Origin of the sequence: Planktothrix rubescens CCAP 1459/22, assembly GCA_904830895.1 — a bacterium.
Classification (GTDB): Bacteria; Cyanobacteriota; Cyanobacteriia; order Cyanobacteriales; family Microcoleaceae; genus Planktothrix; species Planktothrix agardhii.
Window position 1 is genome coordinate 2,991,172 of the sequence record LR882958.1, and the last position, 57,671, is coordinate 3,048,842.

The 57,671-nt window shown below is 41.9% G+C and carries 48 protein-coding genes and 1 pseudogene (2 of these 49 only partly in view); 30 read left to right on the forward strand and 19 right to left on the reverse strand.

Annotated features, from left to right (window positions below; genetic code table 11):
* A protein-coding gene (locus NMG86_RS14050; protein ID WP_026797903.1) for a S9 family peptidase crosses the window boundary here: on the reverse strand, positions 1–1,858 show its 5' portion. 23 nt of this gene lie to the left of the window's left edge; only the first 1,858 of its 1,881 coding nucleotides appear in the window; the start codon lies at positions 1,856–1,858; its stop codon lies beyond the left edge, outside the window.
* A 323-nt stretch (positions 1,859–2,181) separates the two neighbouring features.
* On the opposite strand from NMG86_RS14050, the gene NMG86_RS14055 reads away from it, so the two are divergent.
* On the forward strand, positions 2,182–2,682 hold the full coding sequence (locus NMG86_RS14055; RefSeq protein ID WP_026786443.1) for a CGLD27 family protein: 501 nt from the start codon (positions 2,182–2,184) through the stop codon (positions 2,680–2,682).
* A gap of 40 nt (positions 2,683–2,722) precedes the next feature.
* Complete coding sequence (locus tag NMG86_RS14060; RefSeq protein ID WP_026786442.1) at positions 2,723–3,676, forward strand: asparaginase; 954 nt, start codon at positions 2,723–2,725, stop codon at positions 3,674–3,676.
* 275 nt (positions 3,677–3,951) lie between these two features.
* Here NMG86_RS14060 and crtH read toward each other — a convergent pair whose 3' ends face one another.
* A complete protein-coding gene (gene crtH / locus NMG86_RS14065) occupies positions 3,952–5,496 on the reverse strand; it encodes a carotenoid isomerase (RefSeq protein ID WP_026786441.1) in 1,545 nt (514 codons plus the stop codon).
* A 239-nt stretch (positions 5,497–5,735) separates the two neighbouring features.
* Here crtH and ilvN point away from each other — a divergent pair, with 239 nt between their 5' ends.
* The 6 genes from ilvN (at position 5,736) to pirA (ending at position 9,836) form a co-directional block, all read left to right on the forward strand.
* Entirely contained in the window at positions 5,736–6,266 is a 531-nt protein-coding gene (ilvN, locus tag NMG86_RS14070) for an acetolactate synthase small subunit (RefSeq protein WP_026786440.1), read from the forward strand.
* 284 nt (positions 6,267–6,550) lie between these two features.
* Complete coding sequence (locus NMG86_RS14075; protein WP_237745624.1) at positions 6,551–6,991, forward strand: hypothetical protein; 441 nt, start codon at positions 6,551–6,553, stop codon at positions 6,989–6,991.
* Entirely contained in the window at positions 6,981–7,652 is a 672-nt protein-coding gene (locus NMG86_RS14080) for a hypothetical protein (RefSeq protein ID WP_233422967.1), read from the forward strand. Before NMG86_RS14075 ends, NMG86_RS14080 begins: the two co-directional genes overlap by 11 nt.
* Before the next feature lie 93 nt (positions 7,653–7,745).
* On the forward strand, positions 7,746–8,192 hold the full coding sequence (psbQ, locus tag NMG86_RS14085) for a photosystem II protein PsbQ (protein ID WP_026786439.1): 447 nt from the start codon (positions 7,746–7,748) through the stop codon (positions 8,190–8,192).
* Positions 8,193–8,350: 158 nt separating this feature from the next.
* The gene (locus tag NMG86_RS14090) at positions 8,351–9,484 is read left to right on the forward strand and encodes an NAD(P)/FAD-dependent oxidoreductase (protein WP_026797904.1); all 1,134 of its coding nucleotides are present in this window, start codon (positions 8,351–8,353) and stop codon (positions 9,482–9,484) included.
* Positions 9,485–9,680: 196 nt separating this feature from the next.
* Positions 9,681–9,836, forward strand: coding sequence for an arginine synthesis PII-interacting regulator PirA (gene pirA, locus NMG86_RS14095; protein ID WP_162832329.1), 156 nt, complete (start codon positions 9,681–9,683; stop codon positions 9,834–9,836).
* 146 nt (positions 9,837–9,982) lie between these two features.
* Here the strand turns inward: pirA and NMG86_RS14100 are convergent, their stop codons facing one another.
* Entirely contained in the window at positions 9,983–11,233 is a 1,251-nt protein-coding gene (locus tag NMG86_RS14100; RefSeq protein WP_026797905.1) for an RNA-guided endonuclease InsQ/TnpB family protein, read from the reverse strand.
* A 371-nt stretch (positions 11,234–11,604) separates the two neighbouring features.
* A complete protein-coding gene (locus tag NMG86_RS14105; RefSeq protein ID WP_026786436.1) occupies positions 11,605–12,246 on the reverse strand; it encodes an LON peptidase substrate-binding domain-containing protein in 642 nt (213 codons plus the stop codon).
* 101 nt (positions 12,247–12,347) lie between these two features.
* Here NMG86_RS14105 and NMG86_RS14110 point away from each other — a divergent pair, with 101 nt between their 5' ends.
* The gene (locus NMG86_RS14110; RefSeq protein ID WP_026796362.1) at positions 12,348–13,613 is read left to right on the forward strand and encodes an IS701 family transposase; all 1,266 of its coding nucleotides are present in this window, start codon (positions 12,348–12,350) and stop codon (positions 13,611–13,613) included.
* A gap of 124 nt (positions 13,614–13,737) precedes the next feature.
* Here NMG86_RS14110 and rpsJ read toward each other — a convergent pair whose 3' ends face one another.
* From rpsJ to NMG86_RS14155, 9 genes are all read right to left on the reverse strand, one after another.
* Positions 13,738–14,055: a 30S ribosomal protein S10 gene (gene rpsJ / locus NMG86_RS14115; protein WP_026786435.1), complete on the reverse strand. Its 318-nt coding sequence runs from the start codon at positions 14,053–14,055 to the stop codon at positions 13,738–13,740.
* A 144-nt stretch (positions 14,056–14,199) separates the two neighbouring features.
* Positions 14,200–15,429: an elongation factor Tu gene (tuf, locus tag NMG86_RS14120; RefSeq protein ID WP_026797906.1), complete on the reverse strand. Its 1,230-nt coding sequence runs from the start codon at positions 15,427–15,429 to the stop codon at positions 14,200–14,202.
* Between the two features lie 108 nt (positions 15,430–15,537).
* Positions 15,538–17,619, reverse strand: a complete 2,082-nt coding sequence (fusA, locus tag NMG86_RS14125; RefSeq protein ID WP_026797907.1) for an elongation factor G — start codon at positions 17,617–17,619, stop codon at positions 15,538–15,540.
* Positions 17,620–17,687: 68 nt separating this feature from the next.
* Positions 17,688–18,158: a 30S ribosomal protein S7 gene (rpsG, locus tag NMG86_RS14130; RefSeq protein ID WP_026786432.1), complete on the reverse strand. Its 471-nt coding sequence runs from the start codon at positions 18,156–18,158 to the stop codon at positions 17,688–17,690.
* A gap of 132 nt (positions 18,159–18,290) precedes the next feature.
* Complete coding sequence (gene rpsL / locus NMG86_RS14135; protein ID WP_227351462.1) at positions 18,291–18,641, reverse strand: 30S ribosomal protein S12; 351 nt, start codon at positions 18,639–18,641, stop codon at positions 18,291–18,293.
* Positions 18,526–18,792 carry a hypothetical protein gene (locus NMG86_RS14140; RefSeq protein WP_233423040.1) on the reverse strand — a complete coding sequence of 89 codons (267 nt, stop codon included), beginning with the start codon at positions 18,790–18,792 and terminating at the stop codon, positions 18,526–18,528. The genes rpsL and NMG86_RS14140 overlap by 116 nt, the downstream gene beginning before the upstream one ends.
* A gap of 65 nt (positions 18,793–18,857) precedes the next feature.
* Positions 18,858–19,190, reverse strand: a complete 333-nt coding sequence (locus NMG86_RS14145) for a HesB/IscA family protein (protein ID WP_026786430.1) — start codon at positions 19,188–19,190, stop codon at positions 18,858–18,860.
* A 67-nt stretch (positions 19,191–19,257) separates the two neighbouring features.
* A complete protein-coding gene (locus tag NMG86_RS14150) occupies positions 19,258–19,674 on the reverse strand; it encodes a cupin domain-containing protein (protein WP_026786429.1) in 417 nt (138 codons plus the stop codon).
* Between the two features lie 167 nt (positions 19,675–19,841).
* Entirely contained in the window at positions 19,842–21,857 is a 2,016-nt protein-coding gene (locus NMG86_RS14155) for a phosphodiester glycosidase family protein (protein WP_052338732.1), read from the reverse strand.
* A 208-nt stretch (positions 21,858–22,065) separates the two neighbouring features.
* Here NMG86_RS14155 and NMG86_RS14160 point away from each other — a divergent pair, with 208 nt between their 5' ends.
* The 15 genes and pseudogenes from NMG86_RS14160 to NMG86_RS14230 all read left to right on the forward strand — a co-directional run bounded on the left by NMG86_RS14160 (position 22,066) and on the right by NMG86_RS14230 (position 43,782).
* Complete coding sequence (locus NMG86_RS14160) at positions 22,066–26,847, forward strand: glutamate synthase-related protein (protein ID WP_043938601.1); 4,782 nt, start codon at positions 22,066–22,068, stop codon at positions 26,845–26,847.
* Positions 26,848–26,993: 146 nt separating this feature from the next.
* Positions 26,994–30,509, forward strand: a complete 3,516-nt coding sequence (locus NMG86_RS14165) for an N-6 DNA methylase (protein ID WP_026797909.1) — start codon at positions 26,994–26,996, stop codon at positions 30,507–30,509.
* Between the two features lie 196 nt (positions 30,510–30,705).
* The gene (glcD, locus tag NMG86_RS14170) at positions 30,706–32,181 is read left to right on the forward strand and encodes a glycolate oxidase subunit GlcD (RefSeq protein ID WP_026797910.1); all 1,476 of its coding nucleotides are present in this window, start codon (positions 30,706–30,708) and stop codon (positions 32,179–32,181) included.
* A gap of 154 nt (positions 32,182–32,335) precedes the next feature.
* Entirely contained in the window at positions 32,336–32,992 is a 657-nt protein-coding gene (locus NMG86_RS14175; protein ID WP_026786425.1) for a methyltransferase family protein, read from the forward strand.
* Between the two features lie 89 nt (positions 32,993–33,081).
* Positions 33,082–33,666 (forward strand): Uma2 family endonuclease, encoded by a 585-nt coding sequence (locus NMG86_RS14180; RefSeq protein WP_026786424.1) that lies wholly within the window; start codon positions 33,082–33,084, stop codon positions 33,664–33,666.
* Between the two features lie 201 nt (positions 33,667–33,867).
* Entirely contained in the window at positions 33,868–35,841 is a 1,974-nt protein-coding gene (proS, locus tag NMG86_RS14185; RefSeq protein ID WP_026797911.1) for a proline--tRNA ligase, read from the forward strand.
* Positions 35,842–36,038: 197 nt separating this feature from the next.
* A complete protein-coding gene (locus tag NMG86_RS14190; RefSeq protein WP_227350224.1) occupies positions 36,039–36,494 on the forward strand; it encodes an ATP synthase subunit I in 456 nt (151 codons plus the stop codon).
* A 48-nt stretch (positions 36,495–36,542) separates the two neighbouring features.
* Positions 36,543–37,301 (forward strand): F0F1 ATP synthase subunit A, encoded by a 759-nt coding sequence (atpB, locus tag NMG86_RS14195; protein ID WP_026786421.1) that lies wholly within the window; start codon positions 36,543–36,545, stop codon positions 37,299–37,301.
* 266 nt (positions 37,302–37,567) lie between these two features.
* Positions 37,568–37,813, forward strand: coding sequence for an ATP synthase F0 subunit C (gene atpE / locus NMG86_RS14200; RefSeq protein ID WP_026786419.1), 246 nt, complete (start codon positions 37,568–37,570; stop codon positions 37,811–37,813).
* A gap of 93 nt (positions 37,814–37,906) precedes the next feature.
* Entirely contained in the window at positions 37,907–38,392 is a 486-nt protein-coding gene (locus NMG86_RS14205; RefSeq protein ID WP_026797912.1) for a F0F1 ATP synthase subunit B', read from the forward strand.
* Positions 38,393–38,537: 145 nt separating this feature from the next.
* The gene (locus NMG86_RS14210; RefSeq protein WP_026786417.1) at positions 38,538–39,062 is read left to right on the forward strand and encodes a F0F1 ATP synthase subunit B; all 525 of its coding nucleotides are present in this window, start codon (positions 38,538–38,540) and stop codon (positions 39,060–39,062) included.
* Between the two features lie 2 nt (positions 39,063–39,064).
* Positions 39,065–39,610, forward strand: coding sequence for an ATP synthase F1 subunit delta (atpH, locus tag NMG86_RS14215; RefSeq protein ID WP_026786416.1), 546 nt, complete (start codon positions 39,065–39,067; stop codon positions 39,608–39,610).
* A 71-nt stretch (positions 39,611–39,681) separates the two neighbouring features.
* Positions 39,682–41,199: a F0F1 ATP synthase subunit alpha gene (gene atpA / locus NMG86_RS14220; protein ID WP_026786415.1), complete on the forward strand. Its 1,518-nt coding sequence runs from the start codon at positions 39,682–39,684 to the stop codon at positions 41,197–41,199.
* Positions 41,200–41,394: 195 nt separating this feature from the next.
* Complete coding sequence (locus tag NMG86_RS14225; protein ID WP_026786414.1) at positions 41,395–42,342, forward strand: F0F1 ATP synthase subunit gamma; 948 nt, start codon at positions 41,395–41,397, stop codon at positions 42,340–42,342.
* Between the two features lie 206 nt (positions 42,343–42,548).
* Positions 42,549–43,782: pseudogene (locus NMG86_RS14230) on the forward strand (RNA-guided endonuclease InsQ/TnpB family protein).
* A 4-nt stretch (positions 43,783–43,786) separates the two neighbouring features.
* Here the strand turns inward: NMG86_RS14230 and NMG86_RS14235 are convergent.
* From NMG86_RS14235 to msrP, 3 genes are all read right to left on the reverse strand, one after another.
* A complete protein-coding gene (locus NMG86_RS14235; RefSeq protein WP_193372474.1) occupies positions 43,787–45,721 on the reverse strand; it encodes an N-acetylmuramoyl-L-alanine amidase in 1,935 nt (644 codons plus the stop codon).
* 19 nt (positions 45,722–45,740) lie between these two features.
* Entirely contained in the window at positions 45,741–45,866 is a 126-nt protein-coding gene (locus NMG86_RS14240) for a hypothetical protein (protein WP_264477970.1), read from the reverse strand.
* 830 nt (positions 45,867–46,696) lie between these two features.
* Positions 46,697–47,668, reverse strand: coding sequence for a protein-methionine-sulfoxide reductase catalytic subunit MsrP (msrP, locus tag NMG86_RS14245; RefSeq protein WP_026797914.1), 972 nt, complete (start codon positions 47,666–47,668; stop codon positions 46,697–46,699).
* A 173-nt stretch (positions 47,669–47,841) separates the two neighbouring features.
* On the opposite strand from msrP, the gene NMG86_RS14250 reads away from it, so the two are divergent.
* Entirely contained in the window at positions 47,842–49,812 is a 1,971-nt protein-coding gene (locus tag NMG86_RS14250; protein WP_026797915.1) for a serine/threonine-protein kinase, read from the forward strand.
* Between the two features lie 86 nt (positions 49,813–49,898).
* Here the strand turns inward: NMG86_RS14250 and NMG86_RS14255 are convergent, their stop codons facing one another.
* The 3 genes from NMG86_RS14255 to NMG86_RS14265 form a co-directional block, all read right to left on the reverse strand.
* Positions 49,899–50,171, reverse strand: a complete 273-nt coding sequence (locus tag NMG86_RS14255) for a hypothetical protein (RefSeq protein ID WP_026794200.1) — start codon at positions 50,169–50,171, stop codon at positions 49,899–49,901.
* A 276-nt stretch (positions 50,172–50,447) separates the two neighbouring features.
* A complete protein-coding gene (locus tag NMG86_RS14260) occupies positions 50,448–53,081 on the reverse strand; it encodes a cation-translocating P-type ATPase (RefSeq protein WP_026797916.1) in 2,634 nt (877 codons plus the stop codon).
* 338 nt (positions 53,082–53,419) lie between these two features.
* On the reverse strand, positions 53,420–53,656 hold the full coding sequence (locus tag NMG86_RS14265; protein WP_026786407.1) for a hypothetical protein: 237 nt from the start codon (positions 53,654–53,656) through the stop codon (positions 53,420–53,422).
* A gap of 139 nt (positions 53,657–53,795) precedes the next feature.
* On the opposite strand from NMG86_RS14265, the gene NMG86_RS14270 reads away from it, so the two are divergent.
* The 5 genes from NMG86_RS14270 to crtB all read left to right on the forward strand — a co-directional run.
* Positions 53,796–54,779, forward strand: a complete 984-nt coding sequence (locus NMG86_RS14270; protein WP_499076156.1) for an NACHT domain-containing protein — start codon at positions 53,796–53,798, stop codon at positions 54,777–54,779.
* Positions 54,780–54,868: 89 nt separating this feature from the next.
* Positions 54,869–55,132 (forward strand): FitA-like ribbon-helix-helix domain-containing protein, encoded by a 264-nt coding sequence (locus NMG86_RS14275; protein ID WP_026786406.1) that lies wholly within the window; start codon positions 54,869–54,871, stop codon positions 55,130–55,132.
* Positions 55,119–55,541, forward strand: a complete 423-nt coding sequence (locus tag NMG86_RS14280) for a type II toxin-antitoxin system VapC family toxin (protein WP_026786405.1) — start codon at positions 55,119–55,121, stop codon at positions 55,539–55,541. The genes NMG86_RS14275 and NMG86_RS14280 overlap by 14 nt, the downstream gene beginning before the upstream one ends.
* A gap of 191 nt (positions 55,542–55,732) precedes the next feature.
* Entirely contained in the window at positions 55,733–57,169 is a 1,437-nt protein-coding gene (gene pds, locus NMG86_RS14285) for a 15-cis-phytoene desaturase (RefSeq protein WP_043936972.1), read from the forward strand.
* 30 nt (positions 57,170–57,199) lie between these two features.
* Positions 57,200–57,671, forward strand: partial view of a 15-cis-phytoene synthase CrtB gene (gene crtB / locus NMG86_RS14290; RefSeq protein WP_026797917.1) — the 5' portion only. 455 nt of this gene lie beyond the right edge of the window; the window shows 472 of its 927 coding nt (coding positions 1–472); the start codon lies at positions 57,200–57,202; the stop codon falls past the right edge of the window.

The window sequence follows — 57,671 nt, forward strand, 5'->3', positions numbered from 1 at the left end:
GTCCAGTCATTTCTCCCACAGGTTCAAAGCGTCCGCCTAAATATTTAGCCAGAAATTCTTCAGCCACTGCATAGAAATGTAAGCGGTTTTCGGGACGGGCAAAACCATGTCCTTCATCGGTATATAACACATATTCTACAGGTTTATCAGCTTGTTTCATCGCCTCAAAGATCTGTTCACTTTCCGGTTGTTTAACCCTGGGATCATTGGCTCCTTGACCAATTAATAAAGGTTTTTCAATCCGGTCAACAAAAAATAAAGGCGATCGCTGTTTTAAAAATTCCGGTTCCGTGTCTAAATTCCCGACCCGATGATAGAAATTCTTGCGAATGGGTTCCCAATAGGGCGGAATACTTTGCATCAAAGTAATAATATTACTCGGCCCGACAATATCCACGCCACAGGCAAAAACTTCGGGAGTAAATGTTAAGCCAACTAAGGTCGCATAACCTCCATAAGACCCGCCCATAATCGCGATTTTATCCGGTTGGGAAATGCCATTTTCAACTAACCAATTCACACCATCAATTAAGTCCTGGTGCATTTTTCCCGCCCATTCTCGGTTGGCGGCATTTAGAAAGGCTTTGCCATAGCCCGTTGATCCCCGGAAATTCACCTGTAAGACCGCGTAACCCCTGTTAGCTAACCATTGGGCTTGGGAGTTATAACCCCAGGTATCCCGCGCCCAGGGGCCACCGTGAACCAATAGCACCGTCGGGGCGGGAAGCTCAACCCCAACGGGTTTTGTTAAATAACCATGAATGGTTAACCCATCAATTGCGGTGTAAGCAATGGGTTCCATGGAGGCTAAAGATAAGCCTTCTAATTTGGGTTTATTACTGAATAAAAAGCTATGGGTTTTGGTGGGGCGATCGTAAACGTAAAAATACACCGGGCCGTCATCGGTGACAAAACTAATTAACCATTTTTCATCGGATAATGTTCGACTAATCCCAAATTCCCCCGGACGAATTTGTTTAATTGCCTCGATATCTTCGGCAATAATCGGGTCAATAATTTGCCATTCTTCCTTATCTTTATAAAAAGAAACCGCCTCAATATTTCGGGTGGTAGGATGGGCTAATAATCCGCCAATATCATATTCAGGATCTTCAGCAATTACTGTTTCTTGACGAGTCGATAAATCCAAAGCAATTAATCTTTCGGCATTGGCATCATGGTTACCCACCATATATAAAATTTTGCCATCATTGGAAAAGAAAGCCGCCCCGCCTTCTTCATCGGGGCCCCAATGACGGAGGGTTTCCCAAGCATGATCGGGAGTTTCTCGATATAATAAATCAAACCCACCATCATCGGTGCTAGAACTTGCCGCCCGGATATTAAACTCAGCATCGGCCGTCCAACTAACAATATTACCCGGATTTTCCGTATGGAAATCAACGGCTCCGTTTTTTAAATTCACCTGATAAACGTCAAAAACCTGCGGATCTCTCAGGTTCATTCCGACTAAAATTTGATCAGGGAATTTGTGGTCTAAATTAACGACGTTGGAGTTAACTCCTTGAAACGGAGTTAAGTCTCGAACAACCTGGGTTTGGACATTTACTAAATATAAATGCCAGTTTTCATCGCCATCGGAGTCTTGAACATAAATCAGTTGATCGGGGTCATAAGTCCAGAAAAATAATCGAATACCTCGTTTTGGATCACGGGTTAAAGCTCGGGTTTCCTCCTGTCCAACGGTTTTTAACCAAACCTGTAAAATATTCTTTTCATCGGGGGCAATATAGGCCAGGTATTTACCATCGGGGGAAAGACGGGGGCTAGTGCGTTCGGGGTTGCCAAATAGCAGGTCACGAGGAATTAAAGGTGGAAGTTCGGTTGCTGTGGTCATACTTTATGTATTCAAAACTTGACTTTCTCTATTGTGGCATTTTCCCTTGATTTTATTGAGAACAGGTTGACCGGGACTTGCAAGAATTAAAGGACTTACGCACGGATAACGTAATTGTGTGATTGCGAAGGTCGTGAAGCAATTTCAAAGCCTTGTCACACCGTTATATGCGTAAGTCCTGTACCAAATGAATGGGAGTGAACTACCCTGTTCTATCGAAGCCCATCTTTAATATTGTCTAAATATTTGCCATCGGGGGAATGTCAAGTCCTAACTGCCATAAAATTAAAAGCAATATCTTAAAAAATCCCAGATTTCTTAATATGAGAGATGTTTCGGTATCCATCTGTCCGGTTCCTCCGGAACAACGTCCTGTTAATGAATATCAAGAACTCAAAGAATCTTGGTTTTTTAGTTGGGTCACACTCAACTGGCCCCAATATTTGAGAAAGTTGCTCTGGGTGTGGTTGATTAGCTGGATTATTTTTTGTCCCGTCGCCGCGGCTAGTTTTACACCGAGCAAATATCCGGGGCAGTTGATTCTTGGTGCTGCTTCTGGAGCAACTTTTATTTTAACCTTAGTCGTGATTCGGTTATCTTTAGGCTGGTACTATATTAGATCCCGCCTGCTCAATCCTAGGATTTTCTACGAAGAATCAGGATGGTATGATGGCCAGACTTGGCTGAAAACCCCGGAATTTTTAGTCCAAGATCGGTTAATTCTCTCCCATCAAGTGCAACCGATTCTAACTCGATTACGACAAACCTATTATGGAATAGCCGGATTGTTGCTTGGAGGAGGATTAATCTGGGTCTTGTTGTAAATATTCACCGATTCTCTTGATAAACTCTAAACTTTAAAATATGACACGGGGAAAACGAACACAAGCTAAAGAACTGGAAGTTAGACTCCTGCGGGAAGGACTGGTTGAGTCTACCCATCGGGTGCAAGCGACGGTCTGTGATCACCGAGGACGGGTGTTATCCGTTGCCGGAAACTCCGACACCGCCACCTTTATCCGTTCAGCCTTAAAACCCTTTCAAGCCTTAGCCGTGACCACTACAGGCACAATGGAACGATATGATTTAACCGATATTGATTTAGCGATTATTTGTAGTTCCCATCAAGGAACCGTCGAACAGGCTCGACAGGCTTTTAATATTCTCTGGCGGGCCGATGTTGAACCCGTCCAACTCCAGTGTCCGATTCCAGCCGGGAAAAATAGCCCCCTGCAACATGGCTGTTCGGGAAAACACGCCGGGATGTTAGCGGTTTGTCAACAATGTCATTGGCCATTAGAAAGCTATTTACAACGGAAACATCCTCTACAACAATTGATTATTGGTAAAGTCGGAGAATTATTAGGACTACCTCCCGATGAGTTTCTCAGCGCCAGGGATGACTGCGGAGCGCCGACCTATTATTTGGAATTGGGTCAAATGGGGATACTCTATGCTCAATTGGCTTCTGGAGATAACCTAGACCGGGAACGGATTGTCCGGGCCATGACCCATCATCCCGAAATGGTAGCCGGAGAGGGACATTTTGATACGGAATTAATGCGTTTAACCGAAGGAGAACTGGTCAGCAAGTCCGGGGCGGAAGGAGTGCAATGTGTGGGACGCATTGGGGAAGGTTTGGGATTAGCAATTAAAGTCATGGATGGGTCAACCCGGGCTAAATATGCCACGGCGATTCATCTATTGAAACAAATGGGTTGGATTACACCGACCATTGCGGAAACCCTCTCGGAAAAATTCCTAGCCCTGAGTGATTTTAAGCGTTTGGATGTGATCGGCGAATTATCGTTTTTGTGAGTGATCAACGCCTAAAGGTATCAACGGCAAAATTAGTTTAAAAAGAGGGGAGAAAATTTCTTCTTCCCTCCATGATCAACGCCTAAGAGCATTAAAGGTAAAATCACGGCGGGGGCTGATTTAAAGAAAAAACAGAATCCCGAAAAAACAGAAAAAGTAATTGAACAGAAAAATACAACCCGATAAAATACTGCAATTAACAGCTTAATTATCAGAGACGCACCAATAGCCTTCGGCATGGCTGCGCCCGGTCACGTCTCTACACTGATGACTGATTAAAGTCCCAAATCAACGGCTACCCGATGGGCGCAGGCGAAGCCGGAGAAGGCAACAGCATTTAATCCTTGGCCGGGGAAAGTGCTATCACCGACACAATATAACCCTCGGATAGATGTGCGGTTAAAGGGCATTCCCAGAAGTCCTTTTAATTTATAGGCGGGAATGGGGCCGTAGGTTCCATCCTGTCGGTTTAAAAAGCGACGATGCGATCGCGCCGTTCCCACTTCCATATAATCTAACCCGGCATCTAACCCGGGGAAAAGTATTTCTAAACGGTCAATAATTCTGCCCGCAGCTTGTTCTTTTTTGGCTTCATATTCAAACTCGGGTAATTTTTGCCAATCATCGATCCAACTAGGGGTAAAAGCATGAACAATATGATAGCCTTCCGGGGCTAAACTTGGATCTAATAAAGTCGGAATGGACACAAAAATTGTGCCTTCGGGTTCCTCCATTTTATCCCAATTTTCGACAATAATATGGTGACAATCGGTTTCTGGAGGTAAGACTGAGGCTTCTACTCCTAAATGTAGACTCAAGAAACTAGGGGATTTTTGATAGCGTTCTCGCCATTTTTTTTCAGCCTTTGGAATAGAGTCGGAGGGAATTAATTTGCCAAAGGTATCCCAACGGGTGGCATTAGAAACTATTCTTTTGCCTCGATAAACTTTACCATCAATTAGTTCTACTCCAACGGCTATTCCGTTTTCCAATATAATTTGTTTGACTCTAGCTTTATATTGAATTTGTCCACCAAATTTTTCTAATCCTTCGACTAATTTGATCGCAATTTGACCGACGCCTCCTTTGGGATAATTAATTCCTCCATAATGGCGATCGGAAAATACCATTCCAGCATTAATCATCGGGGTTAAATCAGCCGGAACCACTGACCAGCAGTAACATTCAATATCAATAAACTTTAAAAGTTCAGGATCATTAATATAACGTTTGGCAATATCTCCGACATTTTGGGGTAAATACTGAACTAATCCTAAACAGGAACCGGGTTCTTGAAAAAATACCCGCATTAAATAACGAGGTTCTTCCAAAGATAGCAACTCCATGGAGTTCAGACAGTTAAAGACCTTCCAGCATTGATCATAAAATTTACGAATTCCTTTTTCTTCCTGGGGGAAGCGAGTAATTAGTTCTTGCAAAAACTTCTCATAATCTCGATGTACCCGTAATTTGAGATCATTGGGTAGGTGATAATGAATTTGAACCGGATCGGGAATGGTTTCTAGGGTGACGTCCACAGCTTCCAGGGCGCGGGTTAGGAGGTTGGTGGTTCCTTTGTCCCCAAATCCAAAAATCATGGATGCACCGACATCAAATCTGTATCCGTCCCGTTCAAAATATCCAGAACTGCCGCCCGGGATAATATAGCTTTCTAGGACAAGAACTTTTGCACCCTTGGCCGCCAATTGGGTCGCCGTCACCAGTCCCCCAATACCAGAACCAATGACAATCACATCAAATTCCTGATCGGAGTCAGAACTAGATCGAGCAAAAGACTGGGATAGGTTAGAAACAGGCATGACTGTCAATTCTCTTAAGCATTTCCTGACTGTACAGTGTAGCGTCTTACGCCCAAATCAGAGAGTTTAATCTTGAAATGGATCACGGATTTAAGAGGATTTCACGGATTTCACGGATTTTAATCTGTGTTAATCTGCGTAATCCTATTAAATCCGTGATCTGGATTCGGTGTACAATTGATGATTAATATAGTTAATTTTAAGTCGGGAGCGTAGTCCCAGATTAATTTGTAGCCAGCATGAAACACACCCTATCTGTTTTAGTTCAAGATGAAGCCGGAGTCCTGACGCGCATTGCGGGTTTATTTGCCCGTCGAGGTTTCAATATTGAGAGTTTAGCCGTTGGCCCGGCGGAACAATCGGGGATTTCTCGAATTACAATGGTGGTTCCTGGGGATGACCATATTATTGAACAGTTGACCAAACAACTCTACAAACTGATCAATGTTCTGAAAGTGCAGGATATTACCGGAGTTCCCTGTGTGGAAAGGGAATTGATGCTATTAAAGGTTAATTATAATAGCAGTGCGACTCGTTCTGAGATTATTGAGTTAGCGCAAATTTTTCGGGCGCGGGTTGTGGATATTGGGGATGACGCCCTAACTATTGAAGTGGTTGGCGACCCCGGAAAAATGGTGGCTATTGTCCAGGTTTTAAGTCGGTTTGGGATTCGGGAAATTGCTCGGACGGGCAAAATTGTCTTGGTGCGGGAGTCGGGAGTCAATACGGAATTCCTCAAAACTCAAGCCCCGGTGGAAGCTCGATTTTAGCAGAGGGGGGAACAGGTGACAGAGGGAAAAGGTTTCAACGTAAGCGGTTAGCTGGATTAGTCTTTGTCCTAATCAGTCTGAGAATTGCGATAATCAATCCCTTGTTGTGCCAGTATCCCCGATGGCAATATGCAGCTTAACAGTTTAAACCGCTACACCTTCCTATAATTAAGGGTTTTTGGTTTTTCACAAAAAAAGTTGATTTTTAAGTCATTTTTACAAAAAATTGTTAGAATAGAAGCAGGTGAGCGATCGCACAGTGTCGAAACTCATTAGAAACCATTATGACTCAAGAAGATTGTTTAGCCATTTATCAGGCACTTGTAGAGATGCTAAACTCTATAAAATTGGGGTGGGTAACGGAACAAGTTGCCGACGTTATTAGTGCGGGAAAAACCACCGAAGAACTGGTATCAGGACGGAAATCTCCCAATTTAAAGTTAAATTATTATAGCCCCCAAGAACAACTTTTACTTTTAATTAATGCCATTGAGAAATCGGTAATTAATACCGGAGAAATCGAAACAGAAATTCTGGATATTTTCCGCCATGAAACCCAGAATAGTGATTTAAAACCGGAATTGAGATTTACCTCCTCCGTGGATAGAAAAGGTACAATGTTTAAATATAGTATTGAATCTGTTAATAGCCGCCAACAACACCGCCAAGAATTAAAAAAATTGCTAGAACAATTACGTCAGGAGATCGGAACCAATGTCGATTAATACCGCTTTATTAGATAATATCAATCAACAGTTAAAACAGAGTTTAAATCCCGATCTAGAAACCGCCAGAGATATTGAGGATTGGTTTAAATTCTACATTTTTAATATTATTATCAAAGCCGCTCGTAATGAAGGAGCCTTCGTTTATTATAAAGATGTTTTGAAACGAAATCCAGAAACCTTAGTGTTTCGTAGACGGGCAGGACAAATTTATGATCTGACCCAACCCTATACCCATGCTGTGATTGAATTTGAACAAAAACCCCCTTTAGAAATTCATTTGGGAGTTAAAATTCATGGTCGTTTAAGAGTATTATATGATTGTGATGTTTGTGTTCTGTATAAAATGGAAGCCGATAGTTGTCGGACGAATAAAAGAGAACCTCGGGCATCTCGAATTTTTATCGCCATAGACTGTCACCATTACGCCTCGGAATTGCCCTTAGAATTAGCTCAGGCTTTTATTGCCTTTTCTTCGGAATTAAGAGTATCTGGAGATTGTTATTTTGTCTCTAATAGTTCTTCTAATTCAGTAGCAAAACTCCTGGCGAGTCGCAAACGAAAATGGGAATATGATATTGTTCCTAATGAAACCAATAATGTCAATCGGTTAATGTATGAATTTCAGACAAAATTTAAGGACTTCAAAGCCAGAAGTTAGCCAAATGTCCCCAAATCTGCAACAATATTAGAATCCCTGATCGGAGTAGATTGGGGAATGTGGTTTTTTTAGTAAAATTCAAACAGTTAGGATATGAAAGTTTATCGTTCAATTTTGGCCTGTGTCTTAGCCCTGGTGACAACTTTTGTGGTCGGTTGCAGTTCTCCAAAAGCGGCAATTCCCACCACCTACACGGAAATTCAAATTCAACAGATCCAAAAACATAACACTGATATTGTGGCTCTGCGCGATCGCTTTACCACCGAACTTCCTCGGTATATTAGTGCTCGGAATTGGGTACAAGTGGATGCCTTTGTGCATGGGCCATTGGGATCATTGTTGCAAGAAATGAATTATATTACTAAAAATTTGTTGCCCGATGTTCAACCGAAAGCGACTAAATTGTCGAGAGAAGTGTTTGAACATTTAGTTACGGTTTCCAAAGCCGCAGAAGCTCGTGATCCAATTCAAGCGGCGTCAGGATATCAAGAAGCGCTGAAAGATTTAGATTCATTCTTGAGTTTAGTTCCTAACGCTTAATTAAACTCAATATTTTGTGGTGGCGTTGTTGCGCCGTTGTTGCGCTTTAGCGCGCTCTTTTATTTCTCAGGGCTAAAGCCCAACAACGGGTAAGAGGGGCTTTAGCCCAACAACGGGTAAGAGGGGCTTTAGCCCAACAACGTTTTTTAAGATTTTTTATGAATTCTATTGTTATTATTGGTTGTGGTGTGGTCGGGGCAACCATTGCCTATGAACTCTCCCAAAATCCTGATTTAAAAATTACTGTTATTGATCAAAATCCTCCGGCTCAAGGCTCAACTGGTTCAGCATTGGGGGTTTTGATGGGAATTATTAGTCAGAAAACCAAGGGACGGGCGTGGCGACTGCGAGAGTTTAGTATGCAGCGTTATGAAAGTTTAATTCCCGAATTAGAAGCAATTACGGGTAAGATTATTCCTTTTAATCGGCAAGGTATTGTATTATTATCTTATGGGGAAGATGAATTGGAAAAATGGAAAAATTTAATTAATTTACGCCAAAGTCAAGGGTTAGAATTGCAATGGTTAGATCAAGATCAAGTTAAGGTTAAATATCCTCAGATTGATCATGGAAAAGTTTTGGGTGCGGTCTATTCTCCCCAGGATCGACAAGTTGATCCAACGGCCTTAACTTTAGCCTTAGTCGAGGCTGCTAAAAGTCGGGGTGTAACTTTTCAATTCGGTGTTAAAGTAGAATCTTTGGAAATAGTAAAAACGGCAAATAATCAGCAGATTTGTCAATTTTTGAAAACCAGTGCAGGAGAGTTAAATAGTGATTGGGTTGTGGTATCTGCGGGTTTAGGGACAACGCCGTTAATTTCTGATATTGCTAAAGAAAATAATCGGGAAAAATTGATTCATATTCGTCCAGTTTTAGGACAGGCGTTGCAAGTTCGTTGTCTGGAAACCTTGGGGAATTTGGGATTTGAACCTGTAATTACGGGTAATGATATTCATATTGTACCGTTAGGAAATGCAGAATATTGGATTGGGGCAACGGTGGAATTTCCTGAACACGGGGATGAAATTTTAGCTAATTCTGAACTATTGAATTTAGTGTTAAAAGGTGCGATCGCTATTTGTCCGGCTTTGGAAAATGCAACTATTATTAAGCAATGGTCGGGGTTACGTCCCCGTCCTGACGGGATTCCAGCCCCGGTGATTGGCAATTTACCAGGGTTTAAGAATATTCTATTGGCTACTGGACATTATCGCAATGGTGTGTTATTAGCACCAGCAACGGCTAATGAAATCCAAGGAATATTGAGGATTGAGGGTGCGATCTTAAAATAAATCAACCCGCAGGAGGGTGACATCATTCCCATAAACCGCTCAAATCTCCATAAGTATAAATACTCGATACAGGTTTTTTAAATAAAGCTGTAGCTTACGTTACAAAATTTTAAGATTTTTCACCTATGTCATGCAATTTTAACAAAAGGGGCTATATAATAGAGGAGTAAGCACAAAAGATTATCTAAAAAAGTCCATGTTAAACACAAATCTACGCAGAAACTCCATTAAACTCTCTGACGTCCATCGGGCTAATATCCAAAAAAGATTGGAACATCGCTTAGAAGTTGCTAGAGCTAATGGAGATGAGAATTTGATTCAGGTTCTGGAAGCTGAAATGCGCCGGGTCTAAATTATTCCTTGATCACATACTGATATTCAGCTAGGCGACGGTGGAACCCATTTGGGTTAACCTTAGCCCTAGAAGAATTTATGATTAAAAATTTCTAAAGCCTGGTTGTTTGACACTCCCCACGCATAAATGCGGGGGATTCTTGACTAAGCCCACAAAGGGACTCTCAAAGGGGCTGTCAATTCCCCTCTACTGACTCCACTAAGATCAAGTCCTAGTATTGTCGCTACTTTTCGCCCAATATTGGCCGCACCATTGCAATCTGCGTTGATCAACCAATTATCAGCAGTTCGATATAAACCTCTCTTGACTCGTTTTCCACTTGGTTGCCACCCTTCAGGTTTTTCGCCGAATTTAGGTAGTAGATCCAAGTCTAAAAAACTTGCCTTGGAGGTATAAGATTCTTCGGTTTCGACGAATCTAATTCCATGCTGTTCACACAGTTGAGCAATTCTATCCTTTAACCTTGAGGTTGGGATTTGAACAAACTTTTGATTGGTTTTAGCTCCCATATTTGCGCAATCCTTCATGCCCTTGTTCCACCCAAATACGATAGTCCCAATTTGGTTGTCAAGGCAATGATTGATTACTTTTCTGGCGGCTTTATTTATAGCGTCTCGCATTGTGCGATTACGATTCTCTGTTAGAGACTGAAGCCTTTTAGTCCAATAACCGTTGGGCGTATCCTTTGTCAATAATGCAACTTGCTTGTTATACCATTGATTAATAGATTTTAAGTGTCTTCCATCAACGATAAAGCTTGTCCTCACATTAGAAACGCAGGTTAACCAATTATCCATGCCATGATCTATCATCAAAGCATTTAATGGATTGACATTAGATTGGATATTTTGAGACTTATAGACAAGCTCTAAATAAAAGCATCCGTTTCTAGGCAAGATTCGATATTCTCGAATGTCCTTAAAATCTAAATTCGAGGGCATTGGCAAGTAAAAAGAATCTATCCCAAACCATGCTTTTACCTTGCCACCCAAAGGGAATCTTAGTTGATTGTCTTTAAGTTTGACAGAGCGACCCGTAAAAGTCACCAAAGATAGTCCTCCTTTTCTGTAGCCAGGTAGTCTAGGTTTTTGGGTTACAGTACCCTTTGCGACTCCTTTTAGTAAACCGATATAGGATTTAAAGGATTCGGACACGCTAGTTAGAATTTGTTGTGCGGTATCTGAATAGAAAGCTTGGTAGTGTAGGTTCTGATTTTCTGTCCCTAACACTTTATGCAATTCTGCCCTATTGGGTATTCTCCCCTCTTTGAAATATATTTGACGAGAATAATAGATCCCACAATTAGTTAATTTTGAAGACTCTGCGCACAAAAACTCTAGGATTGCCTTGAGTTTTGTGTCGGGACTAATGAGATTTTGCTGACATCCAAACATTTTGTTACCTCCTGACACTAAAATAACATAGTATTAATACTTTGTGCATAATGTCATGGCAACAAAAAAACATCCTGTCCCCGCGTACCTAGATGAGCTAGAGTCTGAAAAGTTAACCAAGATTGCTAGTTTGTGGGGGTGCAGTATGTCTGCTGCACTCAAAAGACTTATTAGAGAATTTAATCTTGACGGTGGCTAAAGCCACCACCGCTTACCTCCCCATAGCTAAAGCTAGGGGCTTCCGCTCGTTTTTTGGTGAAATTACCAGGCTTTTTGGTGGGTATTGAGTAGTAATCAACTCCATATCAAAGGGTTCTTGATCAAGAAGTTAGGGGTTTTAGACCCAATTTTTCGATGTCAGTGTGGGTAGTTCACTCTAAAGCATCTTTTAAAGCTGTACGGGCAGCTAAATGGCTGCGGGTTGAAGTTAAAATCTCCACTTCCCGTTCTAAACGAGCGACGGTACTTTGCATTTCTAACAGCGTTTGTTGTTCGGTTGCGACTCCATAGAGATTACTAGCCACCCAGTAGGAAAGTTCCGTTGGTAAACTGGGAATATCATCAGGAAGTTCAATATTTTGTTCCATCAACTTTCCTGATAGACGAACTACATCGCGCAACAAACCTTCTACTTCAGTTGCTAGGGGTCTTAAATCCTGTTGGGGGGGTTTGTCTTCGATCCATTCCACTAAACCCACCAAATACGGCTTTTCTCGAACCGCTTCTAATACCCGAAATCGTTGCTGTCCCAAAGTCAGCATTTTGATCCGATCATCCGGTAAACGTTGATGTTGGACAATTTCCGCACAGCAACCCACGGCAGCAACTTGACCTTGATTCGGATCAAACATTAATACCCCAAACCGGCGATCCGCATTTAGGATGGTATTGATCATAATCCGATAACGAAATTCAAAAATATGCAGGGGTAGGGGTCTACCCGGAAATAAAACCACTTCCGGTAGCGGAAACAGAGGAAGTTCTCGAACAGCAGTTGAGGAAAATGACGCCATTGTCCGTTAAGTAAGAGCTATTAATGGGACTTAAACAAAAATAAGGGAAGAAATAGATGATAATGATTATGTAGCAAGCACATAACATTCAAGAATAACGAATGAAAGAGACAACCCCGGCAGCGATGCCCCCCTGCTTTGACCGATGGTGTCAAAGATTTGACGATATATTTGGTCATCTTGCCCAAAAACGGGAATTTAGGAACTATTTAGGGGGATTATTGGGAGAAAGTGAGCGAAAAAACCTGTCGCAAATGGCGAATAACTCCGTAGGAGTAGCTTACCACCGATTACACCACTTTTTAACCGAAGCTCCCTGGTTAGCAATGAAACTGAATCAGCGTCGCCTGGAGGTGATGAATCAGTGTAAGCAAACCCAGATTAGTCGGGGATTTGCCCTAATTATTGATGATTCAGGACATCGAAAAAGCGGGAACTTTACTGATGGAGTGGGACGACAATACATCGGAGAAATCGGAAAAACCGACAATGGAATCGTAGCAGTAACGAGCCATCTATACGATGGCAAAAAAAGCCTACCATTAGATATAGAATTATATCAAAAAGCCGAGTCATTACCGTCAGGAAAAGCTGACCCGGAATTTAAAAAGAAACCGGAAATAGCATTAGAATTAATAGAAAGGAGCTTAGAGAGAGGATATCAACCGGGAATTGTGCTAACAGATGCCGGGTATGGAAATAACACAAATTTTTTACAAGAGTTAGAGAAAAAAAGATTAAAATATATAGGGGGAGTCGCCAAGAATCGAAAGGTAATCCTCAAAAAGGGGGAAGATAAAACAGAGGAAACTCGATTAGATAATTTAGCCAAATCGTTGCCCCAAGGAGCTTTTAGTGAAATTCAACTCCAACTAGAAAAACCCAGAACTGTGTGGGTAGCAACAAAAGAAATTGAATTATCAAAGTATGCAGGGAAGAAAGTAATAGCCATCGTCATGAATGCTGCCACTTTCGACCAAGCCAGTGATATTGATTATTTAATGACTAATGTTGAGGCATCAAAAGCCACAGGAGAATGGATAGTAACGACCTATTCACAAAGAAATTGGATAGAAGTTTTTTACAGGGAAGCTAAGGGTTGGTTGGGGCTGAAAGAATATCAAGTCCGAGATAAAAGAAGTCTAATCAGACATTGGATTTTGGTATTTTGTGCCTATACTTTTATTCTCTGGCATAGTTTAACTGGAGGGTTAAGACGTCGATGGGCTAACAAACCTTTAAACACATTTGCTGATGCCCTTGAAGCCTTCCGCACAGCGATTTCCTTTCGATTTGTGGAGTGGCTCCAGAATAATAGGGATGTATTTGCAGCCTACAAAGCAAGTTTAGGCTTGATTTGGGCTTGATTTTTGTTTAAGTCCCATTAACAACGTAGCAGATATTGGGTCAATTTCTGAATATCAAAAAACCTACTCAGAACCCATATTAAAAGGTCAGGTTGAGTAGGTTGGGAATAGTCGAAGCAAAAAATTAAAGTTTCACTTCAATATCTACCCCGGCGGGTAAATCCAATTTCATCAAAGCATCAATGGTTTTAGAAGAAGGCTGATAAATATCAATAATGCGACGATGGGTACGAGTCTCGAAGTGTTCCCGGGAATCTTTATCAACGTGGGGGGAACGCAATAAGCAGTAAATCCGGCGTTTTGTGGGTAAAGGAATCGGCCCAACCGCAGTGGCGCTAGTCCGATTCGCCGTATCTACAATCTTCTCGCAAGAGGTATCGAGTAAACGACGATCAAAGGCTTTGAGACGAATCCGAATTTTTTGTTGTTGAATAGTTGCCATGGGGTGTTCAGTTTTCTAGGTTCAGGATTATCGGCTTGATCAGTCACTTAATATTGACAGGTATAAGGTGCAGAAACCGGATCAAACCCTTCCTATTTTCTGCAACCTTATCCTTAACTTTGCAGTTTTAATTCACAAAGCAGCTTACTTCAGAATTTTGGAGACAACACCAGCACCAACGGTACGGCCACCTTCACGGATAGCAAAGCGCATCCCTTGTTCAATAGCGATAGCGTTAATCAGTTCCACCGTCATTTTAATCCGGTCACCAGGCATGACCATTTCAACTGCGTCACCTTCATCGGAGGTAAAGGCTTTAATGGTTCCGGTAACATCCGTTGTCCGCACATAGAACTGAGGACGATAACCCTCGAAGAAAGGAGTTTTACGTCCACCTTCTGTGTCTTTTAAAATATAGACCTCAGATTCAAACTGAGTATGGGGGGTAATCGAACCGGGTTTGGCAATCACCATACCCCGTTCAATATCAGCTTTCTGGATACCGCGTAACAGCAGACCAGCGTTGTCCCCGGCCATCCCTTCTTCCAGACTCTTTTTAAACATTTCTATACCCGTGACGGTGGTAGCACGAGTCGCTCTAATTCCCACCAGTTCAACGTTATCGCCAACTTTGACTTTACCCCGTTCAATCCGACCCGTTGCCACCGTACCCCTTCCAGTAATGGAGAAGACATCTTCAACAGCCATCAAGAAAGGCTTATCAATATCACGCTCAGGAGTGGGGATATAGGCATCCACTTCTTCCATCAGCTTGTAAATTTTATCTACCCATTTATTGTCGCCTACGACGGCTTTGGGGTTAGCCACCATGAAATCTAAAGCTTCTTTAGCCGAGCCAGCAACAATGGGGATATCATCACCGGCGAAACCGTAGGAGGTTAACAGTTCACGGATTTCCAGTTCCACCAATTCCAACAGTTCAGCATCATCCACCATGTCTTCTTTATTCATGAAGACAACGATATTGGGAACCCCGACCTGTTTGGCTAACAGGATATGTTCACGGGTTTGGGGCATGGGGCCATCAGCCGCCGATACCACTAAAATCGCACCGTCCATCTGGGCAGCGCCGGTGATCATGTTTTTCACATAGTCAGCGTGACCAGGACAGTCAACGTGAGCATAGTGACGGGTTTTGGTTTCGTATTCAACGTGGGCTGTATTGATCGTAATCCCCCGGGCTTTTTCTTCGGGTGCGGCATCAATTTGATCATATTTTTTAGCTGTGGCTTGACCCAGAGCAGCTAAAGTCATGGTAATTGCAGCCGTTAAAGTGGTTTTACCGTGGTCAACGTGACCGATGGTACCGATATTAACGTGGGGTTTGTTCCGTTCAAATTTTGCGCGTGCCATTTTCAGTTAAGAATTGAAAGTTTTCAAGAAAAATAATGGTCAGCACCGGGTTAGGTATTGGTTATGGGCGATTAACCCGTAACTGTCAACCCCAACCCGACTGCCAATTTAGTTGCCTTTATTTTTGGCAACAATGACTTCAGCCACGCTACGAGGAACTTCCTCATAATGGCTAAACTCCATGGTGAAAATCCCCCGACCTTGGGTTTTGGAACGGATATCCGTGGCATAACCAAACATCTGAGCTAAGGGAACCTTAGCGGTCACTTTGGCAATACCCTGTTCTGTTCCTTGACCCTCGATTTGGCCCCGGCGAGAGTTCAAATCCCCAATGACGTTACCAATAAAGTCTTCTGGGACTTCTACCTCAACTTTCATCATCGGCTCTAACAGCACGGGTGAGGCTTTACTCACCGCTTCTTTGAGTGCCATGGAGCCAGCGATCTTGAATGCCATTTCTGAGGAGTCTACATCGTGGTAAGAACCATCCACCAGAGTCGCTTTCACATCAATCAGAGGATAACCTGCCACCACACCTGTTTCGCAGGCTTCCTTCATCCCTTGTTCCGCCGGGTTGATGTACTCTTTAGGTACAGTTCCACCAACGATTTTGGAAACAAATTCAAACCCGCTACCGGGTTCACCGGGTTCGAGATTAATCACAACGTGACCGTATTGACCTTTACCACCACTTTGGCGGATGAATTTGCCTTCGACTCGATTCACAGGTTTACGGATGGTTTCCCGATAAGCAACCTGGGGCGCACCCACATTCGCTTCCACTTTGAACTCGCGTAACATCCGGTCAACCAGAATTTCTAAGTGCAGTTCGCCCATCCCCGCAATTACGGTTTGGTTGGTCTCGGAATCCACAGAAACCCGGAAGGTGGGATCTTCCTCTGACAAAGATTGGAGAGCTTTGGAGAGTTTTTCCATATCCTGTTTGGTTTTTGGTTCCACCGCCACGGAAATCACAGGTTCGGGGATGAACAGAGATTCCAAAATAATCGGTTTCGTGTCATCACAGAGGGTATCACCGGTGAGGGTATCTTTCAAACCCAAGGCTGCCCCTAAGTCTCCAGCCCGCAGTTCATCGACTTCGATCCGATCATCAGCTTTGAGAACAATCAAGCGAGAAATTCGTTCTTTTTTATCCTTGCTGGAGTTCAGGACATAACTGCCCTTTTGTAAAACACCGGAATAGACTCGAACGAAGGTCAAGCGTCCGTAAGGATCGGCCATGATCTTGAACGCTAAGGCCGATAAAGGTGCTTCGTCATTGGCATAACGGACGTCAACGTCACCATTTGATAAAGTGCCTTGGATCGGAGGAACTTCCGATGGAGCCGGGAGATAGTCAACCACTGCATCTAACAGTTGTTGTACCCCTTTATTTTTGAAAGCAGAACCACACAGCAGAGGAACAATCTTCCCGGCAATTGTCCCTTTGCGTAACTGAGTCCGAATTTCTTCATTCGTCGGTTCTTCACCTTCTAGGTACTTCTCCATCAGGTGATCATCGGTTTCAGAAACCGACTCCACCAATTTCACCCGATATTCCTCGGCTATCTTTTTCACCGCTTCGGGAATTTGATCAGTGACCTCAAAATCCGTTCCTTTATCGTCGTCGTTGTAGAGATAAGCTTTCATCTCTACCAAATCCACTAATCCCTGGAAGTCGTTTTCACTACCAATCGGGATCTGGATCGGAACGGCATTCGCCCTTAAGCGATCGCGGATTTGCTCATAAACTTTGAAAAAGTTCGCACCCGTGCGATCCATCTTGTTCACAAAGACAATCCGAGGAACTTTATAACGTTCTGCTTGTCTCCAAACAGTTTCAGACTGGGGTTGTACACCACCGACTGAACAAAAAACAGCAATTACACCATCTAACACCCGCATCGAACGTTCGACTTCAATGGTGAAGTCAACGTGACCCGGAGTATCAATGATATTGATCTTATGATCTTTCCAACTGGTGGTAATAGCGGCAGCCGTGATGGTAATTCCACGCTCCCGCTCTTGAGCCATCCAGTCGGTTACTGCTGTTCCTTCATGGACTTCGCCCATTTTATGAACCATGCCGGAGTAGAATAGAATCCGCTCCGTTGTGGTTGTTTTGCCCGCGTCAATATGGGCTGCAATACCAATGTTCCTTACTCTCTCAAGCGGGACGGTACGTGCCACAGCTACCTCCTTTTTTAAACCTTTATTAAGATTTTATACGTTTACGGATATCACTGCTATCCATTTTTTTAGTACCGATAATGGGCAAAGGCTTTATTTGCTTCTGCCATCCGGTGAGTTTCTTCCCGTTTACGAACTGCACTTCCAGTTTCGTTAGCGGCATCCATCAGTTCATTTGCCAACCGCACGGACATAGAACGTCCGGTTCTGGCTCTAGCATATTGAATTAACCAACGGAGGGCTAAAGCTGTTCCTCTTTCTGAGCGAACTTCCATGGGAACCTGATAGGTTGCACCACCCACCCGCCGGGCTTTGACTTCCACCAGGGGAGTCGCATTCCGAATGGCTTTTTCAAATACCTCAAGAGGCTCTGAACCCGTTCTTTCTTCGATGGTTTTGAGCGCCTGATAAATGATCCGGTAGGCGATAGATTTCTTTCCATGTTTCATGATGCGACGTACCATCATGCTAATTAAGCGACTGTTATAGACCGGATCAACTGGGATCGGACGCTTCTGAACAACTCTGCGACGAGACATATTGTATCTTCCTTAACACAATAGATAATTTAAGATTTTCAGCGATGGGGACAAGTCACCAAAGGCTTAATGTTGTTAGTCTTGCTCCAACAACACCGCCACAACTTTTAACTTAGCCCTGACTCAAAGCTCCTACTTAGGACGCTTGGCGCCATACTTCGAGCGTCCTTGACGACGATCTTTGACTCCCGCCGTATCTAATGTTCCGCGAATAATGTGATATCGAACTCCAGGCAAATCTTTCACCCGACCGCCTCGAATCATTACTACGGAGTGTTCTTGCAAGTTGTGACCAATACCCGGAATATATGCTGTCACTTCATAGCCAGAGGTTAGCCGCACCCTTGCCACCTTACGCAGCGCGGAATTAGGTTTTTTGGGGGTGGTTGTATAAACCCTTGTGCAGACTCCCCGCCGTTGAGGGCAACTCTTTAGGGCGGGCGATTTTGTTTTCTTCTGAGTCTGTTCCCGTGCAGAACGAATTAGTTGCTGGATAGTGGGCATGAGTTACGACATACTGAAATAATTCGGCAATTTGAAGTTTTGAGGTATCTCCACTGAAATATCCCTCCCCTACCTGGGGACGGGACTTTCTTTCAAAAGTATGGTCAGATGTTGACACCCAAAAGATCATAATAACCTAGATCAACACTTTTTGCAAATAGGTAATGGGTAATGGGTTTTGGGTAATTGAATATGTTATTGAGATTTTGCGACAAAGGAATGACCGCAGCTACAGCTTTGGGTGGTGTTGGGGTTTTGGAAGCGAAACCCACCTCCCATTAAGTCTTCAGAATAGTCAATCGTTAAGTTTTCTAGGTACTTTAAATTTTCCGGCTCAACTACAATTTTAATCTGATCAGACTGATAAACTATATCGCTCAACTGCTGGTTTTCATCAAATCCCATTGTATAAGACCAGTCGCAACAGCCGCCCTTTTGTACCCCAAGACGAAAGGATAGATGAGGATTATTTTGCTTGGACTGGAGGCGGAGCACCTCACGGGTAGCTGCTGGACTCAGAGAAATCATGAAACACCTACTCACAGAAACGTTAATCTATTTTTAGATTACCGGAAATATGAGTTTTTGGTGCGCTTTATGCCGGGGTACGAGCATAGTCATCTTGGAATCGGATAATATCATCCTCTCCCAAATATTCCCCGTTCTGGACTTCAATTAAAATCAGAGGAATCACACCGGGATTTTCCAAACGGTGGGAAGTACATTGAGGAACATAGGTGGACTGGTTAGAGAATAAAACTTCTTCACTGTCTCCACAAACTACTTTAGCGGTTCCGGCTACCACAATCCAGTGTTCACTCCGATGGTGGTGCATCTGTAAACTCAACCGATGACCGGGTTTGACTTCAATCCGTTTAATTTTATATCCTGGCCCTTCTTCCAAGGTTGTAAATGAACCCCAAGGTCTCAATTCCGTGGGAGTATTACCGATACTGGGGATATTCTCGGTGGAAGCTTTAGAATTTGCCACACTTTCCTTGACTGCTACCATAATCCTATTTCCTTATCAAAGATTTTACCTAAGTTCAATTGATATTAAAACCTGGGGTGGTATTCAAAAGCCCTTGGATGGCTCTTGTGCGTTCTCCAGAATACTCCCCACAACTACCTGAGTAAATACACCTGGCTTGCTATGATCTATCATAATCTGCTTTAACCCTAATGATCTGTGATCGCAATTCCTAGACCGTTATGAACAGGTGCTGCGGTGGATAAAGGACGGTCTAAATAATATCCTCCGAGATAGAGACTGGTGGAACTTCCTCCGTCTAAATTCAGGGCGGTTACGGCTCCTAATTTTTGCAATATTTGGGCGAGTTCTGCTAGACTGGGCCCGGAACCATTGGGGCGGTTATGAACGGCGACCAACATTAAGGTATTATTATTAGTAATAGCGATCGCACTCCGAATGGCTTTTTGTTGTTGAAAGGCGGGATTAAATCGTTCTTTGGCGGCATCTAAAACAATTTGACGATTTTGAATTAATAACGGCCCAGCCCCTAAAATATTAGGATAATTTTGATATTCATTGGGTTCGGTTTGGCTGTTTAATTGTAAACGAGTTCCGACGGGTAATAAGTTTAATAATTCAGGACGACCTCGAATAACTAATAAATAACCCTGCGTCGGAATATTAATAACAGATGATTCTGGTTTATTCGGTTTAATATAACGGATAATTTGGTTATTTTCAACTACAATAATATGTTCTTGCTGGTTAATCGGGCTATAGGATTTTCCCCAATCGGAATTATAACGAGAAATTCCGGCTTCAACATAAGCACTATTAAGATATTGTAGAGGGAAAGTTTGACCCGACGCTGTAGTTAAGGTTTCTTTTAAGATTAAACGATTCATTATAATAGGTTTACCCTTTTCCCAAGCAATGACTCCTCGATTTAAAATTGGACTGGATAACCAATTATTATTTAAGCGAATTGCTCCTAATGGTAGCTGATTATTGCGATTAAAAAAACCGCCATTAATGGCTATGGGAACTTGTGCTTGTTTTGCTATATCTAATAAGGTTGAAGTGCCCTGACGAGCATGAGGATTACTTAAAATTGGAGTTAGGTTAATTTCGGGTTGATTGATATTAATTTCTAACCAATACACGGGAAATTGATCAACTGAGGGTTGAGATGGTTTTAAAATTTGATTGAGTAAAGATCCTAAAGATACTTCAGTTTTAGGAATTTCAATATAGTCCTGTCTCCATCTAATTCCGGGTTTCCATAAAATATTTTTTGGGGTGAGAAAATCTGGTTTAATCTCAATTATTAAACGATAGGGAGAGTTTAAGCTAGTAACCACCGGACGCCAACCGGGAGGAAGACTAAATTTAACCTGAGTTTGATTATTTTGAGATTGTAATTGTAGATTAGTATAATTAGGATTTGGCGGACTAAAATTTGGGCTTTTAGCCAGAATATTAGGCTTAAAAAATTCTGGACTATCGGATAAAAGTTTAGGGGTAATACTAGCTTCTAAAATTAAATTCCAATCTTGTAAAATCGGAGTAACAGGTTGAGGGGAATTTGTCTGATTTCGGGTAGTTGGATCATCCGTTAGGGGGGGAGAAGGTTGGGAGGGAGTAGAAGGCGATCGCTTTTTTATTTCTGGGTTGGGTTGTTGCCAAATAGTTGGTTTATCGAGTTCAATAATAATTTTTTGAGGTGAAAAGGTAGAATTACTTTGAGGTAAATTACTGGCTACAGATAAAGGTTCAATCCGCAAAGATTGAATAGCAGAAGGAGGAATAGTAATTTTTAGGTTGCTTCCCTCCGGTTTAATTTGCCATTGGGAGGATTCGGCAAAATTCGATAAATCCAAATAGCGATAGGGATTAATATATTCCGCCGATAAATTAGATTCAGAAGAAAACCATTGAATCGGCTGTTGGGAACTATTATTGGTATCAAGGAGATTAATACCCAGATTCTGCATTAATCCGATATCACTAATTTTAACAGCAATTTTTGAGTTACGATTAGATTGATCAATTTGCCAAGGAAGATTAATTAAATTACCATTAATTTCAATTTGGCTTCCTTGTTTTTTGCTTGGATTTGTTTGAGATTCGGCGAGGGTAGAAATGGGCAAAACAATTAACCCCAAAATACTTAACAATAAAATAATCTTTTTCGGTTGGTGAATTAAATTAAAATTTGGCATATTACCATCCTAATAATTAGTCCATATTGATGACGGTTACTAACCAACCATCTATCCTAAACAATCTGATATGTCAACAGATCTTGAATTTTCACCCCTACCCTGACCCAATTAGGTGTATGCTAGTCAGACTAGGGTTTTTGAACCCGATGTCAATTTTGGTTAAAATTCAATCGCTTCAAGCATCCTCACTCAATATAATCAAGATATGGATAACACTAGAGTTAATCACAACCCAGAACAAAACCATCAACAAGATTGCATAGTAGGAAATATGGGCTACCCCTATTCCGGTCAACCTTGGTTAGTGGAAGAAAGAGACGCCTGCGGGGTGGGATTTATCGCTAACCCGTCCGGGGGTGCTAATCATTCTATTATTCAAAAAGCCTTACCTGCTTTAACCTGTTTAGAACATCGGGGCGGCTGTAGCGCCGACCAGGACTCCGGGGATGGGGCGGGGATCATGACCGCAATTCCTTGGGAATTATTAGCCCCTTGGTTTGCTGAACGAAATATTGATATTCTCCAAGAGCCAGAGTTTAAATTTGGGGTGGGGATGGTATTTTTACCCCAAGATGCTGATTTAGCGATTAAAGCCCGCGAAATTATTGAAACTGACCTCAAACAAGAAGAATTAGTTATTATCGGTTGGCGAGAAGTCCCGGTTAAACCGGAAGTCCTGGGAGTACAGGCGCGGGAAAATCAACCCCGCATCGAACAAGTTATGGTTTATTCGGCTAAGGGAAATACCGGGGATGATCTTGACCGACAACTGTTTTTAGCCCGTCGATCTTCCGGGGTAGCCTTGAAACAGGATGGGTTAGTCTGGGGTGAGGATATTTATATTTGTTCTTTTTCCTGCCGTACTATTGTCTATAAAGGCATGGTGCGATCAGCGATCCTGGGAGAATTTTATTTAGATTTAGTTAACCCCGACTATAAGAGCAATTTCGCAGTTTACCATCGACGCTTCAGTACCAATACCATGCCGCGCTGGCCCTTGGCTCAACCGATGCGACTATTGGGACATAATGGGGAAATTAATACGCTGTTGGGGAATATTAACTGGATGCGGGCGCGGGAAAATGTGTTAGCCCATCCGGTTTGGGGCGATCGCTTAAAAACCCTAATTCCCTTTGTGGATGCGACCAATAGCGACTCGGCTAATTTAGATAATTGTCTGGAGTTGCTAGTGAGAACCGGGCGCTGTCCCTTAGAAGCGCTGATGATTATGGTTCCCGAAGCCTATCAAAACCAGCCTAACCTGAAAGATTTACCCGAAATTACGGATTTTTACGAATATTATAGCGGTATCCAAGAACCTTGGGACGGCCCAGCTTTATTGGTCTTCAGTGATGGTAAACAAATTGGGGCCTGTTTGGATCGTAATGGCCTGCGTCCCGCCCGCTATTGTATCACCAAAGATGGCGTGATCATGGTTTCCTCCGAAGCCGGGGTGGTGGATATTCCCGAAGACCAAATTCAGGAAAAAGGCCGTTTAGGGCCAGGACAAATGATTGCGGTGGATTTGAGTACCCATGAAGTTCTGAAAAATTGGCAGATCAAACAACGGGTCGCCCATGAACACCCCTATCGCTCCTGGTTAGAACAATATCGCCAGGAGGCGGAACCCCAGGCTTTTATTGGTGAAAAACAATTAGCACCGGATACCCTCCTCCAACAGCAAACCGCCTTTGGCTATGGGGCGGAGGATGTGGATATCCAAATTTCCGATATGGCGAGTACGGCCAAGGAAGCGACGTTTTGTATGGGGGATGATACGCCCCTAGCGGTGCTTTCGGATAAACCTCAGTTGTTGTATAACTACTTTAAACAACGATTTGCTCAGGTTACAAACCCACCGATTGATCCGTTGCGAGAACGGATTGTCATGTCCCTCTCCATGCAGTTAGGGAAACGGGGGAATTTGTTAGACCTGAAACCCGAAGACGCCCGACTGTATAAAATTAACTCCCCCCTGCTGAATGAGGCGGAGTTAGAAGCCTTACGTCAGTCGGATTTTCCGGGGATCACCCTTTCTACCCTCTATGGTTTGGAAGGAGGGCCGAATGGTGCGACGATCGCCCTGACCCGGCTCTGTGAAAAAGCCGCCGAAGCGGTGGATCAGGGCAAAGAAATTATTATTCTGTCCGATCGCGGATTAACGGCCGAACAGACCTATATTCCGCCCTTGTTAGCTGTGGGAGCAGTTCACCATTATTTAATTAAAATCGGCAAACGGTTACAAGCCTCCCTGGTGGTGGAAACGGCCCAATCTTGGAGTACCCATCATTTTGCCTGTTTAGTCGGTTACGGGGCTTCGGCAATTTGTCCCTATATGGCCTTAGAAACCGTGCGTCATTGGTGGTCTAGTCCCCTAATTCAGAACAATCTGTCGAAGGGCAAAATTCTCCCGATGACCATGGAAGATGCCCAGAAAAACTATCGCCAAGCCGTGGAAGATGGGTTACTCAAGATTTTATCGAAGATGGGAATTTCTCTGTTATCTTCCTATCGTGGGGCGCAAATCTTTGAAGCTATTGGGATTGGGGAAGATTTACTGGAAATGGGTTTCCGGGGTACGGTGTCTCGCGTTGGGGGTTTAAGCATTTCTGAGTTAAGCCAGGAGGTTTATCAATTCCATGCTAAGGCGTTTCCCCTAGAGGCGAAAAAGTTAGAAAACTTCGGGTTTGTCAATGCCATGAAGCGGGGAGAATATCACTTAAATAACCCCGAAATGACAAAATTGCTACATCAGGCCGTTCGTTCTGGCCCAGTAGAGACGAGCCACGGCGCGTCTCCAGATGGTGCTGAAGCACAACAACGGGTAGATGGTGCTAAAGCACAACAACAAGCACAACAACGGGTAGATGGTGCTAAAGCACAACAACAAGCACAACAACAGGCAGAACAACGGTTTGATTTGTACGAACTGTATCGTCAATTTGTGGAAAACCGCCCAGCCACGGCTTTGCGGGATTTGTTGGACTTTAATAGCGATCGCAATTCTATCGCATTAGAAGAAGTTGAGTCCGTCGAAGAAATTGTTAAACGCTTCTGTACAGGGGGGATGTCCCTGGGGGCCCTATCTCCCGAAGCCCATGAAGTATTGGCGATCGCCATGAACCGTTTGGGCGGAAAATCCAACTCCGGGGAAGGTGGGGAAGATCCCGCCCGCTACAAGATTTTTAACGATGTCGATGAAAATGGGATTTCGGCCGGACGTCCCCATTTAAAAGGACTCCAAAACGGAGATAGCGCCAGTTCAGCAATTAAACAGGTGGCGTCGGGACGGTTTGGCGTCACGCCCGAATACCTGATGAATGCTCAGTCTATCGAGATCAAAGTGGCTCAAGGGGCTAAACCAGGGGAAGGGGGACAACTTCCTGGGAAGAAAGTTAGCGAATATATTGCTATGTTGCGACGGTCGAAACCCGGCGTCACCTTAATTTCCCCTCCTCCCCACCATGATATTTATTCCATTGAGGACTTAGCCCAATTAATCTTTGACCTGCACCAAATTAACCCGAAAGCGACGGTTTCGGTCAAATTAGTCGCAGAAGTGGGAATTGGAACCATTGCCGCCGGGGTTGCTAAGGCTAACGCCGACTATATCCAAATTTCTGGTCATGACGGTGGGACGGGAGCCTCTCCCCTAACTTCAATTAAACACGCCGGAAGTCCTTGGGAATTGGGGTTAACGGAAGTCCATCGGGTATTGATGGGGAATAAACTCCGTGACCGGGTGCGGTTACGGGTAGATGGTGGTTTCAAAAGTGGCTGGGATGTGGTGATGGGAGCCTTAATGGGGGCCGAGGAATTCGGCTTTGGAACTATTGCTATGATTGCAGAAGGCTGTATTATGGCCCGAATTTGCCACACCAATAACTGTCCCGTGGGGGTGACGTCTCAACAAGAACGCCTGCGAGAGCGTTTCCCTGGAACTCCGGGTCATGTGGTGAACTTCTTCTATTTTGTAGCTGAAGAAGTTCGCCATATTTTAGCCCGGTTGGGATATCGGAAATTAGTCGATTTAGTTGGACGGTCTGACCTGCTAAAACGTCGGGATGGGGTGAATGTTGCTAAGACCCAACATATAAATTTAGATGTATTTACCCAAGCGCCTGTAACTAGCGATCGCAGTTGGTTAAACCATGAACCCATCCATAGTAACGGCCCGGTGTTGGATGATGTGTTATTAGAAGATGCAGAAATTGCCACCGCTATTCAAAACCAGGGGACGGTAACGAAAACCCTGCGGATCGTTAATACTGACCGGACGGTGGGGACACGCATTGCTGGGAAAATCGCCTCTATCTATGGAAATAATGGCTTTGCTGGCCAAATTAACCTGAATTTTACCGGGGCGGCGGGTCAGAGTTTTGGCGCATTCAACCTCCCCGGAATTAAGTTAACTCTGACGGGGGAAGCTAATGATTATGTCGGGAAGGGGATGCACGGGGGAGAGATTATTATTAAACCCCCGGCGGCTGTGACTTACGACCCCTCGGAGAATGTGATTATCGGGAATACCTGTTTATATGGGGCGACCGGAGGAACGTTATACGCCTACGGAAAAGCCGGAGAACGTTTCGCGGTAAGAAATTCCTTGGGTAAAGCCGTTATTGAGGGCGCTGGCGACCACTGTTGTGAATATATGACCGGGGGTGTGGTTGTAGTTCTCGGTAAGGTGGGGCGAAATGTTGGCGCCGGACAGACCGGAGGTTTAGGTTATTTCCTCGATGAAGATGGGGAGTTTCCTGAAATGATTAACCCGGAAATTGTCAAAATTCAACGGGTATCTACACCTGCTGGGGAACAACAGTTACGCGAGTTAATTCAACAACACGCTGAACACACCGGGAGCGAGAAGGCTAAAACCATTCTGGCGAAATGGTCGGAGTATTTACCCAAGTTTTGGCAAGTTGTTCCTCCTTCTGAGAAGGATAGTCCTGAAGCGTCGAATACCGTCGTGGCGGTTGCTATTTAGAGTGGTCAATTCTAAGAGTTAACCCCTCAGCCTCTTTCCCAAATTGGGGAAGGGGCTGATTTAATATTTTTTACATCTAATGGTAGACTAATCAATATGAACTAATTTTGTATTAAACCAGATAACCATTAGATTGTCGTAAGCCAATGAATTTGATTAAAAAGGGAATCATAGAAGGTTTAATTAAGTTTGATGATGAGCAAAAATTTATTACTTATATTCATCAAAATAAGAAAAGAAATTATACTAATCCAGAGGAACAAGTACAAGCAGAAACTTACTTAAAATTAGTTTTAATTTATGGTTATGATCCTCACAAAATTTTGCAATTTGTTTCCGTAACAATGGGATCAACCACTAAAGAAGCGGATATTATTGTTTATAATGATGATCAATGTCAAGCTCCTTATATTGTTGTTGAATGTAAAAAACAAGAAGTTTCGGAGTTAGAATTTAAACAAGCTATTGACCAAGGTTTTAGTTATGCTGTAGCGGAAGGTGCTAAATATGTTTGGGTGACATCTGGGATGAAAGATGAATATTTTGAAGTCCCAACCGAAAGACCAAAGGCGCGTATTTCTATCCCTGATATTCCTCAATTTGGTGTTACTAAATTAGCTAAATTTAAGTATGCAAAAGATGGCGGAGAAGTCAATGGTCAAAAATTATTTGAGTTAGAAATTGTTACAGAAGATGATTTAACCAGACGTTTTAAACAGGCTCATGATGCTCTTTGGGGAGGTGGTGAATTAAATCCTTCAATGGCTTTTGATGAGTTAGATAAATTAATTTTTTGTAAGATTTGGGATGAGAAAAAACCTCGTAAAAAAGGTGAAGCTTATGATTTTCAAATTTTCAAAGAAACTGAAGAAGAAAAAACCAATCAAGAGTTAATGAAGCGAGTTAATTCCCTTTATCATGAAGGGCGAAAAAAAGACCCTGAAGTATTTAAAGATGATATTCGTTTAAGTCCTGAGAAGTTGCGGACTGTGGTAGGTTATTTAGAAAAAATTAATTTAGGTGCGACGGATTTAGATAGTAAAGGACGTGCTTTTGAGACGTTTATGGGTTCGTTTTTTCGGGGTGAGTTTGGGCAATTTTTCACTCCTAGAAATATTGTTAAATTTATTATTGATGTCTTACCGATAACTAATAATTCTTTGGTATTAGATACTTCTTGCGGTAGTGGTGGCTTTTTGCTTCATGTATTAGATAAAATTAGACGACAAGCTGATGATTTTTATGATAATGATCCTGTTAAACATTACAGATATTGGCATGATTTCGCTGAAAAAAATCTGTTTGGTATCGAAATTAATGAGCAGATTGCGCGGACTGCAAAAATGAATATGATTATTCATGATGATGGTCATACTAATGTTATTGCTGCGGATGGTTTATTGCCCAGTAATGAGATAATTAAAAAGACAAATAATCAAGGTTTTGCTAATAATCGTTTTGATTTTATCACAACTAATCCTCCCTTTGGCTCAACTGTTAAACAAGCTGAACAAGCCTACCTGAAAAATTACGATTTGGCTATGAAGGAGGTTGATTGGTTAAATAGTAAGAGTAAATCTACTGAAAGAGAAAATCAAAATACTGAAGTTTTATTTGTTGAAAAATGTTATGAATATTTGCGAGAAGGAGGTTATTTAGCGATTGTAATTCCCGATGGAATTTTAACTAATTCTAGTCTGCAATATGTCAGGGATTGGATTGAGGAAAAATTTCGGATTGTAGCGGTAGTTTCTTTACCTCAAACTGCTTTTCAATCTACAGGTGCGGGGGTTAAAAGTTCGGTTTTATTCTTAAAAAAATATGATTTAGCAACAACTGAAAACATCCAAGCCAGAAAATTAGGTTTACAGGATGAGATTAAAATTAAACATAATTATGAGGATTTATTAACTGAGTTGGATAAAGAGAAAAAAGAACAAATTAAAAAGTTAAGTGGTTTTGATAAGGGGTCAAATTTAGAAGGGAAAACTTTACAAGATTCTGAAGATTTTAAGGAATGGAAAAAGGAGGTTAATAATGAATATCGGGAGCGAATAGATGAGATTAAGGAAAATTTAGTAGAGGAATATATAACCGAAAAACAAAGGTTATTTAATGATTATGAGATTTTTATGGCTATAGCTGAAGATATTGGTTATGATGCTACAGGAAAAGCCACAAATAATAATGAGTTAGATTTGATTGGGGAAGAATTAACCCGTTTTATTGATAGTATTGAAAGCGGAGAGGATAGTTTTTTTTTAAGTGATAATGTGGATAAAAATAAGATATTTTTGGTAAATAAAAATAATTTATATGTTAGATTTGATTCTAAATATTATGCTTTAATAAACGAAAATATCCTAGCAAATAAAACAAAATTTATTGTTAAAAAATTAGGAGATATTACTCATCTTAGTAGAGGTAGATTTTCACATCGTCCAAGAAATGATCCAAAATTTTATCATGGTCAATATCCTTTTATTCAAACAGGAGACATAGTAAATGCTAGTGAAAGTTACGGTGATATAAAATATACTCAAACTCTCAACGAGAAAGGAATTCAAGTAAGTAAATTATTTGAACCTGAAATTATATTAATTACTATTGCTGCAAATATAGGTGATACTTCTATTTTGACTTATCCTGCTTGTTTTCCAGATAGTATTGTAGCAATTAAACTAAAAACAGATGAAATTGATATAAAATATCTTAATTATTATTTTAAATATGTTAAAAATTATTTATTTTCTTTAGCTCCACAATCCGCACAAAAAAATATTAATTTACAACAATTATCTCCTACACCGATTGTTATTCCTCCCCCAGAAATCCAAAATAAAATAGTAGCGATAATGGATAATGCTTATAATACTAAAAAACAAAAAGAAGCAGAAGCACAAAGATTACTGGATAGTATTGATGATTATTTATTAGGAGAATTAGGAATTGAATTACCTCAACCTGAAGAAAATACTGTTAATAATCGCATTTTTTACCGCAAGTTAAGCGATATTTCAGGAGGTAGGTTTGATGCTTTTTATTGTCAAAATTATTTTTATAAAAATAGAATATGTATTGAAAAAGCTCAATATCAAATAAAATTCTTAAAAGAAATAATTGACACTAAATTAATTAAAGGTAGATTGCCTAAAGATATAGAAAAAGATGGGAATTGTCAAGTTATACAAATTAATAGTATTAATTCAGATGGTTATATTGATTTAGATGATCTATTAACGTCAAAAAACATTTTTAATGACAATCAAAAATTAAAGAAACAAGATATTATAATTGTTGTTACAGGGGCTACTATTGGAAAAATAGCAATTTTTGAAAATAATGGACTTTTTTATCTAGGAGGAGATTTAGTAAAATTTCAAGTTGATAAAAATATTAATCCTTTTTATGTTTACAATTTTTTAAGATGTCAAAATTCACAAATAGAAATAAGAAAAAATATTACAGGAGCAACTAATGGACATTTAGCACCTAAAGATATTGAAAATATGATTATTCCTATTCCTCCCCTAGAAAAACAAAACGAAATAGCTGAACATATCACAAAAATTAGAGAGAAAGCCAAACAATTACAAGAGGAAGCTAAAAAAGAATTAGAGAAGGCAAAAATTGAAGTAGAAAAGATGATATTAGGGGATTAAAATGTTTTATGACTCCCTGTGCTTTTGCAGCTTCAAAGATTTCAGAATCTTCAGCTTTTTTATTCTGGAGTTAAATTATTAATAATTTGAGCAAGAGAATCCTTATTATTGATCTACCAATTAAAATGAATGATAAAAATATTCCTGAAAAACGATATAATATAAACCATCCCTAATCCTCCTGATGGTTATTCCTATGCTGGCTGAACAATCAAAAGTAATCCGAAATTGGCAACTGCTGATTCCAAAATTTGAGGCTATTGTTGGGAAAAAAGGCGTGATTCAACGTCGAGAAGAATTACTGGTTTATGAATGTGATGGACTAACTAGCTATCGCCAACGTCCCGCATTAGTAGTGCTTCCCAAAACCACCGAAGAAGTTGCAGAAGTTGTTAAAATTTGCGATCGCAATTTGATTCCTTGGGTCGCTAGAGGGGCGGGAACTGGACTTTCTGGCGGTGCTTTACCCGTAGAAGATTGTGTTTTAATTGTCACCGCATTAATGCGAAAAATCCTAAATATTGACTTAGAAAATCAGCGTGTTGTTGTTCAACCAGGAGTGATTAATAATTGGGTAACACAAGCAGTTAGTGGCGCAGGATTTTATTATGCTCCTGACCCTTCTAGTCAAATTATTTGTTCTATTGGGGGCAATGTTGCCGAAAATTCTGGCGGTGTTCATTGTTTAAAATATGGGGTGACAACTAACCATATTCTAGGGCTAAAAATCGTCACTCCCGATGGTGATATTGTCGATATTGGTGGCGATATTCCCGAAATGCCTGGATATGATTTAACCGGATTATTTGTTGGTTCAGAAGGGACGTTAGGCATTGCTACTGAAATCACATTAAGAATTTTAAAAACACCCGAATCAATTTGTGTGTTATTAGCAGATTTTACTAATTTAGAATCGGCTGGATCGGCGGTTTCTGATATTATTAGTTCGGGGATTATTCCTGGGGGCATGGAAATTATGGATAATCTCAGTATTAATGCCGTTGAAGATGTGGTGAAAATTGGTTTATATCCACGGGATGCGGGGGCAATTCTATTAGTTGAATTAGATGGTTTACAGGTGGAAGTCGATACTAATAAACAACGAGTTAGTGAAATTTGTAGAAACAATGGGGCGAGAAATATTACCACCGCTAGTAATGCAGAAGATCGGTTAAAAATTTGGAAAGGACGGAAAGCAGCTTTCGCCGCCGCAGGTCATGTCAGTCCTGATTATTATGTTCAAGATGGCGTAATTCCCCGGACAAAAATGGCTTATGTTCTCAAAGAAATTGAAGCCCTGGGAGAAAAATATGGATATCGTATTGCTAATGTCTTTCATGCCGGGGATGGCAATTTACATCCTTTAATTTTATATGATAATTCCGTTCCAGGTGCGTTAGAAACCGTCGAAGAAATTGGTGGAGAAATTCTTAAAATATGTGTTGAAGTTGGCGGTAGTTTGTCCGGTGAACATGGTATTGGTGCGGATAAAAAATGTTATATGCCCCAAATGTTCAACGAAGTTGATTTAGAAACCATGGAATGGGTGAGAACAGTTTTTAACCCCAAAGGTTTAGCCAACCCTGGTAAAATGTTACCGACTCCTCGCACCTGTGGAGAGTCCGCCAAACTGCAAAATATTAAACAGTTTGAAGGGACAGAAGTATTTTAATTTATCCTTAGATCTACTAAGTAGTTGCACAAAATAAATTACCTAGTTGAGAGAGGGAACAGCCCCCCCAAACCCCCGTGCACGGGGGGCTAGGGGGGGAGGGAACAGGGTAGAGGATGTGTAATTAATTTTGTTCAGGTACTTATCAAAAAATATGGAAAATACAACCAATTCTCCGTTTAAAATGACTCAATTAACCGCCATTAATGTTGCTAAAGCAACAACAATTATTCTACTAATTGGTTTTGCTTTAGTCTTAGGAATTCAGGACTGGCGACAGGTGATTTATCTCTGTTTTCACATTAGTTATTGTTTGTGGTGGTTAATTGAACAATGGTTTTATCCTCAACGATCAAAAGCAATTTTTACTGAATCTACAGGAGTAGTAGGATTGATATTAGCTGTAATTATTGTTGGATGTTTATACACTTTACCCGGATATTTAGCTTTTATCAATCCCATTCCCATTTCTTTTATTACCGTTGCTATTGCAATTCCTCTATTTTATTTTGGCAGTTTAATTAATGCGGCGGCGGATGTGCAGAAATTAACAGCAAAACAATATGGTGAGGGGTTAGTTAAAGATAATATTTGGCGATTTTCTCGAAATATCAACTATTTTGGGGATTTACTACGCTATCTAAGTTTTGCAATTGTAGCAGGTTCTCCTTGGGCATATATTGTTCCTGGGTTTATTCTGATTCTTTATTTACAGCGAATTTTTGCTAAAGAAAAAACCATGTCAGAAAAATATCCCAATTATCAAGAATATCAGAATAACTCAACTCGCTTAATTCCCTTTATTTGGTAAACTTTGGGTGGGCATAGCCCACTCAACAAACAATTGCATAAATTTTTAACTTGAATTATAATTAATCATCCTGATTAATATTTAAAATTATGGTGATCGCAACCGTTAAAAAATTTACCATCGAAGACTATCACCGCCTAACTGAATTAGGCTTTTTCCAAGAAGATGATAGAGTTGAACTCATTCGCGGAGAAATGATTGAAATGGCAGCAAAAGGAATGCTTCACGCAACTGTCAACAGACGGTTAGCTAGAGAATTAGCTAACATAATTGGTCATGGTGCAACTTTACAGGGTCAAGATCCGATTATTTTATCTAACTATAGTGAACCTGAACCAGATGTTGTGATTCTTAAAAATAAAGAAGATGATTATTTGAGCAGTCATCCCCATACAGAAGATATTGTACTCTTGATTGAAATTTCTGATTCATCTTTAGACTATGATCAGACTACAAAATTATCGGTTTATGCCGAGAATAATATTACCGATTATTGGATATTTAATTTAGTTGATTTTTGTTTAGAATGTTATAGCGAACCCTATCAAAAATCACAAGGCGAGTTTGGTTATCTTCGTAAACTGATTTATTTACCTAATCAGTCTGTAAACTTACCTTATTTTCCTGATTTAACCTTAGATTTATCTAAAGTATTTCCACCTAAAATTAATTAGGAGGAATTAAAGAATAATAAAATCCATAAGGTATAGAAAACAAAGATGGATTAATTAGTTTTCTAGGTTTTTAAGCACAGCAATGATCATTCTAATTTCTTAGTGTCTTAGTGCCTTTGTGGTTCCTTAAATTAGATTATACTAATTTAACCCTATTCTGCGATAATAATAAATTAGTCTTTAATTTTAGGAAACATAACAATGCGACTCTCTAAAATGCTATTTGTCACCCTACGCGAAGATCCCAAAGAAGCGGAAATTCCCAGTCATAAACTATTAGTCCGGGCGGGATATATTCGCCGTATTGGAAGTGGAATTTACGCCTATCTTCCCCTGATGTGGCGAGTTTTGCAAAAAGTATCTCAAATTGTCCGAGAAGAAATGAACGCCACCGGAGCCCAAGAATGTCTACTTCCCCAAGTCCAACCCGCCGAACTTTGGCGCGAGTCGGGACGCTGGGATACCTATACCAAAGCGGAGGGAATTATGTTTTCCCTAACTGACCGTCGGAAGCGGGAATTAGCATTAGGGCCAACCCATGAGGAGGTAATTACAACTATTGCTAAAGATATGATCCGTTCCCATCAACAATTACCGATTCATTTATATCAAATTCAAACTAAATTTAGAGATGAAATTCGGCCTCGGTTTGGGTTAATGCGGGGTCGGGAATTTATTATGAAAGATGGTTATTCTTTCCATAGCGATGAAGAAAGTTTGAAGAAAACCTATCGAGATATGGATCAAGCCTATCGGAATATGTTAACCCGTTGTGGGTTACAATATCGAGCGGTAGAAGCTGATTCTGGAGCTATTGGGGGCAGTGGTTCGCAAGAGTTTATGGTATTAGCAGAAGCGGGAGAAGATGAAGTTCTCTATACTGAAGATGGCAAATATGCAGCTAATACAGAAAAAGCCGTATCCCTTCCCGTTGATGCTGAATCTTCTGCTTTTTCAGAATATAAAAAGTTAGAAACTCCTAATACTACTACCATTGAAACCTTAGCAAATTTGCTGAACTGTTCTCCGACACAAATTGTTAAAAATGTTCTGTATCAAGTAGTTTATGATAATGGAACAACGGTTTTAGTGTTAATTAGTATTCGGGGAGATCAGGAAGTTAATGAAGTTAAATTACAAAATGAATTAACAAAATTAGCCCCTGAATTTAGCGCAAAAACGATATTATCTTTAATTGTTCCTGATCAAGAAGCTCAAGAAAAATGGGCAACAAAACCTTTACCTTTAGGCTATATTTCTCCTAATTTAGAAGATGGTTATATTACCCCCCCTACGCCCTGCCTTGGTAAGGGGGGGAATGGAGAAACAACACCCCCCGCTACTAATACGGGGAATGAAAGCACAACACCCCCCGCTACTAATACGGGGAATGAAAGCACAACACCCCCCCTTGGTAAGGGGGGGGCGGGGGGGGTCTATCTTGCTAATACCCCGACGGGGGGGGTCTATCCCAAATTTGTAAGAATAGTAGATCAAACAGCATCGGAATTAAAGAATTTTGTCACCGGGGCGGATGAATCAGGATATCACGTTGTAGGAGCAAATTGGGGCAAAAAATTTACTTTACCTACAAGTATTGTAGATATTAGAAAAGCCCAAAAAGGCGATCGCGCTATTCATGATCCCAACCAAATTTTACACAGTGCGAGAGGTATTGAAGTCGGTCATATTTTCCAACTAGGGATTAAATATTCTCAGGCGATGGGAGCAACTTTTACCAATGAAGACGGGGAAGAATTACCCTTAGTCATGGGATGTTATGGGGTGGGAGTATCTCGGTTAGCGCAATCGGCCGTCGAACAATCCTATGATAAAGATGGGATAATTTGGCCAATGGCGATCGCACCCTATCAAGTGATTATTGCCATTCCTAATATTACCGACGCTCAACAGGTGGAAATTGCCGAAAAACTCTATACGGAATTAAACCAAGCCGGAATTGAAACCCTCCTTGATGATCGGAATGAACGAGCCGGGGTAAAATTCAAAGACGCCGATCTAATTGGGATTCCCTATCGGATTGTAACTGGACGTTCGATTAAATCGGGTAAAGTGGAACTGGTAGAACGGGCTACCCACAATGCCCAGGAAATTGCCATTGAGGATGTCATTACCACACTTAAACAGAATATTCAAGCTGCATTGGAAAATTAGGCGAGTTGTTGGTTGATGGTTAAGAAAGCCCTGAAGGGCTTACTACAATTTAGTCAACAGCGATCATTAATTTTGTTTTAAGTTCTGGGAACAGAACATGATATGATTCATTTTGGCTTGCAGAGCGTGTTATACGCTGTGTGCGTGAACTTAGAGAAAGTTATAACTGTTGCTTTCGGATTTCCGATCAATGAGTTGTGGCTGAACTAAAAATTGGTGAACCTGTCCAAGTAGCTATGACAAACGCAGAGGAAACACTAGAATCAGGGTCTAAACTTGCTGTAGAACCCGACACTTCTATGCTGGAGTATGATCAATTGCAACGCCAGTTGTTATTGATGACGATCACAGCTACGGGGGTAATTTTTGTTGCAGTTTGCTGTTTCTATCCTCTGGATGTCGCCCTAAACTATTTAGTTGGGGCGGCTGTCGGCATAATCTACTTGCGAATGCTCGGCAAAGATGTAGAAAAACTAGGTAGGGGCAAGAAAAAACTAAGCCAAAATCGGATCTTGATCCTCGCGGGTGTAATCATTGTAGCCACTCAATTACATCAGCTAAAGATTCTACCGATTTTTTTAGGATTTCTTACCTACAAAGTAGCTCTCATGTTGTATGTGCTAATCACAGTGTTCACCCCCAAGCCTAAATAAGTAACGCGGAATCCTCCAGTCCTCAATCTGTAGAGGAAGCCTACGGACATGGAAATGCTGACTGTCTTAAACACCTTCAATCCTCTCCCTCTCGCTAGTTTAGAAGTTGGCCAGCACCTTTATTGGGAAGTCGGCGGTGTAAAACTGCATGGTCAGATTTTTCTGACTTCGTGGTTTGTAATCGGTTTGCTGATTACCGTCTCAGTGTTGGCCAGCAGTAACGTGCAGCGAATTCCCAGTGGGATGCAGAATTTTATGGAGTACGTCCTAGAATTCATTCGCAACCTAGCTAAAGATCAAATCGGGGAAAAAGAATATCGTTCTTGGGTTCCCTTCATTGGAACACTGTTCTTATTCATCTTTGCCTCTAACTGGTCAGGTGCTTTAATTCCTTGGAAGGTGATCGAACTGCCTTCAGGTGAATTAGCAGCCCCCACCAGCGATATCAATACTACAGTGGCATTAGCACTGTTAACTTCTTTAGCGTATTTCTACGCCGGAATCAGAAAAAAAGGCCTAGTGGGTTATTTTGCTGATTACGCCCAACCGATGGCGTTTCTCGCTATATTTCGGGTGATTGAAGATTTTACCAAACCCCTCTCCCTGAGTTTCCGTTTGTTTGGTAACATTTTGGCGGATGAACTGGTGGTCGCCGTGTTGGTATTCCTGGTACCCCTGTTTATTCCTCTGCCTCTAATGGTTTTGGGTTTATTCCTAAGTGCCATTCAAGCCCTAATTTTTGCGACACTGGCGGCGAACTATATTGGTGAAGCCCTAGAAGGACATGGCGGAGAACATCACGACTAGGAAAAGAAACAAAGACTTTAAAATTTCTTTTTTTAGGGATTGATTTTTCTAAAATGTGTTGTTGGGTTAAACTTAATCCCCTTTATTGGTAAAATAAAGTTTTGGGAACCCCAATCCATCTAACGAATTTGGCATTTGTAACGGGACAAAGAAGAAAAATATTTTCTTCAAACCTCCTAATTTTATCAATGCTGATCGGGATTGATTTCACTTTGTCTAACTGATTGTTTGTTAACTCTTTTGTATTTAGAAGGAAGAAAATTATCATGAATCCACTAATTGCTGCTGCTTCCGTTGTTGCTGCTGCTTTAGCTATTGGTTTAGGCGCGATTGGCCCTGGAATTGGTCAAGGTATTGCTGCTGGTCAAGCAGTGGAAGGGATTGCTCGTCAACCCGAAGCAGAAGGTAAAATTCGTGGGACTTTACTGTTAAGTTTAGCCTTCATGGAAGCACTGACCATTTATGGTTTAGTCGTTTCTCTGGTATTACTGTTTGCCAACCCCTTCGCCTAAACAGTAATCCAAAACATGGATTTTAGGTTTTAGGTTTCAGATCATCTGAAATCTAAGTCTAAAATCCATCTTGATGAAACTATTCAAGGGACAATAATGCACGGGACAATTCTATTTGCGGTTGAAGAAGCTGCCAAAGAAGGAGGACTTTTTGATCTGGATGCAACCCTGCCTTTAATGGCGGTACAGTTCTTAGTTCTGGCAGTGATTTTGAACCAGGTTTTTTATAAACCATTAGGAAAGGCGATTGATGAACGGGCGGATTATATCCGCGAGAACGAAGTCAACGCCAAAGAACGTCTGGCTAAAGCTGAAAAATTAGCCCGGCAGTATGAATTAGAGTTAGCAGAAACTCGTAAAAAAGCTCAAGCGATCATTGTAAAAGCTCAAGCAGAAGCTCAGAAAATTGCCTCTGGAAAAGTTGGTGAAGCCTTACAAGAAGCGCAAAAATTGAGAGAAATAGCGGCTCAAGAAATTGAGCAGGAAAAACAACAAGCCCTGCAAGCTTTAGAACAACAAGTTGAACCTCTCAGTCGCCAAATTTTAGAAAAATTATTAGGGGCTGAGTTAGTTAGATAATCTTGGCTGCGCTAAAGCTGAAAACAAACTTGTGATCAGCTTGTTAAATTACGAGAAAATTCCCATTTGAAGACAGCCCAGGCTAGATTCTAACACCCGACATCGGAGGTTAAAACTTAAGCCTTGCATTTATGAGAAGAACATCATGGAGACTGTTTTATTACTAGCCACAGAAGCTGGCTCCCGTGGGATTGGTATTAATACCAATATTCTTGAGACCAACCTAATTAACCTAGGCATTCTGATTGTTGTGCTGGTTTACTTTGGGCGCGGCTTTTTAGGAAAAATCCTAAATGAAAGACGCTCTACCATTGAAGAAGCCATTAAAGAAGCTGAACAGCGTCAACAACAAGCGCAAGCGTCTCTAGCAGAACAACAACAGAAATTAACCGTAGCCCAAACCGACGCCCAACGGATTTTAGCCGAAGCCGAAGAACGGGCAAAAACGGTTAGAGATTCAATTCTAGCTAAAGCCACCGAAGATGTGGAACGCATGAAAGCAACTGCCAGCGCTGAGTTAGATTCAGATCGGGAACGGGTGATCTCTCAACTGCGTTCTCAGATAGCTACTCAAGCCATTGAACTGGCAGAATCTCAACTCAAACAGCATCTGAATGACAATGTTCAGGAACGCTTAATTGATCAGAGTCTAGCTCTGCTCGGAGGTTGAATATGAGTGCGATCGCCGGACAAATTATTGAGCCTTACGCCTCGGCGTTAATGTCCGTGGCTCAATCAAGAAATTTAACCGAGGAATTCGGTAATGAGATTCGCTCATTACTAGAATTACTAGACAATTCCGCAGAATTAAAAACCTTTTTAGGAAGTCCTGTGGTGAAACCCCAGGATAAAAAAGCCATTCTGCAAAGGATCACGGCTGATGAAGTTAATCCCGCATTGCGGAATTTCTTGATGCTGTTAGTGGATCGAGGACGGATTTTATTCCTAGAGGAAATTGCTAAACAGTATTTAGTGTTACTGCGGAAACTGAATCAAACGGTTTTGGCAGAAATCACTTCCGTTTATCCGTTAACAGAGGCACAATTGACTACTCTTTCAGAGAAAGTCAAGGCTATGACCAATGCTCGACAAGTGGAAATTGCCACCACAGTCGATCCGGATCTGTTGGGCGGTGTGATTATTAAAGTTGGATCTCGCGTAGTAGATGCCAGTTTGCGCGGACAACTACGCCGTATTGGGATGAAATTATCCCAATAATTGTTGTGACCCGTCATGATCATGTCGGGAATCTTTTTTTAACTTATAACCTTTAACTACTGACAAGAAAAATGGTAGCGATCAGACCTGACGAAATTAGTAGCATTATTCAGCAGCAAATTGAACAGTACGACCAAGACGTTAAAGAAACCAACGTCGGGACTGTTCTGCAAGTCGGTGACGGTATCGCCCGGATTTATGGCTTAGATAAAGCCATGTCTGGGGAACTGTTAGAATTTGCCGACGGTACTATTGGTATTGCTCTCAACCTAGAAGAAGATAACGTCGGTGCAGTATTAATGGGTGAAGGTCGGGAGATCCAAGAGGGTTCCGCCGTCACCGCCACCGGAAGAATTGCCCAAATCCCCGTTGGGGACGCCATGTTAGGCCGAGTTGTTGATGCCTTAGCCCGTCCAATTGATGGTAAAGGCGATCCCAAAACCACTGAAACTCGCTTATTAGAATCCCCAGCCCCTGGGATTATCGAGCGTCGTTCCGTGTGCGAACCCATGCAAACCGGGATCACCGCCATTGACTCCATGATCCCCATCGGTCGGGGTCAACGGGAATTAATTATTGGTGACCGTCAAACCGGAAAAACCTCCATCGCCATTGACACCATCATTAACCAACAGGGCGAAGACGTGATCTGCGTCTATGTTGCTATTGGTCAGAAAGCCTCTACGGTGTCTCAGGTGGTGGCAACCCTAGAAGAAAAAGGCGCGATGGCCTATACCGTCGTTGTGGCTGCTAGTGCTAGTGAATCCGCTACCCTGCAATACCTGGCTCCCTATACTGGGGCAACCATCGCCGAGTATTTCATGTACAAGGGCAAACACACCCTGGTCATCTATGATGACTTATCTAAACAGGCCCAAGCCTACCGTCAAATGTCCCTGTTACTCCGTCGTCCTCCCGGACGGGAAGCCTATCCTGGGGATGTGTTCTATCTCCATTCTCGTTTATTAGAGCGGGCTGCGAAACTGAACGACGAACTCGGCAGTGGCAGTATGACGGCATTACCGATCATCGAAACCCAAGCGGGTGACGTTTCGGCTTACATTCCGACTAACGTGATTTCGATTACCGACGGTCAGATATTCCTCTCCTCCGACTTATTTAACTCCGGTTTACGTCCGGCGGTGAACGCCGGGATTTCCGTATCCCGGGTGGGTTCGGCGGCTCAAACCAAAGCCATGAAGAAAGTGGCCGGGAAAGTGAAGTTGGAGTTAGCTCAATATGCTGAGTTAGCAGCCTTCTCCCAGTTTGCCTCCGATTTAGACCAAGCCACCCGTAACCAATTGGAACGGGGCAAACGTCTACAAGAATTGTTAAAACAGTCCCAAAATTCTCCCCTGCAATTATTTGAACAGGTGGCGGTAATTTATGCTGGAATTAACGGTTATCTCGATGAAGTTCCCGTTGAAAAAATCGTTGCCTTTGCCATTGGACTGCGGGAATATCTGAAAAATAGCAAACCCAAATATGTCGAAATCGTTCAAGGCAAAAAAGTCCTTGATGACGAAGCTGAAGGTCTGCTGAAAGAAGGAATTAATGAGTTCAAACAAACCTTTTTAGTCTCTGCTTAATCAGCTAGTAGATATCATTTATCAGTGAAAGAGTTAAGGGTGATCAGTGAAAAGTTAAAATACTGTTCACTGTTGACTCTTTAACTGTTGGGTGATAGAGCAGTCGCCAGAAAAGTGTTTGACAAAGACTGATGCAGCCAACCTTGACTGGTGAAACCTGTTCCCCGTTCCCTGTCCCCTGCTATAGACAAAACTATGTCAAATTTAAAAGCGATCCGCGATCGCATTGATTCGGTTAAAAATACCAAAAAAATCACAGAAGCGATGCGTCTAGTTGCTTCAGCCAAAGTGCGTCGTGCCCAGGAACAAGTCTTGGCATCCCGCCCCTTTGCTGATCGATTAGCCGGAATTCTTTATGGTTTACAATCCCGTTTAAAATTTGAAGAAGCAGATTTACCTCTGCTCAAACAACGGGAAGTTAAAAAGGTAGGATTACTGGTAATTGCTGGTAATCGTGGCCTGTGCGGTACTTATAATAGCAGTGTGATTAAAAGGGCTGAAACTCGCGCTAAAGAGTTAGAAGCCGAAGGTATTGAATGCACCTATTTATTAGTAGGACGCAAAGCAATTCAATATTTCCAAAGACGGGATACTCCTATTCGCGCTACGGTAGAAAATCCCGAAAAAAATCCAGCCTTAGATAAAGTACGGGATTCTGCGGACAATCTTCTGGATTTATTTTTATCAGGTGAATTGGATCGGATTGAGTTAATTTATACGAAATTTGTTTCGTTAATTGCTTCTCGTCCGGTAATTCAAACCCTGTTACCCCTTGATACTCAAGGGTTGGAACCTCAAGATGATGAGATTTTCCGTTTAACGACTAAAAATGGTCAATTTGAGGTCACACGGGAGAAAGTCAAAAACACTCTCACGGATTTACCAAGAGATATGATTTTTGAACAAGATCCCGCCCAAATTTTGGATGCGTTATTGCCTTTATTTTTAACCAACCAATTGTTACGCGCTTGGCAAGAATCCATCGCCAGTGAGTTAGCCGCCCGGATGACTGCGATGAGTAATGCGAGTGAAAATGCTGGAGATTTAATTAAATCTTTGACCTTATCCTACAACAAAGCTCGTCAGGCTTCCATTACCCAAGAACTTTTGGAAGTAGTGGGTGGTGCAGAAGCATTGAAATGAGAAGTTAATCTTTGAAAAGTTGAAGGTTCACTATTAACAGTCAACCTTCAACCTTTTAATTTAACTTACACCGCCGGGAAGTCCCCCGCTCTACCCATACCCAGGTGAGCGGTGGTATGAAAGGCGGGTCAACGTAGGTACGGAGTTGACCCCATCTTTTTTCAGTATTATGTAGTAAGATATTCAGACCAGGAGGTGCAAATCGAGTGCTGCACAAAGCTGTACAAGTCCGTCTGTATCCAACTGCATTGCAAGAAGCACATCTCGCCCAAACATTTGGATGTTCGCGCTGGTGGTGGAATTATGCTTTAAATAAATCGATTCAGGTTTATCAAGATACGGGAAAAGGAATGGGACAGGTAGCACTCAACGCCCTACTACCTAAGCTCAAAAAAGCCGAAGATACTATTTGGTTAGCTAATTGTTACAGTCAGGTTTTACAAGCTACAACACTTAATTTAACCACTGCTTATAAAAACTTTTTTGAGCAACGTGCAGGCTTCCCTAAGTTTAAGTCTAAACATGGCAAACAGTCAATTCAATACCCTCAAAATGTCAAAATTGTTGATGGTAATGTCAAACTTCCTGGCAATATTGGGATAGTCAAAGCCAAAATACATAGACCAATTGAGGGGAAAATCAAGACTGTAACTGTTAGTAAAACTCCTTCTGGGAAATATTTGGCATCTATATTGACCGAAATTGAAGGAGAAAATCAAACTATTTCAGAAGGTAAGATTTATGGTATTGATTTAGGAATCAAACACTTTGCTGTTGTTACTGATGGTGAAAAGGTTTCTAAATACGATAATCCTAAACATCTTGCTAAACATGAGAAAAATCTCAAACGCAAACAGAAGAAATTAGCGCGTAAACAAAAGGGGAGTAAATCCAGAAATAAATATCGTCAAGTTGTTGCCGCATTGTACGAACGAGTTAGTAATTCCCGGCAAGATTTTCTACATAAACTTAGTCATAAGTTGGTCAGCGATAGCCAAGCTGTCATAGTAGAAAATCTTCATGTCAAAGGCATGGTTCGTAATCACAATTTGGCAAAAGCAATATCTGATGCAGGATGGGGAACTTTCACTAATTTCTTAGCTTACAAAGTAGAACGAAAAGGTGCTAAGTTAGTGGAGATTGATAGATGGTTTCCCAGTTCCAAACTCTGTTCTAATTGTTTCTATCAAGTAAATGAGATGCCATTAGATGTTCGTGAATGGACTTGTCCTAATTGTGGTACTGATCATGATAGGGATGGAAACGCAGCTATGAATATTAGAGCAGAAGGCATCAGAATGCTAAAGACGGATGGTGCAGCCGTTTGGCGCTGTAGGATGGGAGGTAAGACCCCATCTTGGGCGAAAGTCTAAGATGGGGCATTCGCCTGTGAGTACAGAAGCCGACACTGTACTTGGTACTCCAAGTCAGTGTGGGTAGTTCACTATCGGTTATCCCTTAAATATTGAAGAATCCCTTGGGCGATCGCTTGAGCCATGCGACTGCGTTGGGCCGGATCACCCAACATATAGGAATCATAATTATTAGTCACAAATCCCGTTTCCACTAATATCGAAGGCATTGAGCTATTTCGCAGCACATAAAAACGAGCGGTCTTAATACCCCGATTCGGCAGTTGTGAAAAACTTGCCATTATACTGTTTTGAACATATTGAGCCAGACGGGCACCACTGCTGTAGTAATAGGTTTCAATCCCACTAGCCGCCGCATTCGTAGCTGCATTGGCGTGAATACTGACAAATAAGGTCGCATTTATGCGATTAGCCATATCCACCCGGGGTTCTAACTCAACGGTGCGATCATCCAAACGAGTCATCACCGCCTGTACTCCATTTTGCTGCAAAATCTGCGCCACCTGTTGAGAAATTGAGAATACCACATCTTTTTCTCGCAGTCCTCCCACACCCACAGCCCCGGGATCACTGCCCCCATGTCCAGGATCAATAATGACCACCGCCCGACCATTTGGAATCGGATTATTAGAGGGGGGGTTAACCTGAGTAGGGGGAAAAGGAAAGGGATTTCTATTGGTTTGAGGAGGATTAGAACGAGGCGGAAAGGGTGCTGGATTGGTATTCGTTCTTGGAGGAAAGGGTCGAGGTGTGGGAGCCGGAACCGTAGCAACAGGGTTACCCGCCCTCACCCCTAGCCCTTCCCCCACAAAAGCTAAAGCCAACTGTTGAGGACTCCCTTGGCTAATTTGTCCCACTTCAATTCGAGTTGCTGGTTTGATTAACAGGGTAAAGGTTTGGGGATCTTCCTGACGTACCCTTGTCCAAATAATCGGACTTCCGACCTGTCTTTGGGGTAAGGCAACACCTTCAGCCAAGGCTGCGGAGAAAAACGTAATACTATAGGACTGAGTTTCATTATCCCAACCACTACTATAGTTCAGGGGCTGATCGGATTGAATGAGAAGTTGTTGGTTACGAATTTCAACGGAACGAATTTTTGCAAAGCCCCCGGACAATTGGACGGCGGGGGGAGTGCTTCCCTGGGGCCAAACCGCTACCCCTCCAGCCGATGACCGAGCTTGCCAATTTTGACTCCGTTTTGGGGTACTCATGGTGACCCGAACGACTGGGGGGTTATTTGAGAGTTGGGTGACTTGAGAAACCGTCACTCCATCTCGGTTGACCTGTTTTCCAGTTCCGTTTGAACGGGCTGCTAAGGTGGCACCTAGAATATCCAAAGTCATCCAACTTCGATCTTGACTTTGTTTAAATTCAATATCAGCCATTTTGCCCGTAGTATGCAGCACAATCCCATTATCCCGCACCTCAACTTGAGCTAAGGTGGTTTGAGGCTGCTGGGAAATAGAACGATTAACGGTCTGTTGAGGTAGTGGAGCCGGTAAACGAGCAGGTGCTGGAGCGACAGGTCTGACGGGCGGGGTTTGAGGTAAAGGTAGGGAAGGACGGGTTGCTGCTGCTACGGGAGCGGAAGCAGGTGTGCCGACAGCTTGAGGCGAGGGTAGTTGTACCGTCCACTGAGTCGGGGAAATCCCCCGAAATTGGACTCCTTGAGGATCGAGAGTATAACCATCAACCAATTCCACCACAATTCGAGTAGTTTGGTTATCGACTTGACCCACTCGAATTTCCCGAATGGCTCCCCCAATTAATTGTTGACGGTTGACACCCCCTAAACTGGTTCCAGGCAAATCAATGACTAATCGGGTGGGGTTGGAGAGCAGTTGAGCTTTGGGTTGTACCCCCCCATCGGTTGTAAAGCTGAGGCGGTTTTGAGAGCTTTCAAATTGCCAAGATTGCAGACTGGCTGCTTTGGCGGGAGAGGTCAGGATAAAAAAGCTGACTAAACCGGGCATTAACCAACGCAAAAATAGAGTTTTTCCCATTCGTGACACGCTAAGAACCTTAATTAACAATTGAATTTGGGTCAAGGTTTGACACTCCCACAGCCACACCAAAAAGGGATTCTAAGATGTCGTCGGTCATTGCCGGACAATCCGAGGCTTGAATCCTAACACCATCACTAAACATGGTGATCTGTCTTTTATGGACAGAATCAACAAAGCGAGTGCATCATATCATAGTTTCGCGATCGCCTACGAGGGCAGTTGACACATCGCCAATTTGAAAAGATTTTCCTATGGCATAGTTAAGGATTAATTAACCGCTTTCTGACTTGAGGAAATTGGCTTGAGCAACTTAATTCTGTTTAAAAGTTTTAACATTTCGAGATTCATAAGATCATGATGGGAGTGTGGAAACTCAGTGTCTTTAGACCTGAGAGGAAACACGACACAGGGGAATTTATTCCCCTTGAAATATTAAAAGATGTGCTAAAATCAAAAGACACAAGTAAGAACAATAAACATCTGCGTGTTGAAACATTCTAGTATCGGAGAAATCCCGGCTCCCCTGAAACAACGGTTAGGTTAAAGTCCTAACGGCAGTATGACAAGCAAGGAGCAAATAATGGCAGATTGTAGAGCGTACCGCAACTTGGCTTAGTGATGGCTTGGTGAAAGTGTATTGATTCAAGAGTAAAAGTATCGGGAAGATTGGGCTTGTCGCTTAATCAACTCAGTAGACGATCTTTGGCTGTCGTAGCGAGAATTAGGTTAAACTAATCCTGTCCGCAGAATCTCAGTGTCTTCAGACCTGAGAGTGTCAATTCTTTCAATAATATAGCAGGGAACAGGGAACAGGGAACAGGGGGGAAACACTTTACCGTCTGGGTTCCAAGATCCGTCTGGTGTCTTAACTGCCTTGGCGGTTGCTATATCACGGATTTTTGAGATTTAGAGTGTTTTTTTAGTATAAATAATTACTTGCTAGTTATGTAATTAACTTTGGTTAACTACTTATTAAGAATAAAGACTAGCAACATATTCACCATAACCATTATAGGGTAAAGTTGGCTGTTTTTCCCAAGAAAAACTAGGCTTACTGCTAACAATTCTTTCCGTAGCTTGTGACCAACGGGGATGGGGTTTATTTGGATTAACATTCGCCTCGAAACCATATTCATCCGGGCCTAAAGTATTCCAAAAAGTTGCGGGTTGTTGATTTAAAAATTCAATTTTAACAATGGATTTTGCCCCCTTAAATCCATATTTCCAAGGGAGCACCATCCGTAAAGGAGCGCCATTTTGTTTAGGGAGAGTTTTCCCATACATTCCTACGGCAAAAAAGGCTAAATCATTTGCCATTTCCTCAATCCGTAATCCCTCTGTATAAGGCCAAGGATAACCATTAGCCCAAAATCCTGGCCCAGTGGTAATTTTAGGATCATAAAAAGAGGTAAACCGGACAAATTTAGCCTCGGAATTAGGTTCAACCGCCGCCATTAATGCCCGCATTGGAAACCCCAACCAAGGCACAACCATCGCCCAGGCTTCAACACAACGAAACCGATAAATTCGTTCTTCTAGGGGGAATTTTTTTTGAAGATCATCTAAAGTATATGTTGTCGGATTTTTAACTAATCCTGAAACCTCAACTTTCCAATCTTCTAACGGTAAGGCTTGGGCGGCTTGCCAAATAGACTTAGTTCCGCCATACTCATAAAAATTATTATGTTTTGTTGCTAAATCTTCTGCTGTAATGGGACGATTGACTTTGGCAAAATTGGGATTAGTTTTGAAATCAGAAATCCCCTGTACTGAATTATTTTGTGTTTTTGAAGTTGCTTGACAACCCACTAAAGATAAGGCTGATGCGGTTAATCCTGCCCCAATTAAGTTTTTCATAAACCGACGACGATTCATAAAAACAGACTCGGGTGTTATTTGATTTTCAGAAATTTCCCAAGAGGGAACAATACGAATTAAAGTCATGTTAAATAATAGGTAATGGGGAATAGGTAATGGGTTTTGGGTTTTGGGTAATGGGTTTTGGGCAATAAACTAACAACTGATGACTGATAACTGATGACTGATAACTGATGACTGAATTAACCTAAAGTTTGAGAAAGACTTATTATAGAAAAATATATTAACAAATTCTGGTTATGAGTTACTGCATCAACCCCCAATGTCAGAACCCCCAGAACCCGACCCACGCCATTACCTGTAAGGGTTGTGGGTCGGAACTGCGCCTCAAAAACCGCTATCGTGTGATGCGAGTTTTGGGTCAAAGTCATTGTCACCGAACCTTTTTAGCCATTGATGAGGACAAACCGACTCAACCGCGCTGTGTGATTAAACAATGTCTGGATGCTCCCCTATCTATCCCCCAGGCGAGTGTCGAGTTTCGTCTGTATACCCAAACCCTAGACCAGATTAGTCAGCATCCGGCCCTTCCTGAATTATTAGCCTGCTTTGAAGACCACAGCTATAGTTATCTCGTACAAGATTATATCCCCGGACGCAATTTAGCCGAAGAACTCGAACAGGAAGGCGTTTTTTCAGAACTGCAAATTTGGGATTTATTGAGTGCAATTCTTCCAGTTCTGGAATTAATTCATAATAAAAATAGAGTCCATGGGGATATTAAACCGGAAAATATTATTCGTCGTCCAATTTTAAATCCGAATTCCCCGACTAAAAAACAACTGGTTTTAGTTGATTTTGCTGGAGTAAATCCCCTGCAAGGTTCAGCCGAATATGTTTCCCCCGAACAACTACAAGGAGAAATTAGTCCTAAAAATGATCTCTATAGTTTAGGGGTGACTTGTTTGCATCTGCTAACTCAAATCAGCCCCTTTGATTTATGGAATATTAAAACAAATTCTTGGGTCTGGAAGGATTATCTAAAAACCCCCATTAGTCACCGCCTAACCCGAATTCTGAATCGACTAATTGAACGTGACCCCACTCAACGCTATGCTTCGGCGGTCGAGGTCATCCAAGACTTAAAATCCGGGCCGATTCTGGTCAAACTCCCCCAAATTCGTCAACATCCATGGATATTAACCGCTTTGGGGGGTGCAACTTTGGCGATGTTGTCCCTATTCCTGAATTCACGAGTTCCCCAACCAAACTCTGAACCCATAGAAATAGAACCCATTTATCAGATTCCCGATATTTCGGTTCCCCCCCCGGAGACTTTTACCCCAATTATTCCCCAATCACCCCCGGCGATGCGGACGTTAGTACAGAATATTGGCCCAGTGTGGTCGGTGGCCGTCAGTCCCGATGGTCAATTTGTAGTGTATGGGAATACCGATGGGTCAATTCAGATTATTGATGCGGAAACCGGGGGATTAATTAATACCCTATTGGGACATTCTCAACCCGTAGGAACCTTGGCTATCAGTGGCGATGGTCGGACTTTAGTGAGTGGAAGCGGTGATAAAACGATTTTAGTTTGGGATTTGTGGAGTGGGCGTCAGAAAAAAATGCTCTACGGTCATCAAGGATGGGTTTATGCCGTTGCCATAAGTCCCGATGGAAAGCAGGTGGCGAGTGTGGGTCGTGACCAAACGATTCGGCTATGGGATATATCCACCGGAAAAACCGTAAAAACGTTACCAGGGTATGGGACAGAGGTACAATCCCTGGCTTTCAGTCCCGATAATCAAACCCTGGTCAGTGGCGGAAGTAACGGGATTGTGGATATTTGGAACTGGCACACGGGACAGTTATTGCGGACATTTAAGGCCCATTCCGAGGCGATTTGGTCGGTAGCCATTAGTCCCGATGGTCAGAGTTTAGCCACGGGCAGTTGGGATCATTCGATTAAATTATGGGATTTAAACGAGTTAGAATCTCAATATTTTAGTAATACTCCGGCGCAAATTCTTCTGGGTCATGGGGATAAGGTGCAGTCCGTTGCCTTTAGTCCCGATGGTCAAACCCTCGCCAGTGGGGATTTTGCCGGGACAGTGAAACTCTGGCAAGTAGATAATGGCGGATTGGTTGGAACCTTTAAAGGACATCGAGCTTGGGTAAATGTGGCTTTTAATCCTCGAAATCATACTTTAGTGAGTGGGAGTTTTGACGATACCTTGAAGGTTTGGCAATTATTACCCAGTCCATAGGACAGGGAACAGCGTTGAAAACCTGCCCAAATATTGGTTCTAAAGCTCCTAATTTTAAGGCTTTTGGCACATTGATGCTTACCTACTTATTGAAGTTTTGATGCAATCAGACCAACAAGCACCAGAAAACCTAATATTCTACGAAAGTAATTAACGCCTTGAAATAATTCTTCCCAAGCCCAAGTAAACAAGGAGCCAAAAGCTATTATGTCTAGTCCTAGATTAATTTTACCTGTTGTAAAAACTATCTTTAATAAACTAGCTACAATCCAGACAATAAGTGGTGGATTTGGCATCTGAGCGAGAATAATTTTACCTTCGCTATCCCGAAAAACTTTATCAAATAACTTATTTTTCATTAAATTTCTCTCTTGTTTGGTGTTTCTATAAGTTTGACATAACCATGAAACTGGCATCTTTCACTACAGCACATTGTTAGCTACATAACCTTTTAGAAAGGGCAAAAAGTTGTCCTCAAAGGTAATTTTGAGGGACTCTTTGGGAGTGCCCATGTTATTTCTCTATCCTAACTGGCTTTTTTACAAAATAGAGGAAGTTTTTGGGAGCATCCCAACTTTGTAGGATATATTTGCAAAATCGGTATGCTCCCAAGTTTTTGAACAGCATAGATTTTCTTAGACAGGTTTTCCTGGTTTAGATTTAATAACTCCCTGGGGTTGATTGATTAACTTTAACTGTTCAAACCAAACTAAACTAATCCCGCCACCAAGTAGACAAATAGCAATATCAATTGGATGCAGAAAAGAGAAGCTAAATAATTGACGCAAGAAGGGAACATAAAGCACCATCCCCAGAAAAAATATTCCTCCACCCATAACCCACCAAAGGGCAGTATTAGGAGATTTAAGTATTTTTAAGCTCAGGGGAGCGGAAGAACTGGCACTTAAAATTAGTCCTAAATTTGCTAAAATTAATGCCGTAAAAGTTAACGCCCGGGCATCAAGTTCCCCTTGTCCGCGATATAGCGAAATCACAAAAATTACGAGAACAATCGTTAAAATTGCTCCTCCTTGTAACATCGCCAAACCCACAGTTTTCCTACCAAATAAAGGATCTTTGGAATTGCGAGGGGGACGCTTCATTACCGTTGTTTCTGCGGGTTCGGCTTCTAACACAATTGAACAAGCTGGATCAATAATTAAATGCAAAAATGCCACGTGAACCGGAAGTAATACTAATGGCAACTTAAACAATACTGGAATTAAAGACATCCCAGCAATCGGAATATGAATTGCTAAAAGATAAGCCATGGCTTTGCGAAGATTATCAAAAATTCGCCGCCCCAGTTTAACCGCTTGCACAATTGAAGAAAAATCATCATCTAATAACACTAACGCCGCCGATTCCCTAGCAACATCTGTGCCTCTTTCACCCATCGCAATCCCGATTTGGGCTGATTTTAAAGCCGGGGCATCATTGACACCATCCCCGGTCATAGCAACGACTTCCCCTTTGGATTTTAAAGCATTAACTATCCGTAATTTTTGTTCAGGAATTGCCCTAGCAAAGATATTTGTACTTTGAATCCGCTCCTGAAGTTCAGCGTCATTCATCCCATCTAATTCCGCCCCAGTCACAATCGCCCCCATTTGCATTAATCCAATTTGACGCGCAATAGTTTGAGCCGTGGCCGGATAATCTCCGGTAATCATCACGACTCGAATCCCGGCGGTATAACATTCTTGAATCGCGGCCGCCACGGTTGGACGCACTGGGTCGGAAAGTCCCACTAATCCTAGAAATTGAAAAGGAAAATCATGTTGTTTATCGGGTAAATTATCAGGACTGAGCGAAGGATGAGGAGGTAAAAATGGTGGTGGCGCATCAAGTAAAGATGCTTTAGCAACACCTAATACCCGCAATCCTTCCTCTGCCATTTTAGTAATTTGTGTGGCTAGAATTTGCTGTTGTTCGGGGGTAAAATGACAGAGATCGGCGATCGCTTCTGGTGCTCCTTTAGCAGCAATTTCATATTGTTTACTATCTGCTGATTCCCAAACCTGAGACATTGCTAATAAATCCGGTGAGAGGGGATATTCTCGCAACAGTTTCCAATCGTTATGTAAATGTTCGGTATTGGCGAGGGAGCGCTCGCCCAATTGTTTAAAGGCTTTTTCCATCGGATCAAAGGGATCTCTTTGACTTGCTAAAATGGAAAATTCTACTAATTCATGTACCGATTCTGGAAGCGGTTTTTTTGAATCTAATTCTAAATTATAGGGCTGAGGATTTTCTTCTTGGTTATAGGGAAATAGTTGTTGCACCGCCATAATATTCTGAGTCAGCGTCCCAGTTTTATCCACACATAAAACCGTTGCGGAACCCAAGGTTTCCACCGCAGAAGTACGACGGGCTAAGACATGATTTTGAGAAATTCTCCAAGCTCCTAATGCTAAAAAGATAGTGACAACCACGGGAAATTCATTGGGCAAAATTGCCATGGCTAAGGTAATTCCTGCGAGAAATCCTTTCAGCCAATCTCCTCGCGTCAGTCCATAAATTACTACTATCACCACACACAGGAATAAAGCGATACCAAACAAACGGCTGACTAACTGATTCATCTCCCGTTGCAAAGGTGTGGCTTCTGGCTTGACTGTTTGTAAAGCCTTGCCAATCTTACCCATCTCGGTTTGAGCGCCGATGGCTTGGACTTGAATAATTCCCTGTCCCTGAACTACCAATGTGCCAGAATATACAAAGGGCAACTCATCTCCCCCCGGACGCGCCATTTCCACGTTACCCACAGCGGCAACTTTACGCACAGGTAGGGATTCCCCGGTTAATAACGACTCATCGGTGGAGAGGTTTGAGCAAGAAAGCACAATCGCATCCGCAGGTACGCGATCGCCTTCTGCTAAGACTAAAGTGTCTCCCCGAACCACTTCTCGCCCAGCAATCCGTTTTCGCTCCCCATCTCGAATTACCAAGGCGCGAGGACTGGAAAGATCCCGTAAGGCTTCTAAGGCGTGTTCGGTTTTGCCTTCTTGATAGAGACTAATTCCGGTGATAAAAAAGACAAAACCTAATAAAATCAGAGCTTCTTGTAGATCACCTAAAACCCAATAAATAACTCCACCACCGACTAGCAATAGGAAGATCGGATCTTGGATAATTTCCCAAGCGATCGAGAACAGATTACGAGCTCCCGCCGAGGGAAGTTCATTGTAGCCTTCCTCTTTGAGCCGCGCGATCGCATCTTGTTCAGATAAGCCCGTCACAGTATTGAGATCAACTGGTGAAACCATAACCCCATTTTTTCCTAAAAAACAGACCAACTCGTTCTGATGCTAATTGCTAAATTTGAGGAAATCGTGAAGTCATATAAATTTTTATTCTGTTTATGAGCATCTTTTATTCTAACAGGACTTACGCAAGCACGCTATATATAGCGTATCAAAAGTAGGCAATCGCCTACTTTTGATAATAGCAATCGCCCTAAAAAGTCCTGATTATTTATTTAAAAACAAATCTCCAAAAGCCAAACCAAAAGCTACATTTAGCAAGCTGCTTTTTCGGTATATCTTTCCAGCCGTTTCAACCATTCTTGCCAATAAACGATCAATTGTTCCCGTTCTATCATAAATTATTCTGCATCTTGATCCCGAAGCGCAACAACAATCAAACCGTTAGAAATTTTAGCACCAAACAAACTATCTCTGTAATAGCGATTAATTGCACCCCCATAAGCTACAAGTTGTAACGGCTTATCGTAAAGTTTACTTATTTTCTGTTTAGGTTGTTCAGCCGTTGTCAACTCAATAATACATGGAACACCTCGATAACGAGCAACTAAATCAACTTTCCCAGTGTATCCTTCCACATAATAACGAGACCAGGTTTATAAGAATCTATCATTGCAGCGTAAAAAAGATTTACTAAGTTAAATTGCTTTAACAACATTTGAGCGGGGAGATTATTTCTTTAAACAGAAAGAATTAGAGCATTATATTTCTGATTACATTCACAATTTACCTGATTCTCAAGACGACCCAGAAGCTTTACAACTGGATAGTGAGGCTGTATTGAAATCAATTGAAGCGCAGCATGGGTTATTGGTGGAGCGGGCGCAAAAAATTTATTCTTTTTCTCACTTAACATTTCAGGAATATTTCACAGCACTAAAAATTGTAATCAATTGTAATTCATACCCACCAGAGCAGCAGACTTGGCAAATTCTAATTAGTAAAATTACTGATAAACGCTGGAGAGAAGTATTTTTATTGGTGGTTGAGATGTTACCAAGTGCAGATTTCCTATTAATTTTCATAAAGCAACACATTGATGGGATTGTTGCAACTGATGAAAAGTTACAACAGTTTTTATCTTGGATCAATCAAAAATCTTGTTCAGTTCCAGTTCCATTTAAAAAAAACGCAGTTCGAGCATTTTACTTCGATGTATCTTTAGGTGATCCCGGATATGATTCCGAGGAGTTTTACATCTCTCCAAAACTTTCCTTTAAGCTAGATTCAAACTTTGAATTTTCCGATGAACATGAGCTTAATAGTGTAGATTTAGAACTTGATTATTATTGGTATAATAAACTTAAAAATATCCTTATAAATACCTTTATAAATCGTGGCTTTTATTCTTTTAAATTTGGCTTTTTTACTCATATTAATTATGATTTTAATCGAGAGAAATTATTGTCATTGGAAGAACTTGAAAAAGACATTCCTGACCTTACAAAAATCAATGATTTATCGAATGAGGCTATAGTTAATAATTGGACAGATAAATTGAGAAACTTGATGATTAAGTATCGCAAGATAGGTTACAACTGGCAGTTTAACGAGGAACAGAATAAATTGCTTGAAAAGTATTCTGATGCTAATGAGTTGCTGATAGATTGTCTCAATAGCGGTTGTAAAGTATCGCCCAACGTGCGTGATGAGATTGAGCAAACATTATTATTGCCAATCTCTGAAATCAACCAAAGTTAATATTGTAGGGCAGGCTTTGCCCACCAAAACCTTGACTAATCAGCAATCATTAAGTTATAATTAATATAGTTTTGATAATTAAATTAACTATGACAAATATCACAATTCAAAACGTTGATGATGACCTAAAAAATCGCCTGCAAAAGCGAGCCGAATATTATGGTCGTTCCCTCGAAGAAGAAGCTAAAGAAATTCTCCGTGCTGTCTTGACAGAAAACCGTCTCGAACCCTTAAATCTTGTCTTAGCAATTGAACGACGATTTGCCCATTTTGGCGATTTTGAACTTCCAACGATTACGAGGGAACCCTTACGCGAACCTCCTAACTTTGAAGATTTATATGATCGTCCTTGATACGAATGTAGTGTCCGAAGTGATGCACTCCCAAGGCTCGTTAGTGGTTCGTCAATGGGTCGCAGCACAACCCATAACCAATCTTTTTACCACAACCATTACTCAAGCTGAGATTCTTTATGGGATTGCTTTGTTACCCTCTGGAAAACGCCAAACAGAACTTAGTAAATCGGCTGAATTGATGTTTGCTGAAGACTTTGCCGGGCGGATTTTAGCGTTTGATGAAACAGCAGCAATTGCTTTTGCTAGAATTGCCACCGAAAGAAGACGAATGGGTAAACCCATCTCCCAAGCTGATGCTCAAATAGCCAGCATTTGTTATACTCACCAAGCGACTCTTGCGACTCGAAATGTTTCTGATTTTGAAGGCTGTGGTCTGACAATTATTAATCCTTGGAAATCCGACTAAACTCACAGAAGACCAAAATTTTTCTAATTTTGTCAAACATCATCAACATTAATCTTACCGTCCCCCTATCGTTACTGACACCTTCCTCCCAGACCTCCTCGCAGAATTTTTGATCTGGTTTGGTTTGAATGTAACAAGATGTAACGTATAATCAGAAAAAACATTAAGAAAACATTTACCAAGGGTTATTGATGCGAGTTGCGATCGCTGGAGCAGGTTTAGCGGGACTGGCTTGTGCCAAGTATCTCACCGATCTTGGTCACACTCCTATCGTCTTAGAACGACGGGACGTTTTAGGTGGAAAAGTCGCAGCCTGGAAAGATGAAGACGGCGACTGGTACGAAACCGGATTACATATTTTCTTCGGCGCCTATCCGAATGTGTTGCAGTTATTCAAAGAATTGGACATCGAAGATCGGCTGCAATGGAAAGAACATTCCATGATCTTCAACCAACCGGAGAAACCTGGAACCTATTCGCGGTTTGATTTTCCCGATCTTCCCGCCCCGATTAACGGGATGGTTGCTATTCTCCGTAATAATGATATGTTGACCTGGCCGGAAAAAATCCGGTTTGGTTTAGGATTAATTCCCGCCATCCTCCAGGGCCAGAAATATGTTGAAGAAATGGATAAATATTCTTTCTCCGAATGGCTGAAACTCCAGAATGTTCCGCCCAGGGTTGAGAAAGAAGTGTTTATTGCTATGTCTAAAGCCTTAAATTTTATCAACCCCGATGAAATCTCATCAACGGTAATTTTAACCGCCCTAAACCGTTTTCTTCAAGAAAAGAACGGCTCTAAAATGGCATTTTTAGATGGTTCTCCCACGGAACGTTTGTGTCAACCTATGGTAGATTACATCACCGAACGGGGGGGGGAAGTGCGTTTGAATGCTCCAATTAAAGAATTCTTACTCAACCCAGATGGAAGCGTCACCGGATTCTTAATTCGCGGGTTAGATGATACCGCCGACGAAGTTTTAACGGCCGATCTCTACGTTTGCGCCATGCCCGTTGACCCCCTGAAGGTGATGTTACCCCAACCTTGGCAACAAATGGACTATTTCAAACAGCTAGAGGGCTTAGAAGGGGTTCCAGTAATTAACGTGCATTTGTGGTTCGATCGTAAGTTAACAAATGTTGACCATTTGCTGTTTTCCCGTTCTCCCCTACTCAGCGTCTATGCGGATATGAGTAATACCTGTAAAGAGTATTCCCATCCTGACCGTTCTATGTTGGAATTGGTATTGGCTCCGGCAAAGGATTGGATTAGTAAATCGGATCAGGAAATCGTGGCAGCGACGATGGCAGAGTTGGAAACACTGTTTCCCGAGGAAATTCCCCATAAAGCCAAATTGCTAAAATCCCACGTCGTGAAAACCCCCCGTTCGGTTTATAAAGCAACCCCGGGAAGGCAGGCCCATCGTCCCTCCCAAAGAACGCCGATCCCTAATTTCTATCTGAGTGGAGACTACACGATGCAGCGTTATCTCGCCAGTATGGAAGGGGCTGTGCTTTCTGGTAAGCTAACTGCACAGGCGATTCAAGAAGATCTCACTTCTAATCGTTTTCCGGCTTTAGCGACTCCCGATATTAATGTTGCTTCCCCAACTTCTATCCCTTCCTAGCTTATCCACTGTCGGTCAGCAGAATAACGAATGCTACAACTTTCTAAAACTCCGTGCATGAGAACTCTGGCATCTTTGGAAGACTCCTATGAACTCTGCCGTCAGGTTACTGCGGAGTATGCCAAAACGTTTTATTTAGGGACTCAATTGATGCCATCGGCCAAGCGTCGAGCTATCTGGGCTATCTATGTTTGGTGTCGTCGAACTGATGAGTTAGTCGATGGGCCAATGGCAGCGACGACGACGGAGGAAACCTTAGATCGTTGGGAAGAACACCTAGAGGCATTGTTTGCCGGACATCCGAGGGATGATGTAGATGTGGCTTTGGTGGATACCCTCCATCGTTTCCCGTTGGATATTCAACCCTTTAAAGATATGATTGCGGGTCAACGGATGGATTTATACCGCAACCGCTATCAGACGTTTCAGGAGTTGGAACTCTATTGTTATCGGGTGGCGGGGACGGTGGGGTTAATGTCAACGGCGGTGATGGGTATAGAAC

Excerpts from the sequence above, each read along its gene's own strand:
- NMG86_RS14055 (WP_026786443.1), top strand. The coding sequence starts at position 2,182 with ATGAGAGATGTTTCGGTATCCATCTGTCCGGTTCCTCCGGAACAACGT.
- NMG86_RS14060 (WP_026786442.1), top strand. The coding sequence starts at position 2,723 with ATGACACGGGGAAAACGAACACAAGCTAAAGAACTGGAAGTTAGACTC.
- crtH (WP_026786441.1), bottom strand. The coding sequence starts at position 5,496 with ATGCCTGTTTCTAACCTATCCCAGTCTTTTGCTCGATCTAGTTCTGAC.
- ilvN (WP_026786440.1), top strand. The coding sequence starts at position 5,736 with ATGAAACACACCCTATCTGTTTTAGTTCAAGATGAAGCCGGAGTCCTG.
- NMG86_RS14075 (WP_237745624.1), top strand. The coding sequence starts at position 6,551 with ATGACTCAAGAAGATTGTTTAGCCATTTATCAGGCACTTGTAGAGATG.
- NMG86_RS14080 (WP_233422967.1), top strand. The coding sequence starts at position 6,981 with ATGTCGATTAATACCGCTTTATTAGATAATATCAATCAACAGTTAAAA.
- psbQ (WP_026786439.1), top strand. The coding sequence starts at position 7,746 with ATGAAAGTTTATCGTTCAATTTTGGCCTGTGTCTTAGCCCTGGTGACA.
- NMG86_RS14090 (WP_026797904.1), top strand. The coding sequence starts at position 8,351 with ATGAATTCTATTGTTATTATTGGTTGTGGTGTGGTCGGGGCAACCATT.
- pirA (WP_162832329.1), top strand. The coding sequence starts at position 9,681 with ATGTTAAACACAAATCTACGCAGAAACTCCATTAAACTCTCTGACGTC.
- NMG86_RS14100 (WP_026797905.1), bottom strand. The coding sequence starts at position 11,233 with ATGTTTGGATGTCAGCAAAATCTCATTAGTCCCGACACAAAACTCAAG.
- NMG86_RS14105 (WP_026786436.1), bottom strand. The coding sequence starts at position 12,246 with ATGGCGTCATTTTCCTCAACTGCTGTTCGAGAACTTCCTCTGTTTCCG.
- NMG86_RS14110 (WP_026796362.1), top strand. The coding sequence starts at position 12,348 with ATGAAAGAGACAACCCCGGCAGCGATGCCCCCCTGCTTTGACCGATGG.
- rpsJ (WP_026786435.1), bottom strand. The coding sequence starts at position 14,055 with ATGGCAACTATTCAACAACAAAAAATTCGGATTCGTCTCAAAGCCTTT.
- tuf (WP_026797906.1), bottom strand. The coding sequence starts at position 15,429 with ATGGCACGCGCAAAATTTGAACGGAACAAACCCCACGTTAATATCGGT.
- rpsG (WP_026786432.1), bottom strand. The coding sequence starts at position 18,158 with ATGTCTCGTCGCAGAGTTGTTCAGAAGCGTCCGATCCCAGTTGATCCG.
- NMG86_RS14140 (WP_233423040.1), bottom strand. The coding sequence starts at position 18,792 with ATGATCTTTTGGGTGTCAACATCTGACCATACTTTTGAAAGAAAGTCC.
- NMG86_RS14145 (WP_026786430.1), bottom strand. The coding sequence starts at position 19,190 with ATGATTTCTCTGAGTCCAGCAGCTACCCGTGAGGTGCTCCGCCTCCAG.
- NMG86_RS14150 (WP_026786429.1), bottom strand. The coding sequence starts at position 19,674 with ATGGTAGCAGTCAAGGAAAGTGTGGCAAATTCTAAAGCTTCCACCGAG.
- NMG86_RS14155 (WP_052338732.1), bottom strand. The coding sequence starts at position 21,857 with ATGCCAAATTTTAATTTAATTCACCAACCGAAAAAGATTATTTTATTG.
- NMG86_RS14160 (WP_043938601.1), top strand. The coding sequence starts at position 22,066 with ATGGATAACACTAGAGTTAATCACAACCCAGAACAAAACCATCAACAA.
- NMG86_RS14165 (WP_026797909.1), top strand. The coding sequence starts at position 26,994 with ATGAATTTGATTAAAAAGGGAATCATAGAAGGTTTAATTAAGTTTGAT.
- glcD (WP_026797910.1), top strand. The coding sequence starts at position 30,706 with ATGCTGGCTGAACAATCAAAAGTAATCCGAAATTGGCAACTGCTGATT.
- NMG86_RS14175 (WP_026786425.1), top strand. The coding sequence starts at position 32,336 with ATGGAAAATACAACCAATTCTCCGTTTAAAATGACTCAATTAACCGCC.
- NMG86_RS14180 (WP_026786424.1), top strand. The coding sequence starts at position 33,082 with ATGGTGATCGCAACCGTTAAAAAATTTACCATCGAAGACTATCACCGC.
- proS (WP_026797911.1), top strand. The coding sequence starts at position 33,868 with ATGCGACTCTCTAAAATGCTATTTGTCACCCTACGCGAAGATCCCAAA.
- atpB (WP_026786421.1), top strand. The coding sequence starts at position 36,543 with ATGGAAATGCTGACTGTCTTAAACACCTTCAATCCTCTCCCTCTCGCT.
- atpE (WP_026786419.1), top strand. The coding sequence starts at position 37,568 with ATGAATCCACTAATTGCTGCTGCTTCCGTTGTTGCTGCTGCTTTAGCT.
- NMG86_RS14210 (WP_026786417.1), top strand. The coding sequence starts at position 38,538 with ATGGAGACTGTTTTATTACTAGCCACAGAAGCTGGCTCCCGTGGGATT.
- atpH (WP_026786416.1), top strand. The coding sequence starts at position 39,065 with ATGAGTGCGATCGCCGGACAAATTATTGAGCCTTACGCCTCGGCGTTA.
- atpA (WP_026786415.1), top strand. The coding sequence starts at position 39,682 with ATGGTAGCGATCAGACCTGACGAAATTAGTAGCATTATTCAGCAGCAA.
- NMG86_RS14225 (WP_026786414.1), top strand. The coding sequence starts at position 41,395 with ATGTCAAATTTAAAAGCGATCCGCGATCGCATTGATTCGGTTAAAAAT.
- NMG86_RS14235 (WP_193372474.1), bottom strand. The coding sequence starts at position 45,721 with ATGGGAAAAACTCTATTTTTGCGTTGGTTAATGCCCGGTTTAGTCAGC.
- NMG86_RS14240 (WP_264477970.1), bottom strand. The coding sequence starts at position 45,866 with ATGTTTAGTGATGGTGTTAGGATTCAAGCCTCGGATTGTCCGGCAATG.
- msrP (WP_026797914.1), bottom strand. The coding sequence starts at position 47,668 with ATGACTTTAATTCGTATTGTTCCCTCTTGGGAAATTTCTGAAAATCAA.
- NMG86_RS14250 (WP_026797915.1), top strand. The coding sequence starts at position 47,842 with ATGAGTTACTGCATCAACCCCCAATGTCAGAACCCCCAGAACCCGACC.
- NMG86_RS14255 (WP_026794200.1), bottom strand. The coding sequence starts at position 50,171 with ATGAAAAATAAGTTATTTGATAAAGTTTTTCGGGATAGCGAAGGTAAA.
- NMG86_RS14260 (WP_026797916.1), bottom strand. The coding sequence starts at position 53,081 with ATGGTTTCACCAGTTGATCTCAATACTGTGACGGGCTTATCTGAACAA.
- NMG86_RS14275 (WP_026786406.1), top strand. The coding sequence starts at position 54,869 with ATGACAAATATCACAATTCAAAACGTTGATGATGACCTAAAAAATCGC.
- NMG86_RS14280 (WP_026786405.1), top strand. The coding sequence starts at position 55,119 with ATGATCGTCCTTGATACGAATGTAGTGTCCGAAGTGATGCACTCCCAA.
- pds (WP_043936972.1), top strand. The coding sequence starts at position 55,733 with ATGCGAGTTGCGATCGCTGGAGCAGGTTTAGCGGGACTGGCTTGTGCC.